Here is a 40,862-nt window from a genome sequence, read left to right on the forward strand (position 1 = left end):
ATCGCCTGGGAGAACGGCTGGATCACGACAGCCGAGCTGGAGGAGGCCGCGAAGGCCTACGGCAAGTCGGTCTACGGCCGGCACCTGAAGAAGGTCGCCGCCGGCGAGATCGTCAACAGCCCGCGCGAGTACTAATCCGATTCAATGGGAGATAGAAACATGTCTGAAGAGCTCTTCGAGCCCAAGAACATCATCGTCACGGGCGGCTGCGGCTTCATCGGCAGCAACTTCGTGCACTATGTGGTCGACAACCACCCGGGCGTCCACGTGACCGTCCTGGACAAGCTGACCTACGCCGGCAACCCCGAGAACATCTCCGGGCTGCCCTCCGACCGCGTGGAGCTCGTCGTCGGCGACATCTGCGACGCCGCGCTGCTGGACAGGATCGTCCCGGGCCACGACGCCATCGTCCACTACGCCGCCGAGAGCCACAACGACAACTCCATCGCCGACCCGGAGCCGTTCCTGCGCACCAACGTCGAGGGCACCTTCCGCCTGCTGGAGGCCGTCCGCAAGCACGGCATCCGCTACCACCACGTGTCCACCGACGAGGTATACGGCGACCTGGCGCTCGACGACCCCGCCAAGTTCACCGAGGAGACGCCCTACCGCCCGAGCTCGCCGTACAGCTCCACCAAGGCGTCCTCCGACATGCTCGTGCGCGCCTGGACGCGCACCTACGGCCTTCGCGCCACGATCTCCAACTGCTCCAACAACTACGGACCCTACCAGCACGTGGAGAAGTTCATCCCCAGGCAGATCACCAACATCATCGACGGGGTCAAGCCCAAGCTCTACGGCCGCGGCGAGAACGTCCGCGACTGGATCCACACCGAGGACCACTCCTCGGCCGTCTGGGACATCCTCACCAGGGGCCGCATGGGGGAGACCTACCTCATCGGCGCCGACGGCGAGAGGGACAACATCACCGTCCTGCGCATGATCCTCACGGCCATGGGCCGCGACCCCGAGGACTTCGACTGGGTCGCCGACCGCCCCGGCCACGACCGCCGCTACGCCATCGACTCGACCAAGCTGCAGCGCGAGCTCGGCTGGAGGCCGGCGCACACCGACTTCGCCGAGGGGCTCAAGCGGACCATCGACTGGTACGTCGCCAACGAGTCCTGGTGGCGCCCTGCCAAGGAGGCCACCGAGGCGCGCTACCGCGCACAGGGCCAGTAGGAGGGGAGAGAGACATGGCAGACATCGCATTCGAGAAGGACCTCTCCGTCGCCGAGACCGGCATCGGGGGCCTCAAGGTCGTCGACCTGGCCGTCCACGGCGACTCGCGCGGCTGGTTCAAGGAGAACTGGCAGCGCGCCAAGATGACCGCCCTGGGCATCCCGGACCTCAGGGTCGTCCAGAACAACATCTCCTACAACGACAGCCGCGGCGTCACCCGCGGCATCCACGCCGAGCCCTGGGACAAGTTCATCTCCGTGGCCCGCGGCAGCGTCTTCGGCGCCTGGGTGGACCTGCGCGAGGGCAGCGAGACCTTCGGCAAGGTGTTCACCTGCACGCTCGACCCGTCCAGGGCCATCTACGTCCCGCGCGGCGTGGGCAACTCCTTCCAGGCCCTGGAGGACGGCACCGCCTACACCTACCTGGTGGACGCCCACTGGTCGCTCGAGCTCAAGAGGACCTACACCTTCGTGAACCTCGCCGACCCCGAGCTCGCCATCGAGTGGCCGATCCCCCTCGACGAGGCCACCGTATCCGAGGCCGACCTCAACCACCCGTACCTCAAGGACGTCGTCCCCATGGCGCCGAAGCGCACCCTCGTCACCGGCTGCAACGGCCAGTTGGGCCATGCGGTCCGCGCGCTGGCGGAGGAACGCGGCGTCGCCAAGGACTTCGACTTCTGCGACATTGACACCTTCGACATGTCAGACCCGGACGCCTACGCGCAGTACGACTGGTCGCTCTACGGCACCGTGATCAACTGCGGCGCCTACACGGCCGTCGACAGGGCCGAGACCCCCGAGGGCCGCGTGGCCGCCTGGAAGGCCAACGCCACCGGCCCCGCCATGCTCGCCCGCACCTGCTCCGAGCACGGGATCACCCTGGTCCACGTGTCCAGCGACTACGTCTTCGACGGCACGGCCGAGGTCCACACAGAGGACGAGCCCCTCAGCCCGCTTTCCGTCTACGGCCAGACCAAGGCCGCCGGCGACATCGCCGTGGCCGGGTGCCCGCGCCACTACATCATGCGCAGCTCCTGGGTCATCGGCGAGGGGCACAACTTCGTCAAGACCATGAAGGGGCTGTCCGACCGCGTCGCCGACCCGGAGGATAAGCTCACGCAGGTCACGGTCGTTGACGACCAGCTGGGCCGCCTGACCTTCACGCGCGACATGGCCGAGGCCATCTTCCACGTGCTGGGGACGCACGCCCCCTACGGCACCTACGACTGCACCGGCTCCGGCACCGTCAAGTCCTGGGCCGATATCGCCCGCGCCGTCTTCGAGGCCGCCAACGGCAACGGCGAGAAGGTCTTGCCGGTTTCGACCGCCGACTACTACGCGAGCGCCGCGGGCCCCATCGCCCCGCGCCCGGTCCACTCCGCTCTCGACCTGTCCAGGCTCGAGTCGGTCGGCTTCCACATGCCCGACTGGGAGGAAGAGCTGGGGGAGTACCTCAAGACGCTCTAGTCGCTCTTAATAAATATGCGAGAATCAAAGCCGCCGTTCTTTAACGGCGGCTTTTCTTGTGCCTGGCGTATAGCTCTGTGCCGGTAAGTGCGGCGGTGGTCACCAAGTGAGAACAGCCTGTCGAGCTCATGCTAGGAGTTCGCGACGGGGCGGTTGACGGCGACCTGCCCGTCCCGGGTGAGCATTCGGGCCCAGTGGAAGGACTTCCCGACATCGAGCTAGAGGACGGCCCTCCTCGCGGGCGCTGCGTTGTTGGCCATGGTATCCTCCAATCGTCGGTCGATCGGAAGCCGTTTCCCGCGACACCCACATTACCTGGCCGTGGCCATCTTCCCTGAGGTCCGGCAGTTTCCTATCAGTTGTCTGAAACGGCGACGCCTGCGTCGGCAATACCCCCCGGGCCCTCTTCGGGGCAGGGAAAGACGGCCGTACGCGGGCGCCCGATCGGCGGCCCAGACGGGCTTGCTTGCATCGTATGCGACACCGGGAAATGCATCAACGGGGTATCGAATAGCTCGTTTCTGACTGTAATGGGGCTTCGTCGCCGGTCGAGCAAAGTAGCCGGACCTTATGCGCTCTGGAGCGTTATCCATCTCGTAACGTTTCCCCGCCATTCATGGGCGTCTGAGTTTCTGGCATCGCTGTGGGCACCGCATCAGCTCAGATGTACTATCTATTGGTCTATTATGGCGAGGCTGTGGACGAGTTCATCGACTCGAAGTCGGGGGCGAGGATAGACGCGAAGACAGGAGGGATTCTCTGATGGATAGCGTGTTCAATGACCATGTGTTCCCTAAATACAAGGATCAACAGGTCATGAAGCCTCAGATGCATGGCTTCAATGACCCCACTTTGAGGAATTTCATGCTGTTGGACTCGTCTGCCCTGGTGAAAGACGAGCTTAAAGCCGACAGGTTCGACGATGAGTTCATTAGATCCTTCCTCAATGCCGCCAAGGAGCTTGCGGCCGCCGGGAGGAGAGCGACCGACAGGCCGGGCATGTATGTGATGCCGGAACATTCCTACGCGATTCCGGTGATGTTCCTCACAAGGCACTGTATTGAGCTTTCAATCAAGAGGGCGATAAAAAGATGTGGGGCTGATCCTAAGAAGGACCACAACCTAACGAGCCTGTGGAACTCCTTACTCTCAAGGTTTCCGAGGCAAAAGTGCCGTGAAGACAATAGAACCATCAAGAACATGGGTGCTTTTGTAAATGCCATTGCCGACATCGATGACAACGGCATCAGTCTCCGCTATCCGCAGGACAAATCAGGCGGACTGACGCAGGACAGGCCGCTATTCGTGAACGACGAGGAAGTCGTCTCGTATTTGGAGAAGTTCGTAGAGCAGCTTCAACTGATTGACTTCGATTATCTTGTCGAGAATGGTAAATAAGTGGCTGGAGACCGCTCTTTATCGTTTGTAAAACCATTGGTTGGAATTATGGTTTCAGATCAAATCCTGCAAAAGCCCTGGTGAATCCAGACACGAGGTTTTATAAGGTCACGATAAGGCGGAATCTGTAGAGGAAGGAGACGGTGATATCGTGCGCTCCGACGATGATATGCCTGGAGAAGGGTTTTACGAGCTCTACCGCGTGCTCTTTTACCCCGGGCTTCACGAGAGGTCTGCGGACAGAATGCGGGATGTGCGGCGGGAGCAGCGAGCGTTCGCCAAGTGGGGCCCGTTGACCGGAAGCCTCTCCTTGAGGCGGCGGCGCTGGCGGATGGGTTGACCAAATGTTCCCAGATAGCGTTGTAATTAGTTTCAACGGTCAAATCGATTTCGGCACGGCTGTTGCTTTCCTCTCGTTGGCGCTCACTCTCCTCCAGTGGATTGTCACGCTGATACGGGGCCGCCGGGCGGCCGCGCGGAGCCAGGCCTCGACCATCTGTGCCCGTGTGGTCAGGATGCCCGAGGGGGAGACGGCCACGGTTGGCAGGTGCAGGGTTGATTTCGGGCCGCAGTTCGGACTAGAAGTGATGAACAATAGCAACGACGTCGTTTACCAAGTTATCCTCACTGCCGTGCTCGTCCAAGGTGCCGGGCCTCAAGACGGGAGGGACGTCGAGGGGTGTGACTGCAGAGTTCTACTCTCGTCTGTTGCTCCGGGCAAAACCGTGAGGCGCATCGGGTATCTCGATTGCTCGATGCATAAGACCTTCGGCTGCGAGGTGGCTTTCACCGATCGCTACGGACGCAGTTGGGTGCGGAAGAGTGACGGTCATTTGTGCAGGATTCGATTCAAAACGCCCGTCGATTATTACGGTCTGATGCTGCCTGTGGAGTGGATGGACTTCGATGAATGGTAATCGACACGCTCTGGTTTTGAACGAAGAGTCCCCGAGACGATCGATAACGATTCTTCTTTGATAATGCATGCGGCGCTACCATTAGCAGCGCCGCTTCTTTTATGTTCCGTACGCAGATAGGCCCCGTCATGTTGACCACCGAACGCATCTTGGCCGACGTGCTCGTGTCGGGCCGCTGTTCGTGATCGAGCCCGACCATGATAGCGAGGCCGTATACGATTTCACCAACCCGAGGTCGGGGGCGAGGATGGACGCGAAGACAGGAGAGATTCTCTGATGGATAGCATGTTCAATGACCATGTTTTCCCTAAATACAAGGATCAGCAGGTCATGAAGCCTCAGATGGATGGCCTTGATGACCCCACTTTAAGGTATTTCACGCTGTTGGACTCGTCTGCCCTAGTGAAAGACGAACTTAAAGCCGACAGGTTCGACGATGAATTCATTAAATCCTTCCTCAATGCCGCCAAGGAGCTTGCGGCCGCCGGGAGGAGAGCGACCGACAGGCCGGGCATGTATGTGTTCCTGGAGCATTCCTACGCGATTCCGGTGATGTTCCTCACAAGGCACTGTATTGAGCTTTCAATCAAGAGGGCGATAAAAAAATGTGGGGCTAAGCCTAAGAAAGACCACAGCCTTAGAAACCTGTGGAATTCCTTGCTCTCGAGGTTTCCGAAGCAAAAGTGCCGTGAAAACAATAGAACCATCAAGAACATGGGTGCTTTTGTAAATGCCATTGCCGACATCGATGACAACGGCATCAGTCTCCGCTATCCGCAGGACAAATCAGGCGGACTGACGCAGGACAGGCCGCTATTCGTGAACGACGAGGAAGTCGTCTCGTATTTGGAGAAGTTCGTAGAGCAGCTTCAACTGATTGACTTCGATTATCTTGTCGAGAATGGTAAATAAGTGGCTGGAGACCGCTCTTTATCGTTTGTAAAACCATTGGTTGGGATCGATTTGACCACCGGCCCCAACCAGAAATTTAACGTCCGATAGTTGTGAATCATAACCAGTAAATTAACGTAGCATCACAGCGGGATTGCTAAAGAAACTCGCCAGACTCAAGGTCGATAAAGTCGCCAAGTCTGATCTGCGCCTTGAAAGCGGCCTCATATTCTCTCGCTCGCGTCTGATCATCAAGCTTGAAGCCGATGTTGAACAGCTTTCCCGACTTCGTTCTCCGAATCAGGTCTTGTTCCAACATGAATGCGATCACGCGGCGATGCGCTTCGTCGTCGTCCATATTCAAATAGAAGCACGCGACACCGCGCCTGCCCTTCGCGAGGGTCTCGCAGGAGCTGTGCTTGCATTCAGCAACCACCTTACCGAGAGCCGCTTCACGGCAGACCTCCTCTACGAACTCAATATCATTGAAGAAGAACATCCATTTCCCGCACCTGTGCTTATCAAGCTCCGGGGCCAGCTTGGTATCGATGTAAAACGACCACCACGGGTTGTCCACCCTGATGATTCGGCCGTCTTCGCTCAACATCGACCTCACTTCCATCCATGCCTCCTATGCCAGGATCTCACCGATTACCAAATTGAACTTTATGCCCGAACGCGGTTCGTTGAACTCGTCGACCGCCTCGCCGTCATGGTCGGGCTTGGTCACGAACAGCGGCCCCGGTGCATCGATGCGAGGTCCGATCGTGAATTCACATCGCTGTAGGATTATAAATTGACTTTCGATATTGGCACTCTTTATAGCGTTGTAGCAAAGTGAGCCTGTTACCGGCTTGTTCCGGCAACGGGTTTTTTAATATCTACTTGGAGTCATGCAAATGGTCCAACATAGATCTGTAAGTAAGCGCTTCGAGGAAACGATGCCGATCTCGCATCAATTCATGGGTGCATCGGAAAAATAGGGCGGAGTCGCCCTCGCGATCCCGCCCCGTAGACCCGAGTGTTTCTGACTTTCCCGTTATCCGGAACGGCTGGAGAAGGTCGCGTCTCAGTTCGGAAAACCCAATGCTTGAAGCGACGATGCCAAGGGGCTACTCGGTCAGCTTTTCGCATCCGCGCCAGGGCAAGGGGAGGGACAGCCTGTAGAACGAGGCCGGCTCCATAGGAATCTCCTCGAGCCTTCCGTTGCCTCGCCGAACCCACGATGTTCCGTTTGCGTCGATGAAAGCCGTTTCGGGCGCCGTGCGTACTCCCATTCCGTGCCCTTCCGTCGGGAGCCATATGTACCATGCTCCAGGAGGAAGCGTGCCGACGCAGACGCGGTTGGGAAAAACGGGGCGGTTGTCCTCTCCTTTGAAAGAGGGGCCGGCTCCGCTAATCCCGACGCAGGTGACGATTGCGTCGTAGACGGGGGACTCGCTTTCGTTTCGAAGCACGACGAACTGCCAGACGAATCGATTGTCCTCGGGCTGACCGGTACGGTTTCGACCCCCTTCGTACCATGCCGATATGCGGGATGGCTGATACCGCTTGATGTCGTCCTCCCTGTTCCTTTTGCTCTGGCTGCCTTGCCAGAATGCGACAATCAAGGCCACCAAGGTAACGAGTCCGATGAATGCTTGGACAATCAGATTGGCGATGTCTATATCGATGCCAAAAATCATTGGATGGTCACCGGCTCAGCGTCGTGGGGCGATAATTCTAACTCCGAATAATACGGCTTGATCGATGGTCGACGTTACGTAAACGTCAAAATGGGTTTGTCTTAACAGCCTTATTTTCTTAAGACAAACTTGCCGCAACGCCAATTCAAAGAGTTTGCCGTGACGCAGACAGATGCAGTTGGTTGCTGAAAAGCGTGGTTATTTGGGCAGGATTCGCTTCAAAACGCCCGTCGATTATTACGATCTAATGCAGCCTGTAGGGTGGATGTACTTCGATAAGCAGTAGTCGACATGCTCTGGTTTTGAACGAAAAGTCCCAGAGACAATCGATAACGATTCTTCTTTGATGATGCGAGCGGCGCTACCATTAGCAGCGCCCCTTGTTTTCCGCTCGCAGATAGATCCCGCCATGTTGACCACCGAATGCATCTTGACCGACGCGCTCGTACTCCTATTCGGGCACAGAAATTGGAGGCGCTGCCCCCAGCGTCTACTCAGCGAAATTCGTTAAGAAAGCTGACATCGAACACTGTGAACTCCGTCATCGAATCGAATCTCATTGACTGGGATGCGTTCATTAATGATGACTTTGATGCCTATTTCAAAGCTCGCGTCATGGCTTTGCTGGACGCTATTGAGTTCGCACTGGGCAAGTCCATCTCCGATAGGGGCACCGAGGAAACAGTAAAGAGATTTGGCCGCTCATTGGAATAAGATGCTTCTTAGCTCCGTTATTGGTTATAGAAAGAAGGCTTAATGTCTGATTTTGAAATTTTGCAGCAGTTGTGCGAAACAGCAGACGAACTTTCAAAGAAATACATCAGCTCTAGTTCGCCTGACTTTAAAGCATGGAAGACAAGGGCGGACAGGCTTTTAATTAGGCGATTTGGAAAAGACAGCTACGAATTTAAAAGCTTTAACAAAATCAGCTACTCGTTGTCTTTCTTCACCTCCGGTACGCCCGACTCGGCTTTCGTTGAAGCCTGTGCGGACGGCCTGCGCAGTGCAAAAGCTGTGCTGGAGACATACCTTGATGAGTTTTCAGACGAAGGGGAAACCGGATCGACTGCAAATGTTGGAGATTATTCGAAGGTATTTATCGTTCATGGTCACAACGGAGAGCTTAGAGAAAGGGTCGCGAGAATCATCGAAAGGCAGGGCCTGACGGCGGTTGTCCTAAACGAGCAGTCAAATCAGGGCAAGACAATCATCGAAAAGCTGGAAATTGAAGGCGATGCAGCAGGAGCGGTATGCCTTTTTACGGCGGACGACGAAGGAAGAGCCCAGGCAGAACAGTCGGAAAAGCCCAGGGCTAGACAAAATGTTGTATTTGAAGCCGGATACTTTATTGGTCGGCTTGGCAGGGAAAACGTTGCAATTCTTGTTGACAAAGGTATCGAGATTCCCTCCGATCTACAGGGCGTCGTTTATACCGGAACAGACAGTTGGGAGTTCGGCCTCTTGAAAGAACTCAAGTCCATGGGATATTCCATCGACTTTAATAAGATGGATATCTAATCCGTTGATCCCTCCTTTCACCGACTGGCAAAACGATTTACACCTAATTGTGGACATTGCCCACACGATTTCTCTTTGCTCCCGCATTGATCTCGCTAAACTATTAATTGCTGCTACCAGGGCATTTTCTGGTGCACATTCTATTGGCTCCTGCGAAGATCGGAGCGGCTATGTTTGCCGCCGAGTCCCACACCGGCCGTCATCACATCGCGATCGCTGCCATGGCCTGCCTATGCGTTTTGCTGGGCGGGCCTTCTTGTGCCGCGGGCGCGGAGAGCCTGTTTATCGCGGGCGCGACGTACTGCGAGCCGGGCGTGTCGGGCCCCGGCTGGGTCTGGACCGATGCCGACCACCTGGAGCTTAATGGCTACGCGGGCGAGGCCATCGGCGCCGAGGGCGACCTGGTGCTGACGCTTGCCGGGCAGAACTCCGTGACGGAGTCGCATGCGCCCGATGCGGACATCACGCTGTGCGGCATGGAGGTGTGGGGCAACCTGACGCTTCGCGGCACCGGGACCCTGACGGCGACGGGCTCGCAGTGCGGGATCCACGTTTCGCAGGCGCTCGTGGTGGACGGATGCACCGTCGATGCCCGGGCGGACGGGGCCGATATTACTGACGAGACGGTCGCCGGCGTGATCGCAGGCGACATGGCCGTACGCGGCGGCGGACGCGTCGTTGCCGCGAGCACCGGGTCCGGAGCGGGCGTGCACGCCTACGGCGTGTATCTGCAGGACTTAGGTCTTGGTGATGGCGCGGCCGGCTGTCGGCTTTCCGTCGACGCCTCGTGGCTTGATGCGGCCGGTGCCGATGGCGGTGTTGCGTGCTTGGGCGGGTCGCTTGTTTCCGCGCGGTTTATGGCGCCTGCTGGTGGGGCATTTGGAGCTGGTGGCGTGGTGGATGCCACCGGTGCGGTGGCACCGCATGTGGTGGTTGAGCCCGAGGGCGCGACGGCGCCGGCGGGGGAGACCGACGGGCGCGAGGTGCCCGGTGGCGCGGGCGAGCCGGCTGGTGGCGCCGGTCCTGCCGGTGGGCAGCCCGGTGCCGGGTCCGCGACGGATCCCGCCCTGAAGCCCGCGACTGCGACGCCCAAGACGATCACGACAACCAAAACGACAGTAAACAGGACCACGGTGTCCACGCCATCCAAGGCCAAGGCTGCCGGCGCCGCCACCGCCACGCTCCCCAAGACCGCCGACAGCAACTGGATCGCCGCCTCATTAGCGCTATTCCTGCTAGGAGCAGCGCTTATAGCTGCCGCGCACCGCTGCTCGGTATCGCATGCATCGTCATGGCGGTTGTTCCCGCTTTGAGCTACGCAGGCAACCGATTAAAAGCGAGTTTTATGTTTCCCAAAGTAGGGGCGCACCGGCTAACGCCGGCGCGCCCCTACTACTGAACGGACAGTTTTAATTACTAAGGATACGGCAGCAATCCGTACATTCCGCAGTCGGGAACCATTCTATTCCGCCTCTACGATTTCGTCTGCATTGCCTTCGGTTTCGTTGTTCGGCTCATTTATCTCAGTGTTCTTGGCCACCGTCTCCGTGTCACCGTCTTCTGCAGGGAGGTAATACATTAAGCCAAATAGCTCATTTATCGCTCTGCGAGTATTTGCAGCTGAGACACCGATGCGCTTCAGCTGCATTGCATAGACAAGATAGCGTAGAAGCAGCAAATCAAGAATGGCAGCACCTTTGAAATCCTTGTCAATGTTTCCATGGGCAAAGTCATTTCTTTGCTCAGCCAGCCTGCTTCCAATGACTTCGTAGGAAAATTCCTCATCATTCCTTTTGTATAGACCTTCCCCAAATACCCCAATCATTTCATGAAAATCTCGACCAGCCTGTACTATCTTCGATTCCAGATTGCTAAAGCCGATGCTCTTCTTTGCATATTTCAATATCTTTTTAGCTTTTCCGGAGCTTTGGTTAATGCATTCATCCATCTGAGCTGATGCTCGTTGCTCAGCAGCCACTCGAGCTTCTGATTTGACAACTCCGCTTGGATACGCTTGGTCAAATTCCCATTCAAATGCTGCGGAAGTCAGCACGAAGTCCGATGCATCGAGCGTATGTCCCTTTTCGTATGTTTCAGGAATATGCCTTAGGTAGATTTCTCCGTCTGCAATCGCTCCAAACATTTTAATCTCATACGGGTCCAGCAAAGACAGCTGAATATATCGACCTTTTTCAAGAGGCTTGGTATCAAATGGCTCTGAGGATCTCGCTAGCTTGAATTCAGCTGTGCTGGGGTAATGCGAGTCGTCGTACATAGCCTGCAGGCTGCAATCCTCAATTAGTGTGTTTTTGCTGAATGTCAGATATTTGAGGAAGTCTTCTGCTGCATGCCACAGGCGATAGAAAAACCAGTAATCGTCCGTTTCATCAAACTCGAAAATCATGCTGGAATTAAGGGTGATGGGTGGAGTACTAATTTTCATACTGCATGTCCACCCAACTGAGAAATACGCCGCGATATCTCTGCCCTCAAAGCGAAATGCTCTCTTCACGGTCGAAGTTCTGTCGAATCCATTTGTCCTGATAGAGATGATTCCCTTTTCTGTAAGGTCGTCAGAATCAAATACCTGCGAGAATGCCCTATTAACCGGATGAATGTAATTCAAGGCCCTGCCGGATAGAGTCATCCTGCAAAAACCATTGGTATTCGGGCTACATTCCAGATACCCAGCAACGTTGATATACAGAGTCGAATTTCGACTTCCGACAGTCGATTCCTCCCTGGTCAAAAAGATCAATCGCTTGCTTGTCTCGTTGCAGAAGCCGTCAAGATAAGGCACATCAACAGTCAAAGGGTCGCCGGATGTATACACACCGGGGCAAATTTCTTTTTTTAGCCAACCCCACATAATGTCATTCTTGCGTTCTTTGGGCGGGATGAGAACAACCTCAGAGCCATCGAACACAAAGACAAAATCAACATCTTTGAATTTTAGAGTTCCCGAATACGTGTTGTCTGTCATCTTATTTACCCCTCATAATGACCTTTCCAGTCCTTGTTCGCAACCTTGTCGCCGATCCTCTCGAGATCGACGCAGGCGAAATGCCAGTCTCCTAACAGCTTGTCCAAGCTGGGCTTAACGGGTTCCACATCACCTGCGTGAACCCGAAGTCGGAGTGGGGGAAGCTGATAGTGAGGTACTTTCCCGAGCTCGCGCCGCTGCAGGCGATTCGGAACAACTATCCGAAGACCCCGCTCACGCTCGACCGCGTTGACGTGGGAGGTCGCGGCGGCATCAGGCAAGAGAACATCATCGACTGGATGCTGTCCGGGGCATGGCCAACAACGTCTCTTATGCCGAGTTCACAATTTAGACAGGAGAACCTGTACCCGCGAGATTAATTGCGTCTCATCCATTTCCTCGGGGGCAATCATCGAACTTAAGGTGGCGCATCGGAGCCATGGAATTAAAGAACTTATCACCGAAATAGTCGAGCAGAAACTCTGGAAAAGCCGATAGCACAAACACCGAACCGTCCTCGATCCGCATCCTTTTCTCCTCGCGGAAGATCGCATCGACCGTAACCAGCTCTCGATACGTCTCAAATGAAACCTCATCGAGACCGAGCAGGCACTTGCATCTCAATACGAAGGCAGCGATTGCATCTTTCCATTGGGGAAGCTCCATGTGCTTCCCCACGTTAACGTTTCCCTCTCCCGACTTATTTTTATATTGAGCGATTTCCGAGTTGTCAACAAAACAGCCTGAATGCGCCTGGCACTGCCCTGCGCGATAATCGTACAGTGCCTCGACCATCGGGTAGCTTATATAGAGCTTTCCGCTCTCGTGCTCGTTATCGAATGCGAGGAGCATCGCCTCCACAAGGGCATCGGACTCGCATCCAGGCGCATTGTTCTGATGAGAGTCGTAGTCAAAGAAGAGAAAGACCTCATCAACAGAATCCCTCTCCACGCCCTCTAGACATTTTGCAGCAGAAGGCACCGTTTCTCTCAGTACCTCCACAACATCCAGATCGAAGTCCTCCTCTGCAAGCCGCTCGTAAAGCATGTAGATGTTCTGCGCCGCTGGCAGACAGATCACCCTCAGGTCATCTCTCCCTTTCAGAAAAAGATCCTTCATCTTCTCCGCAAAGCGCAGGTCACGCGACTCTCCTTCAACGATGAAGAGCGTGACCGGGCTAGCCATCGAAAGCACCGGCCTTAAACATCTTCTGGAGGTTATGCGCCAATCTGAGCTCCTTGGGTGTTAGCTTTTCCAGCGAGCGAATCTCCCCCTCCTTGAGAATGAAATAGACATCGGGACGCATGAGGTCGTTCGTCAAAAGGTCCGTGTTGTGCGTCGTAATGAAAACCTGGACACCCTCAAGGTCCCGTAGCATCTCCACGATCGACCGGGACAATTCAAAGTGATAAAAGGCATCGAATTCATCGATAAAGACCAAGGAAGCCTTGCTCATCTTGATATACCAGTAGTAGTACAGAGCAAGTGACATGGTGCCTGTCGAGGCGACCGACGCAAACGGAACGGTACCGCCCTCGAACCTGCAATAAAGCTCGGGAACTCCATTCACGTCCACGGATACGAGGTTCAGGGAGATTCCCTGCTGGCGCAAGAATTCTTGGAAGTCCTCCATCTTTCCTTCGCGAATAATGCCCTGGGTAAAGATATCCGAGCCAACCGAAAGCCCCTGATATCCACGCTCATCGAGCGAGTAGAACATGAGCATGTTGTCGACAAAGGAGGTGAAGGCTCTAAACGCCCTGGCAGACGGCTCATCTCGCAGTATTGCATTGCTCTTGACATATTTGACACGCGACAGCCTGTCGGACTCAGTGGGGAGATCGGTAGAAAGCGAGAGGGACTCGGCGCCCGGCAGGTCAACATGGCCCGTTTGAGCGTCGAACCTGTAGCTCAAGACCTCCACGCCAGCAATGTACAGACTCTCGTATACAAGCGTCTGTGGGTCGGTTTTCCCGTAGCGGTATACGACCTCGATATTGTCGAAGACAAAATCGTATTGAAACTCTGTAATTGAACTCTTTGAATTAAGGCACCGGTATGGCGAGTATTTTTTGAGCAGCTTTTCCTTGTCGGTCAGATGCAGAACAATGTCGAATATCGCGAGGGCGAAATTGGACTTTCCACTGCCATTCGCACCATATATGATGCCCTTTGCCTTAATGCCATCCTGAATTACCTGTTGATTGAATGAATAGTTGGCGGGATCGGATAGATCAAATGTAATTCGCTTATTGAAGCACTTGAAATTTGAAACCGAAAACTTCTTGAGCATGGCACGGCTCCTCTGCTTTCTGAGTCTATTTGAAACACAGGATAAAGTAGCTTAGCAAATTGGTCAATTTGCCCGTATTTTTAATACGGATATTCCGAAGAAAAACTACGGAAGTACGCGATATACGCCGGGCCTGTCCAACCGATCATAGTCTTCGCAGGGCAAGACTTCTTCGCGCGCGAGGGAGAATGTGATCTCGATCGTTAGGCGCACGCTGATAAAACTAGGCGGTACCGTCTCAGCGACCCCGCCTTACAAATCCGAAGGTTTTTCATCTAAATCTATTATGAACCATCTTTTATGGACTATCGGAACCATTTATCAAACAACATCATCAGAAACGTGAAGGGCGAATTCGGAAGCTGATTCTCCCTTTCACCGGCTGGCAAAACGATTTACACCTAATTGTGGACATTGCCCACGCGATTTCTCTTTGCTCCCGCATCGATCTCGCTAAACTAATAGGTGCTGCTACCAGGGCATTTTTCTGGTGCATATTCTATTGGCTCCTGCGAAGATCGGAGCGGCTATGTTTGCCGCCGAGTCCCACACCGGCCGTCATCACATCGCGATCGCTGCCATGGCCTGCCTATGCGTTTTGCTGGGCGGGCCTTCTTGTGCCGCGGGCGCGGAGAGCCTGTTTATCGCGGGCGCGACGTACTGCGAGCCGGGCGTGTCGGGCCCCGGCTGGGCCTGGACCGATGCCGGCCATCTGGAGCTTGACGGCTACGCGGGCGACGCCACCGCCGCCGACGGCGACCTGGTCGTGACGCTCGCCGGGCAAAACTCGGTGACGGAGTCGAATGCGCCCGATGCGGACATCACGCAGTGCGGCATGGAGGTGTGGGGCAGCCTGACGCTTCGCGGCACCGGGTCCCTGGCGGCATCGGGCTCGCAGTGCGCGATCCACGTCTCGCGGGCGCTCGTGGTGGACGGCTGCGCCGTCGATGCCCGGGCGGACGGGGCCGACGTCACGGACGAGGCCGTGGCCGGCGTGATCGCCGGCGACATGGCCGTGCGCGGCCGCGGGCGCGTCGTCGCCGCGGGAGCCGGGTCCGGAGCGGGCGTGCGCGCCTACGGCGTGTATCTGCAGGATCTGGGCATTGGTGCTGGCGCGGCTGGCTGCCGGCTTTCCGTCGCTGCCTCGTGGCTCGATGCGGCCGGTGCCGACGGCGGCGTTGCGTGCACGGGCGGGTCGCTTGTTTCCGCGCGGTTTATGGCGCCTGCTGGTGGGGCATTTGGAGCTGGTGGCGTGGTGGATGCCACCGGTGCGGTGGCACCGCATGTGGTGATTGAGCCCGATGTAGCCACGTCTCCGGCGGGGGAGACGGACAGGGGCGAGGTACCGGGCGGTGGGGCGGAAAAGTCTCCCGCCGATGCTAACCCCGCTGCCGGAGAGCCCACCACAGGAACCACGGCAAATCCCACGCTGAAACCCGCGGCCGCGACAACCAAGACAACTACGACAGTAACCAAGACCACAGTGTCCACGCCGTCCAAGTCCAAGTCCGCCACCGCGACCACAGTGGTACTCCCCAAGACCGGCAACAGCAACTGGATCGCCGCTTCCGTGGCGCTTTTCCTGCTGGGGACAGCGCTTTTAGGTGCCGCACGCCGCTGCTGAGGCACCCGTTTGGGCTGGAAGAGGGGAGAGGCAACCGACAAAAAGCGAGTTTTACGTTTCCCAAAGTAGGGGCACACCGGCTGACGCCGGCGCACCCCTACTGTTGAACGGACAGTTTTAATTGCTCAAGATATGGCAGCCATAGCGTGCCCCAGCTCGTTCGTAGCCTTTACTCGACGGTGCAGAAGCGCGTGCACGAAATCCTGGCATAACGCGCGAGCAGCCGCAACAAGCGCTGCCATTGGGCATGACCACGCTGCTGGCCGCGCCCCTTTGTCTAGTCCTGCTGCCCTTCGTTCTGCTGGATCTCTTCGTTGAAGCATTCATCGGCCTTTTCGTTGATTAGCCACTTTAACCAGACAGGGCACTTCTCCCAACTGTCTCCGAAGCCCATTGAATATCAACTTCATCCGAACACCTCCCACATTCATCTGTGAGTGTACCGATGAATGTGGGAATCCGATGCCCTGAGGGCCGGATCAGCCGGCCCCGGGAGATTGGAGGACTCCACGTCTGAACCTCCCGCATCCCGTGCGGGCAAGATAAATGCCCGCAACGATTGCCGCTGCGAGCATTCTCCAGGCCGGTCACAAACCGGCAGGCTCCGACTATTTGACGTCACCGTGTAAGTGTAATACAATAATACATGACAGTAGGACACCATTAAGGAGGTAGACAATGGCAACCATCTCTATCCGAGTCAGTGATGACCTCAAGGCCAAACTCGAGGGATTGGCCCACGAATCGGGTGGCACCATCTCAGGAGTGGTCACCGAAGCCCTCGGATCAATGGTGGGTAGCCCCCGCACTGATTACCCCGAGGAGATGGCCCCGCTGACCATAGCGCCGGTCAACCGCCTCATCCTCCGCGACCAGGAGCTCATCCTTGCCGCCCTCTCGGAGGACGAGGAGGATGCCGCTTACCACAAGCGCAATGCACAGATATTCGAGAAGGGCTACGTGCGCGAGTACCCGGAGGCATTCGCCGTGCTTCGACCGGAGATTCCCAACTCACGCTGCGAGGAGCTGTACGACATCCTCGACATGTTCCGCGTCCTCAGGGCCTCATACGAGGACCTGCCTGAAGATGAGAAGGCCGAGGTGGACGAGCGCGACATCTCGCCTCAAGGCTTCGACTACAACGACATGGAGGAGGGGCGTCTCGCCGGCTACGTGAAGCACCTCTTTGCGGACAAGCGCTATGAGGAGCTCGCGGAGCCTCTGAGGAAGTACTCGGATGGCGGGAACTCGCATGGTCCCCGCCTCGAGATGTACCGCCGCATGCTTCACTGCTTCAAGCCCCTCTGGCGCAAGCATATGCTCGGCGACCGCTTCCTCGGCCTCGCCGAGATCGAGAAGGTCATCGCTGCGCAGCGCTACGACTCTGGCTACTAGGAGGGAGCAGCCGATGTCTGAAGACATCGGACGAATTCTGTAGTACATCAACGAATACATCAAGGGCTGGAGTGTCCACGGGACGGCCGGGAGCTGCCGGGGGGCCTACGGCGTGGAGGACGTGCCGCTCAGCGAGCTCGACCTGACGCCGGGGCTGATAGGGCGGGCGCACGCATAGAGGGGCGATGCCCCGCTGTCCTGGCCTGAAGGGGAAAATGTAATAGGCGGGCCGACCGTCCGGCTGAGTCTGGGAAGAGGTGCCGGGCGGAGGGCGGGGCATGGCCACCGGACCCATCGAAAAACATCTCCACCGTTCCTTCAACTGGGAAAATGCCGCCCCCGAGTCCCGGGAGGGGACTCGGGGGCGTTCGGCTGGCTGCGGAAACGGCCTATCCGATCAATGTGTTCGGCTGAGATCGGAAATCAACCCCTCTCCGAAGCCCACGGCTCGCCATTCCTCGTGGGGCTCGTGCCAGGCGGTGTCATCCCTTGGGATCATGGGTTTGGTGCCAAGCGTCTTGTTCCAGAGGCGGCCATGGTGGGCGCAGCAGTAGTTCCTCACGGTGTTGAGCGCCACGAGGCAGAACTCGGCCACCTTGGCGCTGACTCCGAGCGTGCCCGCTATTATCCCACGTGCTCGAGTTTGCCGACGGGTTCTTCTCGGTCTGCCATGAGGCCGCGCGAGATCAGCAGGTCCGCCTGTTCGTCGTAGGTGAGGAATGGCTTCTCGTACTTCGTCTCGGCTCCAAGGACTTAAAAAAGACCCGCCAGTGTGCATGCTAAGCAGAGGCCAGGCGGGTTTACTGACAACATCTTAACGTGTCCCCTCGGCATTGGCTATTGAAATACTAGAACGCGTGCCCCAGCTTGTCCGTTAACCAATTGCTCTTGGCTCGGCGACATCAGCATGGCGCTCAAAGGCACCTCAGATCGCTGCCAAAATGCCTATATTTCGGAAGCGCGAGGAAAAATAAGCAATCCCTGAGCACAACCCGATTTTTGTCAATAAAACCGCGGTTAGAGACTTTGCCAATCTCCCTTACGTATGGCATCTTCAGATTTTGCCGCATGCTGCCGGATACAGCCCCTCTCTAATCACCGGCCTGCGGAACGGGCGGATGGCGATTGCCTTCCATTCAATCGGTAAGTAAAATTAAGACTTGATTACTCTTGTCGACATATCCGCTGCTGTTTCTCGTGCGCTGTCTCGTTACGACGTCCGCGAGGCATACCTATCTGGCTCCTTCGCCCGTGGCGAGCAAACGCCAGATAGCGATATTGATTTGCGTCTAGTCTGCGGTGAAACAATGACGTTCGGCACGCTATTCGAACTCTCCCTTGAGCTCGAAGAAGAGCTTGTGCGAGATGTTGAGATTGTCACCAACCCTCCCGAGCATATGCGTCCTGCATTCCGCAAGAGCATTGAAAAGGATGAGGTGCGTCTCTATGAAGCGGCGTAAATGGGATGAGGAACTCATCGAGGTCATTCTTTTTGATTGCGAAGCTCGCATATTTTGATCTCGCTACACCAATAACTACTGCTGCCAGGCAATTTATTGGCGCAGTTTCCATTGGCTCTTGCGAAGGTCGGAGCGGTCATGCTTGCTGCCGCGTTCCACACCAGCCGACACTACATCCTGTTTACTGCTTTGGTCTGCCTATGCGTTTTGCTGGGCGGGTGCTTTGCCGGCGCGGCCGGCCTCATCGCGCCGGCGATGGCCTGACTCGCCAAAAAACCTCGATGCAATCGCGTTGCGCGTATCGGCGACGTGTCATACGTATAGAATCAAAGCATCCGCACGAAGGTTATCAATTGGATTGGACACCACATGGAGATCCCCAGCACCCTGTGCAGTAATATCTACGACTTTGCGTTTTGCCCCGAGCCCTGTTACGACCGCCTGGTAGACCTCGCCGATCCCTAGGACTGGGGTCCCAACAACCGTATCCTCAAAAACTACCTGTCGTTCTCGTTTAGCCGCGCGGTGTTTCTGACCGAGCGCGACGTAGACCAGACCGCGCCGTCCAACCTGCCGCTGGTGTTCGACGACGACCGTTGCCTGTTCAACACCGGCCTGTACACGCGCCGCTACGAGACCATCTACGGCTTGTTTGAGCCCAATTCCAAGCCCGACGCGCGCCAGCATTGGTTTTTGAAGGGCTTCTTTAAGGAGAGCGACCCCATGCTGGTCTCGTTTGAGTACCTGCCGTGCCGCGTGCGCTTTGCCGAGGACCCCTCCGAGCTGGTCTTTGACTACCGCTTGCCGATCCGCTCCAACATCGACCACATTCTGGGCGACGAGGAAAACCTCACGCGCATCCCCGCCAGCCTGATGGGGGAGGGCAACTCGCTGCTGCTGCGCCGTGCCTTTGAGGGCGCCGTCGTCGAGGCCGCCCGTCGCGCCGCCGCCAACTACACGCTCGCCGTGCCGCAGTTCTATGGAGGCCGAATCCAGCTGCTGCTGCCGCTGTGCCTGACCGGCGACAAGCCCGAGCTGGCGCTGACCATCCAGCGCGAGGACGGCTTCTACGCTGCGCGCACCTGTCTCACGCTCGATATGGCCTACAACAACGCACGACTCATCTGCCGCCCCGAGACCTCGTGGATCAAGCGGTAAAGGCTCGTTGAGCTGCGGGTTTGCTGTTTATTTGGACTGCGCCAGAGCAGCCAAAGCCCACGAATTTAAAATCGAGGGCAAAAAGTTCTTGGTAAACCACGCGCGGCTATGATAGTATCTCTTTTGCCAAAAGGCGACGGGCGATTGGCTCAGGGGTAGAGCATATCCTTCACACGGATGGGGTCACAAGTTCGAATCTTGTATCGCCCACCATCAAAAGCAAAGGTCAGAGGTATTAAGCCTCTGGCCTTTTTCTTTTTGACACCAAGTGTGACACTAAAAACCGACACCATGATCGAATCCATGTTGTCCGAGACGCCGTTGGACGGGGGCCGGGCGGCGCCGCGGAAAGTTTTCCAAAATTGTCCTTGCATCGCCGCCGGTGTTCCCGTATAGTACTTCTTCGCACGGGGGCGTAGCTCAGCTGGGAGAGCGCTTGACTGGCAGTCAAGAGGTCAGGGGTTCGATCCCCCTCGTCTCCACCCGAGTATTGAATGAGGCTCCAACGCTAGTTGGGGCCTTTTTTCATATTGGAACACAAGGTCTCCTATCGACCGATATTTAAGCTATATAAAAAGAAGAAGGCCAGACTTAGTGTCTGGCCTTCTGTAAATTCTGGTGGGCCCTCCGGGATTCGAACCCAGAACCCAGGGATTATGAGTCCCCTGCGCTAACCGTTGCGCCAAGAGCCCTTGAAGTTAGTGGCAACGATAGTAATGGTGGCTATCCATTTGAATTAGTTTCGCACCACGATGAAAGATACTACCATGCGCGCGTTGGTCGTTCAACGCACGATCTTGTCCGCCAGGAGGATCATGGTGCCGCCTTTGGCCCTCTTGCCTGCTTCCAGCGCCCCGGGCCGGCCGCCGGGCGCAGCCGCGGAAAGTTTTTCCAAAATTGTCCTTGCATCGCCGCCGGTGTTCCCGTATAGTACTTGTTCGCACGGGGGCGTAGCTCAGCTGGGAGAGCGCTTGACTGGCAGTCAAGAGGTCAGGGGTTCGATCCCCCTCGTCTCCACCCGAGCATTGAATGAGGCTCCAACGCAAGTTGGGGCCTTTTTTCATATAGGCACACAAGGTCAAAGGCGGCACCATGATCCTCCTGGTCGACAAGATCGAAAAAAGCTTCGGCGCGCGCGTCCTCTTTAGCGGCGCGTCATTCCAGATCAACCCCGGCGAGCGTTTTGCGCTCGTGGGCCCCAACGGCGCCGGCAAAACCACCATGCTCAAGATCATCATGGGCATCGACAGCCCAGACGCTGGCCAGGTCCAGTACGCCAAGGACTGCCAGGTAGGCTATCTAGAGCAGGAAACTAACCTGGAGCAAAAGGACACCACCATCCTTGCCGAGGTCATGGCCGCCGCCAAGGAAATCCGCCGCATGGGCGTGCGCGCTAACGAGCTGCAGGCCCAGATCACCGAGCTCTCCGAGCAGGGCAAAGACGTCGACGCCCTCCTCAACGAGTATGGCCAGGTCCAGGACCGCTTTGAGCATCTGGGCGGCTACGAACTCGAGAGCAACGCCCGCAAGATCTTGTCCGGCCTGGGTTTTAAGGTCACCGACTTTGAGCACCTGTGCTCCGAGTTCTCCGGCGGCTGGCAGATGCGCATCGCGCTGGCAAAGCTCTTCCTGCGCCACCCCGACCTGCTGCTGCTGGACGAGCCCACCAACCACCTGGACCTCGAGAGTGTCCAATGGCTGCGCGGCTTTATCGCCAACTACGATGGCGCCGTCCTCATCGTCAGCCATGACCGCGCCTTCATGGACGCCTGCGTCGACCACGTGGCCGCCCTCGAGAACCGCCGCGTGACCACCTACACCGGCAACTACAGCAGCTACCTTAAGCAGCGCGAGGACAACCTGGAGCAGATGCGCGCCAAGCGCGCTGCCCAGGAGCGCGACATCGCCCACATGCAGGTCTTCGTCGACAAGTTCCGCTACAAGCCCACCAAGGCAGCCCAGGCGCAGGAGCGCATCCGCAAGATCGAGCAGATTAAAAAGGAGCTCGTCATCCTGCCCGAGGGCCACAAGCACATCGACTTTAAGTTCCCCGATCCGCCACGCTCCGGCGACATGGTCGTGGGCCTAGAGGGCGTCTCCAAGTCCTACGGCGATAAGCACATCTACAGCGACATCGACCTTAAGCTCTACCGCGGTGAGCACGTGGCACTCGTCGGCCCCAACGGCGCTGGCAAGTCCACCCTCATGAAGATCCTCGCCGGTCTGGAGCCGCCCACCACCGGCACCCGCGACCTGGGAACCAACGTCGGCGTCGCCTACTATGCCCAGCATGCGCTCGAGGGCATGACCGAGTCCAACACCGTCCTGCAAGAGATCGACACCGTCACGCCCAAGTGGACCGTGCCGCAGCAGCGCAGCCTGCTGGGCGCCTTCCTGTTTAGCGACAACGATGCAATCGAAAAACAGGTCCGCGTCCTCTCCGGTGGCGAAAAGGCGCGTCTGGCCCTGGCAAAGATGCTCGTGGCCCCCGAGGCGCTCCTGTGCCTGGACGAGCCCACCAACCACCTGGACATCGACTCGGTGGACATGCTCGAGAATGCCCTGCAAAACTTCCCTGGTACCATCGTGCTGATCAGCCACGACGAGCACCTGGTACGCGCCGTTGCCAACCGCGTGATCGACATACGCGATGGCAAGGTCACGGTCTACGACGGCGACTACGACTACTACCTCTACAAGCGCGAGGATCTCGCAGCCCGCGCCGCCGCCGAGGCCGCAGGGGAGAGCGCGCCTGCCGCGGCCAAGTCCACCAAAGCCAGCGCCGCCCAGGCCGACACCCCCGCCGCGGCGCCTAAACCTGCCGAGGGCAAAAAGACCAAGGAGCAAAAGCGCGCCGAGGCCCAGGCCCGCGCTGCGCTCAACAAAAAGCTCAAGGGCGTGCGCAACCAGCTTAAGAAGATCGAGGCGGAGCTCGACAAAAAGCGCGCCCGCTATGACGAGCTTATGGAATTGATGGCAAGTGAAGAGCTTTATGCCGATCAGGATAAGTTCAACGCCGCGCTGGGGGAATATAACGGCCTTAAGCAAGAGCTGCCCAAGCTCGAGGACGAATGGCTCGAGCTTTCCACACAGATTGAAGAGGAGACCGCGCGTGAACTCTCGTAAGGCCACCGCCGTGGCGATGAGCATCATCGCCATCGCCTGTCGTATCTGCGGCATCTTTATGAGCGCGATGACCGTGCTGCTGTGCTTTAGCGGCCTGACCGCCAAGCTGCAGATCGTGGGCTTTGTCGTTGAGCTTTCGCGCGCGCTGCCGAGCGCCATCGCCGGCTACGGCGTCATCACCTCTCCCTTTGGCGGCGTCTTCCGCCTGGATTACGCTATCGTCGCCGTCATCCTGTTTGTAATTGACTACCTGCTCACGCGCGCCTCGCGCCGCGTCCGCTAGGAGAGCGCCATGTCCAGCAGCTACATCATGAACCTGCTCGCCAGTGCCGTCGCCGTCATCGTTGGCATCGTCATTCACGAGAGCGCGCACGCCGCCGCGGCCTGGGCTCTCGGCGACAAAACGGCGCGCTCGCGCGGACGCGTATCGCTCAACCCGCTCAACCATATCGACCCGTTCGGCACCATCATCCTGCCACTGCTCATGCTCGCAGCCGGTGGCCCGGTGTTCGCCTTTGCCAAGCCCGTGCCCGTCTACCTCAACAACCTCAAGCACCCCAAGCGCGACGAGGTCCTGGTGAGCGTGGCCGGCCCCGCGTCGAACATCGCACTCGCATGCCTCGCGGGCGCCCTCATGCACGCAACGTACGGCAATCTCTACGCCAGCATGTCCTTTGCCGTGGCGTCGCAGATCATGAACTTCGGCGCCACGTTTATCGTGGTCAACCTGTCGCTCGCGTTCTTTAACCTCATTCCGATTCCGCCGCTTGATGGCTCGTCGATCATCGTGCCCTTCCTCAAGGGCACGGCGCTCAACAACTATTACCGTCTGCAGCAATACGCTATGCCCATACTCATCCTGGTTCTATACCTGCTGCCTATGTGGACCGGCATCGATGTAATCGGCCGCTATTTCGACGTTACCGTGTATCCGCTTGCTGAGCAGCTGCTCAACTTCGCAATCGCCGGCATCTAAGGTAAACTTACAGGTCGTCCGTGTAAAACGGTCGCAGCATGCACCCAAACCGCGCCGCGAAGGCGCCGTCAAAGGAGGTCGAAGATGTCGTATCGCGTGTCGACGCAGGTCTACAGCGGACCGTTCGACCTGCTGCTGCAGCTGGTAACCCGCCAAAAAGTAGATATCGGCGCCATCTCCATCAGCGAGGTGGCCGAGCAGTACCTTGCCGAGGCCGAGCGCATCGAGGCGCTGGACCTGGACGTGGCGAGCGACTTTTTGCTGGTCGCGGCAACCCTTTTGGACATCAAGGCCGCCTCACTGGTGCCGCAGGAGGCCCCGCGCAAAGCCGATGACGACGATGACGAGTTCGACGAAGACCTTGAGGAGCTCAGCACGCTTGACGGCGACGCGCTGCGTGAGGTCCTGATCCAGCGCCTGATTGCCTACAAGCAGTTTAAAGGCGCGGCTGCGGCCCTCGGTGCGCGCATGCAGGCCGAAAGCCGCATGCATCCGCGCGTGGCCGGCCCCGACCCCGAGTTCCTAGGCCTTATGCCCGACTACCTTGCCGGCATCACGCTGCGCGGTCTCGCCGTCATCTGTGCCGACCTGGACGGCAAGCGCCAGACCTTCCTGCTGGAGGCCGAGCATGTGGCGCCGCATCGCGTGCCGCTCGACCTGACCGTGGCCTCAGTCGACCGCTTTACCATGGCGCACCAAACCTGCACCTTTCGCGAGCTACTGGACGGCGATGCCACTACCGAGCAGCTCGTCGTCACCTTCCTGGCCATGCTGGAGCTCGCCAAGCGCGGCTCGCTCACGCTGAGCCAGTACGAGATCTTTGGAACCATCTGCATCAACCGAGTCGAGGGCGCCGAGGCATACGTGCCCGGCGAGGGCCCCGAGCTCACCGAATAGGAGCCGCAACCATGTCAACCCTTTCCACGCTGGAGGCAAACAGCCTCAAAGGTGCCCTCGAGGCGCTGCTGCTGGTGTCGAGCGACCCGGTGAGTGCGCCCGCGCTGGCCGGCGCACTGGATATCGCCCCCGGCGAATGCGCATCGCTGCTCGCCGAGCTCAAGGTTGAGTACGAGGAGGCCAACCGCGGCTTTCAGCTGCGCGAGGTCGCCGGCGGCTGGCGCCTGTTTACGCACCCCGCCTACCACGACGTGGTCGAGGCCTATGTGTTGAGCTGGGACACGCAAAAGCTGTCGCAGGCGGCGCTCGAAACCCTGGCCGTCATCGCATACCACCAGCCCGTGACTCGCGAGGTGGTCAAGGGCATCCGCGGCGTCAATTCTGACGGCGTCATCGCGTCGCTCGTGGACAAGGGCCTGGTGCGCGAGCTCGGCCGCGACCCCCAGCGCGGTCAGGCCATCATTTACGGCACGACCAACGCCTTCTTGGAAAAGTTCGGCCTGCGCTCCACCCGCGACCTGCCCGATCTGGAGCAGTTTGCCCCCGACGAGCAGTCGCGCCAGTTTATCCGCGAGCGTCTGAGCGGCCGCAGTATTCAGTCCACGCTCGAGGAGCAGGCCGAGGACCTGGACGAAAAGCGCGATCTGCTCGATACCGATGTTGAAGATGTTGAGGCAGTCGCGGACCTGGATACCCTGGTCGTCGACGAGACCTCGGAGGATTTGCATGACGAGGAATAGCGAAACAGGGGAGACGCGCGCCACAAGCGCCATGGGCGCCACAACGCCCGCAACCGACGCCCAGCCCGTCTATCCGCACACCATGCGCCTGCAGCGCTTTTTGGCGCGTGCGGGCGTGGCGAGCCGCCGCGGCTCGGAGGACCTGATGACCGCCGGCCGCGTGACCGTCAACGGCCTGGTCGCGACCGAGCTGGGCACCAAGGTCGACGTCGACCACGATCACATCGAGGTCGACGGCATGCCCGTCAAGCTCAACCAGGGCGCCGTGTACTTGATGCTCTACAAGCCGACCGGCTACCTCACCACCATGAGCGATCCGCAGGAGCGCCCCTGCGTGGCCGACCTGGTCCCCCGCGACCGCTTTCCGGGGCTCTTCCCGGTGGGCCGCCTGGACCGCGACACCACGGGCCTTTTGCTCTTTACCACCGACGGCGACCTGTCGCAGGATCTGCTGCACCCCAGCAAGCATGTCTACAAGACCTACCAGGCACTCGTGGACGGGCAACTAACCGATCGCGATCTTGAGCCGCTGCGTCGCGGCATCGAGCTCGACGACGGCCTATGCCAGCCGGCGATCTGCCGCGTCATTAACGCGCGCGAGGCAGAGGCTGTGGCTCCGCAAGGCGTTAAGCCCGGCACCACGGCCGTGGAGGTCATCATCCGCGAGGGTCGTAAAAACCAGGTCAAGCGCATGCTGAGCAAGATTCACCATCCCGTGATCCGCCTGCACCGCTGCAACTTTGCCGGCCTGGAGCTCAAGGACGTGGCCAAAGGCTCGTGGCGCGAACTCTCCGACCGCGAGGTGCAGATCCTCAAAAGCGGTGGCATCCCTCCCAAGCAGGCCAGCGCCATACGCGGCGGCAAGCCCCAAGACACGCCCGCCAGCCGCACGCGTCACCACGGCAGCCACGGCTCCGCACCCAAGCGCAACACCTACCGCGAGCGCTACACCGGCTAGGCAACCCGCCGCGCCCCAACGCCCGCGAACCATACCAGCACGCCAACCATCGAAAGGAAGCATTGCATGATCGTCGCTATCGACGGCCCCGCCGGTTCCGGCAAGTCCACCATCGCCAAGGAGATCGCCCGCCAGCTGGGCTTTAACAAGCTCGACACGGGCGCCATGTATCGCGCCGTCACCTTCGCCGCGCTCGATCGCGGCATCGACCTGGATAACGAGGCGGCCATCGACGCCCTCGCCGAGCAGATCGAGATTCGCTTTACCAACGGCACCGGTGAGGATACGCGCCTGACCATCGACGGCCAGGACGCTTCGGCCGCCATTCGCACCCCGCAGGTCGACGCCAACGTGTCCAAGGTCTCGGCCTACCCGGGCGTGCGCGCCGCCATGCTCATCCACCAGCGCCGCGCAGCCGAGGACCGCGATATCGTGGCCGAGGGTCGCGACATCGGAACCGTCGTGTTCCCTAACGCGCAGGTCAAGGTCTTCCTGACCGCCGACCCGCGCGAGCGCGCCCGTCGCCGTGTGCTGCAGCGTCACCAAAACGATGCCCAGCCGCTCACGTCCGAGCAGCTCGAGGCCGAGGTCGACGAGACCCTCGACGCCCTTAAGCAGCGCGACAAGCTCGACAGCAGCCGCGAGGTCGCCCCGCTCGTGCCCGCCGAGGACGCCGTGCACGTCGACTCCACCGCCCACACCATCGATGAGGTCGTCCGCATTATCGAGGACCTCATCAACCAAAGGAGGTAACCCATGCGCCTGTTTAAGCAGACGCCCGAGGATTACTACAACGCCCCCTATGCCGAGTTCCCCGCGCTCATCCGCGGCACCGTCTTCGTGGTCATGGCAATCCTTTGGGCTTTCTCCAAGCTCATGTGGCGCTGGAAGGTCGAGGACGCCGATCTGTTATTTGAGCGCCAGGAAGGCCGCGGCAGCGTGGTCATCTGCAACCACACCTCAATGGCCGAGCTCCTGGCCGTAGAGACGGCGCTGTTCTTTGGCGGCCGCCGCATTCGCCCCATCTTTAAGTCTGAGTTTGCCAAGTCCAAGATCGTGCGCTGGGCCTTTAGCCGCGTGGGTGGCATTCCCGTCGAGCGCGGCACCGCCGACATGAAGTGCCTGCGCGCCGCCCAGCATGCGCTGCAGCGCGGCGAGGACGTCTTGATCTTCCCCGAGGGCACGCGCATCCGCTCGCGCGAGATCAAGCCCGAGGTCCACGGCGGCTTCGCGCTCATCGCCCAGATGGGCAAGGCGCCCGTCAACCCGCTCGCCATTTGTGGCTGGTCCGACATTACGCCTAAGGGCAAAAAGCTCATGCGCCCCAAAAAGTGCTGGATCCGTGCCGGCAAGGCCATCTCGCTTTCCGACGCTCCGGCCGAGCTAAAGCGCAAGGAGCGCCTGGCATGGTTTGAGTCCGAAGCCATGAGTCGCGTCTACGCCATGCGCGATGAACTGTGCGCCGAGCACCCGGGTAGGTTCTAGCCATGGGCGAGGATGTCATGAATACTGCCAAGGCTGTGTCCGGCAAGGCAGACGCCCCAACCATCGAAATCGCTGCCCACGCCGGCACCTGCTACGGCGTGCAGCGCGCGCTCGATATGGCCCTGGCGGCCGCCCCGCAGGCGGGGGAGACCGCTCAGGTCCACACCCTGGGGCCGCTCATCCATAACCCCATCGTGGTGCGCGAGCTTGCTGAGGCAGGCGTCGGTCTGGCCGACACCTTGGACGACGCCGCAACCGGCACCGTGATCATCCGCGCCCACGGCGTGGTGCCGCAGGTAATCGGTGCTGCCCGCAAGCGCGACCTTACCGTGGTCGACGCCACCTGCCCCTACGTGAAGAAGGTCCATGTGGCAGCCGAGCGCCTGGTGCGCGAGGGCTACCGCGTGATCGTCGTGGGCGAGCCAGGCCACCCCGAGGTCGAGGGCATTCTGGGCCACGCCGGCAATGATGCGCAGGTCGTGAGCTGTGCCGCCGACGCCGATGCCCTGTCGCTCAAGGGCAAGGTGGGCCTCGTTGTGCAGACCACTCAGACCGCGCAGAACCTCGCCGAAGTCGTGGCCGCTATCACCCCGCGCGTGCAGGAGTTGCGTGTGATCAACACCATCTGCGCCGCCACGAGTGAGCGTCAACAGGCAGCAGCCACACTTGCCAACCGCTGCGACTGCATGGTCGTCGTGGGTGGCAAGAACTCGGGCAACACCCGCCGCCTGGCGCAAATTTGCGCAGACGCCTGCGAGCGCACGTATCACATCGAGGAAGCTTCCGAGCTCCAGGCCGCTTGGTTTGCCGAGGCGCGCCACATCGGCATCACCGCTGGAGCCTCCACCCCACAAGAACACATCGAACGCGCCGTCGCGCGCATCAAGGAGCTTTGCCGCTAACCATGGACCAGACCGTACCCGCATACGCCGCCGAGGTGGCCGATTACGGGCGCAGCCGCGACCCCGAGCCGGGTGAGGGCGCGCTCGTTAAGAATGTGCGTCCCGAATCGCCCGCATGGGATGTGGGTATCGAGCCGGGCATGCGCGTGCTCACGGTCAACGGTGAGGCGCTCACCGACATGATCGTATGGCTTTGGGAGGCCGACGACGACACCGTTGATTTGGAGGTATTCGACCCGCGCGACGGCACCGTCACCCCCGTCGAGCTCGACCGCTTCCCGGGCGAGGACTGGGGTTTGGAGTTCGATGGCCCCATCTTCGACGGCATGCGTACCTGCGTAAACGCCTGCGTGTTCTGCTTTATGACCATGCTGCCCAAGGGCGGCCGCTCCACGCTCTACATCCGCGACGACGACTATCGTCTGAGCTTTTTGCAGGGCAACTTTGTCACGCTCACGAACCTCACCGACGAGGACGTGCAAAACGTCATCCAGCGCAACATGAGCCCCATGAACGTGTCGGTCCATGCCGTAAGCCCCGACGTCCGCCGTCGTATGATGGGCCGCAACGCCCAGCGGGGCATGGACGTACTCGAGGCCATCATGGCCGCCGGCATCGAGATTCACGCGCAGATCGTGTTGTGCCCCGGCATGAACGACGGCGAGGAGCTGGAAAAGACCCTGCGCTTTTGCGAGGAGCACGAGCAAATCACAAGCCTGGGCATTGTACCGCTCGGTTTTACCAAGCATCAGAACCGTTTTAGCTGGTCCTACAGCGACAAGCCCGAGCTGGCGCGCGAGACCATCGCCATGATCCGTCCCTACCAGGACCGCGCCTTCGAGCGTTTTGGCCGCCACACCTTCCAGATGAGCGACGAGTTCTACCTGGACGCCGGCATCGATCCGCCCGAGGCGGACTTTTACGACGGCTATCCGCAGTACTACGACGGTATCGGCATGATCCGCTCATACCTAGACGAGACGGACGATGTGCTTGCCGCCGATGCCGAGCGCCTAGCCCGCGTCCGCGAGGCCATCGCCGCTCGCAGCCAGCACCTGCTGTGCCTCTCGGGCGCCAGCGCACGCGACACGGTGGCGCGCTTTGTGGAGTCGCCGCATGGTCTCGGCGGCACCGTCACAGCCATCAAGAACCGCTACTTTGGCGGCAACGTGGACGTGACCGGCCTCATCGTCGCGTGTGACATTCTGGAGCAGCTGCCGCAGGACCTCTCTGGGGTTATGCTCTTTGTGCCTAAGCTCATGTTCAACGCTGACGGCATGACGCTTGACGAGTATCATCGTGACGATTTACTCGCAAGCCTTACCAGTCGCGGCGCCGAGGTTCATGTGGTGTCGACCATGCCGCATGAGCTGCTCGATACCCTGGAGCGCATCCTTGGCATTGTGCCTGCCGACTCTAACACTTCCACTGACCCTACCCATTAAAGGAGAGCAGATGAAACCTATCGTCGCCGTCGTCGGACGCCCCAACGTGGGCAAGTCCACGCTCGTTAACCGCCTGGCCCAGACCTCGGACGCCATCGTCCACGAGTCCCGCGGCGTCACGCGCGACCGCTCGTATCACACGGCCGATTGGAACGGCCGCGAGTTCACCATCGTCGACACGGGCGGCATCGAGCCGCTCAAGAGCGATGACGTCTTTGCCACGTCCATCCGCGACCAGGCCCTCGCCGCCGCCGAGGAAGCCGCCGTCATCTTGTTTGTGGTCGATGGCCGCACCGGCGTCACCGAGGAGGACGAGTCGGTCGCCCGCATGCTCAAGCGCTGCGACAAGCCGGTCTTTCTGCTGGTGAACAAGCTCGACAACCCCGATCGCGAGAACGACAGCATCTGGGAGTTCTATTCGCTCGGCATCGGTGAGCCCACGCCGCTCTCGGCCCTGCATGGCCATGGCACGGGCGACCTGCTCGACGATATCGTGGCCCTGCTTCCGGAGGAAGAGGACGAGGTCGCCGATGAGTTCCCCGACGCGCTGAACGTGGCCATCATCGGCCGTCCCAACGCCGGTAAATCGTCGCTGTTCAACCGCATCCTGGGCGCCGACCGCTCTATCGTGTCCAACATTGCCGGCACGACGCGCGACGCCATCGACACGGTCGTCGAGCGTAACGGCAAGCACTACCGCATGGTCGACACCGCGGGCATTCGCAAGAAGAGCACCGTGTACGAGAACATCGAGTACTACTCCATGGTCCGCGGCCTGCGCGCCATCGACCGCGCCGACGTGGCGCTGCTCGTCGTCGATGCCTCCGTGGGCGTCACCGAGCAGGACCAGAAGGTCATGGGTCTTGCCATCGAGCGCGGCTGCGCCATCGTGGTGCTGCTCAACAAGTGGGACCTGCTCGACGACGACCGTAAGCGCGAGGCCTGCATGGAGACCATCGACCGCCGTCTGGGCGTCATGGCTCCCTGGGCCCAGTACCTGCGCATCTCGGCCCTCACTGGCCGCAGCGTCGAGAAGATCTGGGCGATGGTCGACGCCGCTGAGAAGACGCGCTCGCAAAAGATCAGCACCTCGCGCCTCAACACGTTCCTCACCGACCTGCGCGAGTTCGGTCATACCGTGGTGGACGGCAAGCGCCGCCTGCGCATGCACTACGTGACCCAGACGGGCGTCAACCCGCCGACGTTCACGTTCTTCGTCAACCACAGCGATCTGGTCAACGACACCTATCAGCGCTACATCGAGAACCGCATGCGCTCGACCTTCGACTTTGCCGGCACACCCATTCGACTCTTCTTTAGGAAGAAGGAGCAAAAGGATGCATAATCCGATTCTGCTGACCGCCATCTGCGCCGTGGTCTCGTTCTTTATCGGGGCGATTCCGTTTGGCCTGATCCTGGGCCGCGTGTTCAACCACACCGACATTCGCAAGGCGGGCTCCGGCAACATCGGCACCACCAACGCACTGCGCGTAGCCGGCCCCAAGGTGGCCGCGCTCACGCTGTTGCTCGACTGCCTTAAGGGCGCCATCTGCGTTGTCATCGCCCGTCCGCTCATCGCGAGCGTGGGCTATGGATTTCCGCCGAACATCATGGCGCCCGGAGCCGCCGGCGACTGGATGCTCGGCGTCATCTGCCTGGCAGCGGTGTGGGGCCACATCTTCTCGCCCTACCTCAATTTCCATGGCGGCAAGGGAATCGCAGTTGGCCTGGGCGTCATCCTCGCCTGGTATTGGCCAATTGGCCTGTCGCTGCTGGGCATGTTTATCGTGGCCGTCGCCATCACCAAGTTTGTGTCGGTGGGCTCGCTTGCCGCGGCCATCGGTCTTCCCATCGCTGCTTGCGCGGTCTTTCCGTACAGCAGCCTGGGACTTAAGTTTTGCATGGCGATAATCGGCATCACCGTGGTGTGGGCCCATCGCGCGAACATCAAAAAGCTCATGACCGGTAAGGAGTCCAAGCTCTCGTTTACCAAGCGCGTCACCGAGCCCGACGATAAGTAGGAGAGAGTCATGAATGTTGCGCTGATTGGCTCTGGCTCGTGGGGAACCGCCGTCGCCGGCCTTGCCGCCGCGCGAGCCGTGCGCGTAACCATGTGGGCCCATAGCGAGCAGACGGCCGCCGGCATTAACGGTGAGCACCGCAACCCCCGCTACCTTGTGGGCTACGAGCTGCCCGGCAACGTCGTCGCCACGACCGAGCTCGTGCAGGCGCTCGACGGCGCCGAGGCCATCATCTTTGCCGTTCCTTCGACGCACCTTCGCAGCGTGTGCCACCAGGCCGCGCCCTTTATCGCCGCCGATACCCCGGTGCTTTGCCTCACCAAGGGCATTGAGCCCGAGTCCGGCCTGCTCATGAGCGAAGTCATCGCCAGCGAGATCGGCAACGAGGTGCGCGTGGCGGCCCTCTCGGGCCCCAACCATGCCGAGGAGATTTGCCGCGGCGGACTTTCTGCCGCCGTCATCGCCAGCGAAGATCCGCAGATAGGGGAGGCCTTTAAGGACCTGCTCCTGTCCACGGCCTTCCGCATCTACCTGTCGCAGGACATGACCGGTGTCGAGGTCTGCGGCGCCATGAAAAATGTCATCGCCATCGTGTGCGGCATCTCCGCCGGCACCGGCGCGGGCGACAACACGCTCGCCCTCATCATGACGCGCGGCCTAGCCGAGATCAGCCGTCTGGTGTACGCCCGCGGCGGTCAAGCTATGACCTGCATGGGACTTGCCGGCATGGGAGACCTCATTGCCACCTGTACCTCGGAGCATTCGCGCAACCGCACCTTTGGCTACGAGTTTGCCCACGGCGTTTCGCTCGACGAGTACCAGACGCGCACGCATATGGTTGTCGAGGGCGCCGTTGCGGCCCGCAGCGTGAGCGAGCTTGCCCGTTCACTGGGCGTAGACATTCCGCTCACCTTTGCCGTGGAGCAAACGCTCTACAACGGTGTTACTTTGGATAGGGCGCTCGAGATTCTTACCGACCGCGTACCCTCCCAAGAGTTCTACGGACTCACCGACTAGCGCAGAAAGGCTTCTACCATGGGTTCCATTAAAATCGCTCCGTCCATCCTTTCGGCCGATATGGCCAACCTCAAGGGCGACCTCGACAAGATCTCCGGCGCCGACTACGTGCACTTCGACGTCATGGACGGCCACTTTACCGGCAACCTCACCTTTGGCGTCGACATCCTCAAGGCCGTCAAGCGCTCCACCGACGTGCCGGTCGACGCGCACCTGATGGTATCGAACCCCGACGAGACGGTCGATTGGTACGCCGACGCCGGCGCCGACATGATCACCGTGCACTACGAGGCTTCCACGCACCTGCACCGCACGCTCACGCATCTGCAGCAGCGCGGCGTCAAGGCCGGCGTTGTGCTCAACCCCGCCACCCCCGTGTGCGTGCTCGAGAGCATCATCGACGTCGTCGATATGGTGCTGCTCATGAGCGTGAACCCAGGCTTTGGCGGCCAGAGCTTTATCCCGGGCACCATCGCTAAGCTCCACGAGCTCAAGGCCATGTGCGAGCGTCACGGCGTTTCGCCCCTCATCGAAGTCGACGGTGGCATTTCTTCCAAGAACATTGCCGAGGTCGTCAAGGCCGGCGCAAATGTCCTGGTGGCCGGTTCTGCCGTATTTAAGTCCGAAGATCCCGCTGCCGAGGTTGCGCTGCTGCAGAAGCTGGGCAACGAGGCTGCACAGGAGGCATAAACCCTTATGACCGCAGGTCAAAACCGCATACCCGTGAATCTTGACTACGCCGCCTCGACGCCCATGCGCGCCGAGGCGCGCCTTGCGCAGCGTGAGTACGACGATAGCGAGCTAGCGGGCGTCAACCCCAACTCGCTGCACTCGCTCGGCCGCAAGGCTGCCGCGCGTCTGGAGGTTGCACGTCGCGAGATCGCCCGCAGCTTTGGCGCGCGCGTTCGCCCGTCTGAGATTGTTCTGACCAACGGCGGCACCGAAGCCAACCAGCTGGCGCTACTCGGTCTTGCCGAGGGTGCACGTCAGCGCGACCGTAAGCGTAACCGCGTGATCGTATCTGCCATCGAGCACGATTCGATTCTGGACAACCTGCCGCTGCTGCGTGCCGCAGGCTTTAGCGTCGACCTGGTGCAGCCCTGCCGCATGGGCTACATTGAGCCCGCCACGCTTGTCGAGCTACTAGGCGACGACGTGGCGCTCGTGAGCATCATGGTTGCCAACAACGAGACCGGCGTGGTGCAGCCCATTCGCGAGCTGGCCGCCGCCGCACATGCTGCCGGCGCCCTGTTTCATACCGATGCCATCCAAGGCTACTTGCATATTCCGCTCGATGTCACCGAGCTGGGCGTCGATGCTATGACCGTTGCCGCGCACAAGATCGGCGGTCCTGTGGCATCTGGCGCGCTCTACGTTAAGACCCGCACCCCACTGCGACCCCGCATCTTTGGCGGCGGACAGGAGGCCGGTCGTCGTGCCGGCACGCAGGACCTGCGTACACAGCTGGCTTTTGCCGCTGCCGCCCGCACGTTGGCGCCCCGCGTGGCCCAGGAGCGTACAACGCTGCAGGCCTTATCCGACAAGCTCTACGCCACGCTTACGGCCCATCCGCGCATTCACGCCACCATGGGCGACTACGCGCAAGCCGACCGTCTGCCCGGCATGGTATCGATCTACATTGACGGCATGGACTCCGAGGAGCTCATCATCAAGCTCGACGCCGCCGGCTTTGAGGTGTCGGCAGGCTCGGCATGCTCGAGCGGCAGCATGGACCCGAGCCATGTTCTCAGCGCCATGGGCATTGGTCGCGAGCAGGCATTGGGCGCTCTGCGTATCTCATTTGATGACCGTGTGAACCCTGTCGACCTGGACGAGTTTGCCCAGACGCTGCTCTCGATCGTGGGTGCCGCATGATCGTCGCCGAGCTTGAACGTGGGCTGCTGGCGCGCTACCCCAAGGCGGACGCCGAGGGCTGGGATCACGTAGGACTCTCCGTTGGCGATCCGGCCGCGGAGATCACCGGCGTTGCCTGCGCGCTCGATGCGACCGAAGCTAATGTTCGCCGCGCCCAAGAAGGCGGCGCCAACGTGCTGCTGACGCATCATCCCATATACATCAAGGCGCCCGAGGCGTTTTGTCCGTCGGATTCCGCACGCCCCCAATGCAGCGCGGCGCTCTACGAGGCAGCGCGTTGCGGCGTGAGCATTATCTCGCTCCACACCAACCTGGACCGCTCGCACGAAGCCCGCGTCTGCCTGAGTGAGCTGCTGGGTGCCGTACCCGTGAGCTCACTGGAGCACGTGGACGACCCCGAGCCGACCGGCCTGGGCGCGCTTGCAACGCTCAACGACCCGTGCACGCTGCGCGATCTTGCCACCCGTGCTGCCACAGCCTTCGGCAGCGACCCGCGTGTGTGGGGCGAAGTTGATCGCCCGTGCCGCACCGTCGCCATTTTGGGCGGCTCCCTGGGCGACTTTGGAGAGCTCGCCATCGCCGCCGGTGCGGATGTTGTCGTGACGGGCGAGGCAGGCTATCACGTGGCGCAGGACCTTGCCTTGCGTGGGCTACCGGTGATCTTGCTCGGCCACGACCGCTCCGAGGAGCCGTTCGTTGATATATTAATGAACTCTGCAGTTGACGCCGGGGTCGACCCCCGTCATGCGATTAAAATACTGAACCCTTGCCAATGGTGGACTGTGACAAAAGGAGAGAACTTATGAGCGCCGGCGCTACGCTACTCAAGCTGCAACAGATCGATTTGGAGCTCGCCCGCAACAAGAGCGAACTTGCCAATATGCCGGAGCTCAAGGAGCTCGCTTCCAAGCGCAAGACCCATGTGAAGCTCAAAGCCGAGATGACCAAGCTCTACGCCCAGCGCAAGGACCTGGACATTGAGCTCGACGATCTCAACACCACCGAGATTCAGACCAACAACGCCATTGAGGCTGCCAAGAAGCGCCACGTCGACGGTTCCGACTACCGTGAGGTTCAGGACCTGGAGAATGAACTCGCAACCCTGGCCAAGCGTCTGGACAAGATTGAGCACACCCGCAAGGACGTCGTTGTCGCCCATAAGGAGGCGCTCGACCGCGAGGCCCGCGCACAGGCAATTATCGCCAAGTTCGAGGAGGGCGTGAAGGCCGATACCAAGGCCGCCCGCGCTAAGGCTGCCGACCTGCAGGCTCAGATTGACGCCGCCACTAAGGAACGCACCGCGCTTGCCGCCACGCTGCCGGCCGACGTGCTCACCGACTACGAGCGTCTGCTCAAGCAGTTCCGCGGCCTGGCCGTCGAGACCATCCAGGGCAACATCCCCACAGTCTGCCACACCGCGCTGCAGGCATCGTCCATGAGCGACCTCAACCACGACGGTAGCGAGATTACGCACTGCCCATACTGCCACCGCCTCCTGGTACTCCCGAGCAAGGAAGCCTAGCGATGACGGCGGCATCCAACAATTCAATGCAACTTGAGGGAAAAACGATCCTGCTGGGCATTACCGGCGGGATCGCCGCCTATAAGTCGTGCAATATCGTGCGCCTGCTGCAAAAGCGCGGTGCGCGCGTCAAGGTCGTTATGAGCGAGCATGCCACGGAGTTTGTGGGCCCGCTCACCTTCCGTGCGCTCACCAACGAGCCCGTTGCCGTGGGCCTATTCGACGATCCCTCCGACCCCATCCACCACATTTCGCTGGCGCAGGAACCCGACCTGGTGGTCGTGGCGCCCGCGACGGCCAATATCATCGCCAAGATGGCCACCGGCATCGCCGACGACCTCATCTCCACCACGCTGCTTGCGACGCCGCGACCCATCGTGATCGCACCCGCTATGAACAACGGCATGTGGAAGGCGCCGGCGACGCAGGCCAGCATGGCCGCGCTGCGCGAGCGCGGTGTCCATGTGGTGGGACCCGGCAGCGGTTACCTTGCCTGCGGCGACGTGGACACGGGACGCATGAGCGAGCCCGAGGACATCGTCGAGGCCGTCTGCGAGGTACTCAACCCGGCACCTCAGGACCTAGCAGGCAAAAGTATCATCATCACCGCCGGCCCCACGCACGAGCCAATTGACCCGGTGCGATTCATTGGCAACCGTTCATCGGGCAAGATGGGCATCGCCCTGGCGGGGGAGGCCGCACGCCGCGGTGCCGAGGTCACGCTCGTGTTGGGACCGACATCGCTCGATGTTCCCCGCGGCGTGGAGTGTGTGCGCGTGCAGACCGCCGCAGAGATGCTCCAGGCGGCGCTGAGCGCCTTCCAGACGGCCGATACGGCCATTTGCGCGGCCGCTGTCGCCGACTACACACCTGCGGCCCCGGCGGACCATAAACTCAAAAAGGCCAACGAACGCCTCGATCGCATCGAGCTCGTCGAGACCGTTGATATTTTGGCTGAGCTCTCGCGCCAGAAGGGCGAGCGCCGTGTTATCGGATTTGCAGCCGAGACCGATAACGTCGTGGAGTACGCTGAGCGTAAATTGGCCCGCAAGGGCTGCGATGCGATCGTCGCCAACGATGTCTCGCGCGCCGATTCGGGCTTTGGAACCGACACCAATAAGGCCTGGATTGTAAGCACAACAGGAACTCAAGAACTTCCCGTGCTGACAAAACCCCAGCTCGCAGATACAATTTTGGACTTGCTCAAAAATAATTAAAAAAGTTCTTGCACAAGTCCAAAGTTTCGGGTTAATATACTTCTTGTTGCGAGCGAGAGCAGAGCAACAAACAAAAGCTTCGGGACGTGGCGCAGCTTGGTAGCGCACTTGACTGGGGGTCAAGGGGTCGCTGGTTCGAATCCAGTCGTCCCGACCAGAAGTTAGCAGGTCAGGCACCTAGTGCCTGACCTTTTTTGTTTTAAGTAATTGCTTAAATTTGATTAATCAACAGGGTGCCAAAAATCTACCTGCGCGATAATCGCTTTTTGCGGTTACTTGCGCATTTTGCACACGTTTGAGCCGATTTATTAACGCGACATGAATCTACATACGCGTAGCTGGTATACAGACGAGTACAGGCTGTATTTATCGCGGCGATTTACGCAGATATGGCGACTGTAACGAACTAGTGTGTCGCTGTATTTATTCCGGTAGTTCACTTGATCGGTGGACAAGTGGGCTGTTGCGACGAAACGCCAAGCAGGATGGGCTCTATACGAGGACGCCGCAGAGGCAATGGCGGGGGAGCGCGGCAGGCGCTCTGAGAGCCGCTGTATGACCCCATTTCTCCTCAACCCGATTACCTGTGCTATGAACCTCGAATTGTTCGAGTAATCGCCAAAAGAAAAGCCCTCGCAGGATTGCGAGGGCTTTGCGCTAAAAGAGATCAGAAGCAGAAAGCGGGGAGAACATAAAACGAGTCCGTCGCGTTGTAGCTGTAGCAAATACCGCCGCTTTGAACATAGCGAAAGGACGTGGAGCTGCGCGGTCTCACGGAGCGAGTCCAGTGGCTATAGCCTGATGCACCGGAATAGTTCGACCCCGTCACGCCCTTGGATTTGTAGCACTCGTACTGGATGCCGTCGGATTGCATATCCCCGTATACTTCGGTTGCCGAGAGCAGAAAAACCTTGTCGGTCGTCGCTGAGGGGGCACCGCCCCAGTTACCGCCAACGTTATCGGTTGTCTTTGTGACGGGTTTCACCTTTGACTGGAAGAACCTCTTGCCTTATTAAAGAAATACGCCAAATACAACGGATATAAAGCGGAAGGAGGCGACATCGAGTAACTATCAAAGGCCAGATTAAGGAGCCAGCCATGAAGAAATGCCTACCCTCCATCGTCTCAGCAACTCTTTGCCCCTCCCTTGTCATGACACCATTTGTGCCCGTTGCGGCAGCCCATGCCGACGAGGGATCTCCCGCCGAGAGCAGCGATATCTACGTCGGAGTCAATTACGACGAAAATTACGATATATCCCTTTTTTGAGCGCGGGCGCTGCGCGGATTCATATTCCAAGGCGTGGTGCGATTCTCACGGATCTGCAAATAACCGCCCCGTCCCTCACAAGGTCAAGCTGAACGCGAAGGAGGAGGCTTGCCTGCGCGATCTCTAGCTTGTTGGCACCGCTGAAGTTATCGCCGGTCTCGTGACAACCGGTCCTGGCGGCGGCTTTTTTGCAACCGCAATGACATCGTACCGACTTTTCATTTGCATGTTCTGAAAGGAAGTTGCCATGTTGTCGCAAAATCAATCGAGATACTTGAACACAATCGGCTTTGCCCTGCTTGCATTACTCTTTGCTAGCGACCTTTTGCTGAAACCGCCCGAGGAACTCGTTTCGCTTGCCATAGCCTGCATTTCCGCCCTTTACTTTACGGCAACCCTATTCGTCGGACTAAAGGAGAGGAAAAAAGGCGCAGTCGTTGCATCTGCCGTAGGCGTGATCATAGCCATTGCCTCATTCTTTATCTGACACATTGGTGATCTAGGGGCGATATCGTAGGAATACGACCGGGAAAGCCGGGACCAGATTGCCCGGGTTGCCCGGTCGGCTCGCGCGACGGCGCGGCGGTTTCACAGAAAGCTCTCCGGACTTCACGCTGTTTCTGATCGCATTGTAGACAGCCATCTCGTCTTCGCAGTCGGCGAGCACGCGGTGTGCGTCGTCGTTTTGGATGTCCAGTAAATCTCGAAGGTCCTCCATGCACCAGCGTCCGAGATTTGGCCATGCACGTTGCGCGAGCTGATAAGTGTCGATTGCGATGTTGTAGTTAAAGTCCAGGCCAAAGCCGTCCCAGGCAGAACGGCTTTGTTTTCTTGATTATCAACTTCATCCGGGCATTTCCCGCATTCATCCGTGTGTGTACGGATGAATGCGGGGTTCGATACCCTGGCGGCCTGATCGGCAGACCGCCGGGAATTCTCACTCCTCGATAAAAGCCGGCACTCGGTTAGTCCTGCGCATCTTGAAATCGCCAGTCTCGTGGGAGACGTAGAGAATGCCGTCCATCCCGTCTCGTGATGCATACGACAGGTGAACTGAACCGCAATCCGATCCATCATTGTCGAGAAGATCGAACGAATTCGGATCGCTCGTTGCGGCCAAACGACCACTCATGCAAGAGCCATCGTCATTACAGATTTGCCATTCCATGTCTTCGCCTGCAAGAATCGCCATAGACGGCCTGGTCGCGCCATCGTTGACATACATCCCGTCTATGCCAAAACCGTTTTCAGCGCCATCGATGAACGACTGCTCGGACCTATACCTGGCAAATGATGCACATAGCACCATTGCAAGGCAAAGTACAAAGCCAACAATCGCTATCTTTGCATAGCTCTTGCCTATCATGTCATTCACCTCCCTCGTATGTATCGAGGTATTCCTGCTTGAGCGTCTGCGAGGACGACTTGATCTTTTCCAC

General features: G+C 59.3%; 40 protein-coding genes and 5 tRNA genes. 36 read left to right on the forward strand and 9 right to left on the reverse strand.

From position 1 onward, the window contains the following. Positions 1-159: 159 nt before the first annotated feature. The 5 genes from rfbB (at position 160) to ACESWY_RS08640 (ending at position 5,878) form a co-directional block, all read left to right on the forward strand. Positions 160-1,182, forward strand: a complete 1,023-nt coding sequence (gene rfbB, locus ACESWY_RS08620; RefSeq protein ID WP_373094103.1) for a dTDP-glucose 4,6-dehydratase — start codon at positions 160-162, stop codon at positions 1,180-1,182. Between the two features lie 14 nt (positions 1,183-1,196). Continuing rightward, positions 1,197-2,651 carry a sugar nucleotide-binding protein gene (locus tag ACESWY_RS08625; RefSeq protein WP_373094101.1) on the forward strand — a complete coding sequence of 485 codons (1,455 nt, stop codon included), beginning with the start codon at positions 1,197-1,199 and terminating at the stop codon, positions 2,649-2,651. Positions 2,652-3,413: 762 nt separating this feature from the next. Further along, positions 3,414-4,049 carry a HEPN domain-containing protein gene (locus ACESWY_RS08630; RefSeq protein WP_373202300.1) on the forward strand — a complete coding sequence of 212 codons (636 nt, stop codon included), beginning with the start codon at positions 3,414-3,416 and terminating at the stop codon, positions 4,047-4,049. A gap of 344 nt (positions 4,050-4,393) precedes the next feature. After that, positions 4,394-4,966 (forward strand): hypothetical protein, encoded by a 573-nt coding sequence (locus ACESWY_RS08635; RefSeq protein ID WP_373094097.1) that lies wholly within the window; start codon positions 4,394-4,396, stop codon positions 4,964-4,966. 276 nt (positions 4,967-5,242) lie between these two features. After that, positions 5,243-5,878 carry a HEPN domain-containing protein gene (locus ACESWY_RS08640; RefSeq protein ID WP_373094095.1) on the forward strand — a complete coding sequence of 212 codons (636 nt, stop codon included), beginning with the start codon at positions 5,243-5,245 and terminating at the stop codon, positions 5,876-5,878. Between the two features lie 136 nt (positions 5,879-6,014). On the opposite strand, the gene ACESWY_RS08645 is transcribed toward ACESWY_RS08640, so the two are convergent. Together ACESWY_RS08645 and ACESWY_RS08650 are read right to left on the reverse strand one after the other, a co-directional pair. After that, positions 6,015-6,464: a hypothetical protein gene (locus ACESWY_RS08645; protein ID WP_316367210.1), complete on the reverse strand. Its 450-nt coding sequence runs from the start codon at positions 6,462-6,464 to the stop codon at positions 6,015-6,017. Between the two features lie 505 nt (positions 6,465-6,969). Beyond that, entirely contained in the window at positions 6,970-7,542 is a 573-nt protein-coding gene (locus ACESWY_RS08650; RefSeq protein WP_373094093.1) for a hypothetical protein, read from the reverse strand. A gap of 531 nt (positions 7,543-8,073) precedes the next feature. Here ACESWY_RS08650 and ACESWY_RS08655 point away from each other — a divergent pair. The 3 genes from ACESWY_RS08655 (at position 8,074) to ACESWY_RS08665 (ending at position 10,373) form a co-directional block, all read left to right on the forward strand. Continuing rightward, the gene (locus ACESWY_RS08655; RefSeq protein ID WP_117636983.1) at positions 8,074-8,256 is read left to right on the forward strand and encodes a hypothetical protein; all 183 of its coding nucleotides are present in this window, start codon (positions 8,074-8,076) and stop codon (positions 8,254-8,256) included. Positions 8,257-8,298: 42 nt separating this feature from the next. Next, positions 8,299-9,060 (forward strand): TIR domain-containing protein, encoded by a 762-nt coding sequence (locus tag ACESWY_RS08660; protein WP_117636984.1) that lies wholly within the window; start codon positions 8,299-8,301, stop codon positions 9,058-9,060. A gap of 170 nt (positions 9,061-9,230) precedes the next feature. Continuing rightward, positions 9,231-10,373 carry a hypothetical protein gene (locus ACESWY_RS08665; protein ID WP_373094091.1) on the forward strand — a complete coding sequence of 381 codons (1,143 nt, stop codon included), beginning with the start codon at positions 9,231-9,233 and terminating at the stop codon, positions 10,371-10,373. Positions 10,374-10,522: 149 nt separating this feature from the next. Here ACESWY_RS08665 and ACESWY_RS08670 read toward each other — a convergent pair whose 3' ends face one another. Then, entirely contained in the window at positions 10,523-12,043 is a 1,521-nt protein-coding gene (locus ACESWY_RS08670; RefSeq protein WP_373094089.1) for a hypothetical protein, read from the reverse strand. Positions 12,044-12,213: 170 nt separating this feature from the next. Between ACESWY_RS08670 and ACESWY_RS08675 the strand changes: the two genes are divergently transcribed. After that, complete coding sequence (locus tag ACESWY_RS08675; protein WP_147357156.1) at positions 12,214-12,423, forward strand: hypothetical protein; 210 nt, start codon at positions 12,214-12,216, stop codon at positions 12,421-12,423. A 7-nt stretch (positions 12,424-12,430) separates the two neighbouring features. On the opposite strand, the gene ACESWY_RS08680 is transcribed toward ACESWY_RS08675, so the two are convergent. Next, positions 12,431-13,228: a hypothetical protein gene (locus tag ACESWY_RS08680; RefSeq protein ID WP_117743949.1), complete on the reverse strand. Its 798-nt coding sequence runs from the start codon at positions 13,226-13,228 to the stop codon at positions 12,431-12,433. Next, positions 13,221-14,336: an AAA family ATPase gene (locus ACESWY_RS08685; RefSeq protein ID WP_118267980.1), complete on the reverse strand. Its 1,116-nt coding sequence runs from the start codon at positions 14,334-14,336 to the stop codon at positions 13,221-13,223. The genes ACESWY_RS08680 and ACESWY_RS08685 overlap by 8 nt, the downstream gene beginning before the upstream one ends. Positions 14,337-14,865: 529 nt before the next feature. Between ACESWY_RS08685 and ACESWY_RS08690 the strand changes: the two genes are divergently transcribed. The 6 genes from ACESWY_RS08690 (at position 14,866) to ACESWY_RS08715 (ending at position 20,455) form a co-directional block, all read left to right on the forward strand. Beyond that, positions 14,866-15,960 (forward strand): LPXTG cell wall anchor domain-containing protein, encoded by a 1,095-nt coding sequence (locus ACESWY_RS08690; protein ID WP_373094087.1) that lies wholly within the window; start codon positions 14,866-14,868, stop codon positions 15,958-15,960. A 678-nt stretch (positions 15,961-16,638) separates the two neighbouring features. Beyond that, the gene (locus ACESWY_RS08695) at positions 16,639-17,355 is read left to right on the forward strand and encodes a YfbU family protein (RefSeq protein ID WP_227790875.1); all 717 of its coding nucleotides are present in this window, start codon (positions 16,639-16,641) and stop codon (positions 17,353-17,355) included. Between the two features lie 1,160 nt (positions 17,356-18,515). Then, a complete protein-coding gene (locus ACESWY_RS08700) occupies positions 18,516-18,815 on the forward strand; it encodes a nucleotidyltransferase family protein (protein WP_227790876.1) in 300 nt (99 codons plus the stop codon). A 486-nt stretch (positions 18,816-19,301) separates the two neighbouring features. Continuing rightward, the gene (locus tag ACESWY_RS08705; protein WP_350446093.1) at positions 19,302-19,973 is read left to right on the forward strand and encodes a DUF3825 domain-containing protein; all 672 of its coding nucleotides are present in this window, start codon (positions 19,302-19,304) and stop codon (positions 19,971-19,973) included. A 138-nt stretch (positions 19,974-20,111) separates the two neighbouring features. Next, positions 20,112-20,186, forward strand: a tRNA-Val gene (locus tag ACESWY_RS08710). Between the two features lie 196 nt (positions 20,187-20,382). After that, positions 20,383-20,455: transfer RNA gene (locus ACESWY_RS08715), tRNA-Ala, on the forward strand. Between the two features lie 134 nt (positions 20,456-20,589). Here the strand turns inward: ACESWY_RS08715 and ACESWY_RS08720 are convergent. Beyond that, a tRNA-Ile gene (locus tag ACESWY_RS08720) sits at positions 20,590-20,665 on the reverse strand. A gap of 252 nt (positions 20,666-20,917) precedes the next feature. Here ACESWY_RS08720 and ACESWY_RS08725 point away from each other — a divergent pair. From ACESWY_RS08725 to ACESWY_RS08820, 20 genes are all read left to right on the forward strand, one after another. Further along, positions 20,918-20,990 (forward strand) — tRNA-Ala (locus ACESWY_RS08725). A gap of 75 nt (positions 20,991-21,065) precedes the next feature. Beyond that, entirely contained in the window at positions 21,066-23,099 is a 2,034-nt protein-coding gene (locus tag ACESWY_RS08730) for an ABC-F family ATP-binding cassette domain-containing protein (protein WP_250787757.1), read from the forward strand. Then, positions 23,086-23,382, forward strand: a complete 297-nt coding sequence (locus ACESWY_RS08735) for a hypothetical protein (RefSeq protein ID WP_022095101.1) — start codon at positions 23,086-23,088, stop codon at positions 23,380-23,382. The genes ACESWY_RS08730 and ACESWY_RS08735 overlap by 14 nt, the downstream gene beginning before the upstream one ends. A 9-nt stretch (positions 23,383-23,391) precedes the next feature. Continuing rightward, complete coding sequence (locus ACESWY_RS08740; protein ID WP_373094084.1) at positions 23,392-24,075, forward strand: site-2 protease family protein; 684 nt, start codon at positions 23,392-23,394, stop codon at positions 24,073-24,075. Between the two features lie 84 nt (positions 24,076-24,159). Continuing rightward, a complete protein-coding gene (locus tag ACESWY_RS08745; RefSeq protein WP_373094082.1) occupies positions 24,160-24,972 on the forward strand; it encodes a segregation and condensation protein A in 813 nt (270 codons plus the stop codon). A gap of 11 nt (positions 24,973-24,983) precedes the next feature. Next, a complete protein-coding gene (scpB, locus tag ACESWY_RS08750) occupies positions 24,984-25,712 on the forward strand; it encodes an SMC-Scp complex subunit ScpB (RefSeq protein WP_373094081.1) in 729 nt (242 codons plus the stop codon). Beyond that, on the forward strand, positions 25,699-26,670 hold the full coding sequence (locus ACESWY_RS08755) for a pseudouridine synthase (RefSeq protein WP_443984555.1): 972 nt from the start codon (positions 25,699-25,701) through the stop codon (positions 26,668-26,670). The genes scpB and ACESWY_RS08755 overlap by 14 nt, the downstream gene beginning before the upstream one ends. Before the next feature lie 66 nt (positions 26,671-26,736). Then, on the forward strand, positions 26,737-27,423 hold the full coding sequence (cmk, locus tag ACESWY_RS08760) for a (d)CMP kinase (protein WP_373094080.1): 687 nt from the start codon (positions 26,737-26,739) through the stop codon (positions 27,421-27,423). A gap of 3 nt (positions 27,424-27,426) precedes the next feature. Beyond that, on the forward strand, positions 27,427-28,155 hold the full coding sequence (locus ACESWY_RS08765; protein ID WP_195625310.1) for a lysophospholipid acyltransferase family protein: 729 nt from the start codon (positions 27,427-27,429) through the stop codon (positions 28,153-28,155). 2 nt (positions 28,156-28,157) lie between these two features. Next, positions 28,158-29,057, forward strand: coding sequence for a 4-hydroxy-3-methylbut-2-enyl diphosphate reductase (locus tag ACESWY_RS08770; protein ID WP_373094079.1), 900 nt, complete (start codon positions 28,158-28,160; stop codon positions 29,055-29,057). A 2-nt stretch (positions 29,058-29,059) separates the two neighbouring features. After that, positions 29,060-30,502 carry a DUF512 domain-containing protein gene (locus tag ACESWY_RS08775; protein WP_373094078.1) on the forward strand — a complete coding sequence of 481 codons (1,443 nt, stop codon included), beginning with the start codon at positions 29,060-29,062 and terminating at the stop codon, positions 30,500-30,502. 10 nt (positions 30,503-30,512) lie between these two features. After that, entirely contained in the window at positions 30,513-31,847 is a 1,335-nt protein-coding gene (der, locus tag ACESWY_RS08780; RefSeq protein WP_035138458.1) for a ribosome biogenesis GTPase Der, read from the forward strand. Next, on the forward strand, positions 31,840-32,523 hold the full coding sequence (plsY, locus tag ACESWY_RS08785) for a glycerol-3-phosphate 1-O-acyltransferase PlsY (protein ID WP_373094075.1): 684 nt from the start codon (positions 31,840-31,842) through the stop codon (positions 32,521-32,523). Before der ends, plsY begins: the two co-directional genes overlap by 8 nt. Before the next feature lie 9 nt (positions 32,524-32,532). Further along, entirely contained in the window at positions 32,533-33,540 is a 1,008-nt protein-coding gene (locus ACESWY_RS08790) for an NAD(P)H-dependent glycerol-3-phosphate dehydrogenase (RefSeq protein ID WP_373094073.1), read from the forward strand. Between the two features lie 18 nt (positions 33,541-33,558). Next, entirely contained in the window at positions 33,559-34,230 is a 672-nt protein-coding gene (rpe, locus tag ACESWY_RS08795; protein WP_373094072.1) for a ribulose-phosphate 3-epimerase, read from the forward strand. Between the two features lie 6 nt (positions 34,231-34,236). After that, positions 34,237-35,415, forward strand: coding sequence for a cysteine desulfurase family protein (locus ACESWY_RS08800; RefSeq protein WP_148346660.1), 1,179 nt, complete (start codon positions 34,237-34,239; stop codon positions 35,413-35,415). After that, positions 35,412-36,221: a Nif3-like dinuclear metal center hexameric protein gene (locus ACESWY_RS08805; RefSeq protein WP_195919802.1), complete on the forward strand. Its 810-nt coding sequence runs from the start codon at positions 35,412-35,414 to the stop codon at positions 36,219-36,221. The genes ACESWY_RS08800 and ACESWY_RS08805 overlap by 4 nt, the downstream gene beginning before the upstream one ends. Further along, entirely contained in the window at positions 36,218-36,937 is a 720-nt protein-coding gene (locus ACESWY_RS08810; protein WP_373094069.1) for a zinc ribbon domain-containing protein, read from the forward strand. The genes ACESWY_RS08805 and ACESWY_RS08810 overlap by 4 nt, the downstream gene beginning before the upstream one ends. A 2-nt stretch (positions 36,938-36,939) precedes the next feature. Beyond that, on the forward strand, positions 36,940-38,154 hold the full coding sequence (gene coaBC, locus ACESWY_RS08815; RefSeq protein ID WP_373094067.1) for a bifunctional phosphopantothenoylcysteine decarboxylase/phosphopantothenate--cysteine ligase CoaBC: 1,215 nt from the start codon (positions 36,940-36,942) through the stop codon (positions 38,152-38,154). Between the two features lie 80 nt (positions 38,155-38,234). Then, positions 38,235-38,311 (forward strand) — tRNA-Pro (locus ACESWY_RS08820). Between the two features lie 510 nt (positions 38,312-38,821). Here the strand turns inward: ACESWY_RS08820 and ACESWY_RS08825 are convergent. Beyond that, complete coding sequence (locus ACESWY_RS08825; RefSeq protein ID WP_373094065.1) at positions 38,822-39,139, reverse strand: DUF6273 domain-containing protein; 318 nt, start codon at positions 39,137-39,139, stop codon at positions 38,822-38,824. A 531-nt stretch (positions 39,140-39,670) separates the two neighbouring features. Here ACESWY_RS08825 and ACESWY_RS08830 point away from each other — a divergent pair. Then, positions 39,671-39,910: a hypothetical protein gene (locus ACESWY_RS08830; RefSeq protein ID WP_373094063.1), complete on the forward strand. Its 240-nt coding sequence runs from the start codon at positions 39,671-39,673 to the stop codon at positions 39,908-39,910. Positions 39,911-39,922: 12 nt separating this feature from the next. Here the strand turns inward: ACESWY_RS08830 and ACESWY_RS08835 are convergent, their stop codons facing one another. Both ACESWY_RS08835 and ACESWY_RS08840 read right to left on the reverse strand, forming a co-directional pair. Continuing rightward, positions 39,923-40,141 (reverse strand): hypothetical protein, encoded by a 219-nt coding sequence (locus ACESWY_RS08835; RefSeq protein WP_373094062.1) that lies wholly within the window; start codon positions 40,139-40,141, stop codon positions 39,923-39,925. 219 nt (positions 40,142-40,360) lie between these two features. Next, positions 40,361-40,789: a hypothetical protein gene (locus tag ACESWY_RS08840; RefSeq protein WP_161116181.1), complete on the reverse strand. Its 429-nt coding sequence runs from the start codon at positions 40,787-40,789 to the stop codon at positions 40,361-40,363. Positions 40,790-40,862: the final 73 nt, after the last annotated feature.

It is taken from the genome of Collinsella aerofaciens ATCC 25986, from assembly GCF_964237925.1.
Lineage (GTDB): Bacteria > Actinomycetota > Coriobacteriia > Coriobacteriales > Coriobacteriaceae > Collinsella > Collinsella aerofaciens_BJ.

Bases quoted from the DNA above. Each gene is read 5' to 3' on its own strand.
- rfbB (WP_373094103.1), top strand. From the start codon at position 160: ATGTCTGAAGAGCTCTTCGAGCCCAAGAACATCATCGTCACGGGCGGC.
- ACESWY_RS08625 (WP_373094101.1), top strand. From the start codon at position 1,197: ATGGCAGACATCGCATTCGAGAAGGACCTCTCCGTCGCCGAGACCGGC.
- ACESWY_RS08630 (WP_373202300.1), top strand. From the start codon at position 3,414: ATGGATAGCGTGTTCAATGACCATGTGTTCCCTAAATACAAGGATCAA.
- ACESWY_RS08635 (WP_373094097.1), top strand. From the start codon at position 4,394: ATGTTCCCAGATAGCGTTGTAATTAGTTTCAACGGTCAAATCGATTTC.
- ACESWY_RS08640 (WP_373094095.1), top strand. From the start codon at position 5,243: ATGGATAGCATGTTCAATGACCATGTTTTCCCTAAATACAAGGATCAG.
- ACESWY_RS08645 (WP_316367210.1), bottom strand. From the start codon at position 6,464: ATGTTGAGCGAAGACGGCCGAATCATCAGGGTGGACAACCCGTGGTGG.
- ACESWY_RS08650 (WP_373094093.1), bottom strand. From the start codon at position 7,542: ATGATTTTTGGCATCGATATAGACATCGCCAATCTGATTGTCCAAGCA.
- ACESWY_RS08660 (WP_117636984.1), top strand. From the start codon at position 8,299: ATGTCTGATTTTGAAATTTTGCAGCAGTTGTGCGAAACAGCAGACGAA.
- ACESWY_RS08665 (WP_373094091.1), top strand. From the start codon at position 9,231: ATGTTTGCCGCCGAGTCCCACACCGGCCGTCATCACATCGCGATCGCT.
- ACESWY_RS08670 (WP_373094089.1), bottom strand. From the start codon at position 12,043: ATGACAGACAACACGTATTCGGGAACTCTAAAATTCAAAGATGTTGAT.
- ACESWY_RS08680 (WP_117743949.1), bottom strand. From the start codon at position 13,228: ATGGCTAGCCCGGTCACGCTCTTCATCGTTGAAGGAGAGTCGCGTGAC.
- ACESWY_RS08685 (WP_118267980.1), bottom strand. From the start codon at position 14,336: ATGCTCAAGAAGTTTTCGGTTTCAAATTTCAAGTGCTTCAATAAGCGA.
- ACESWY_RS08690 (WP_373094087.1), top strand. From the start codon at position 14,866: ATGTTTGCCGCCGAGTCCCACACCGGCCGTCATCACATCGCGATCGCT.
- ACESWY_RS08695 (WP_227790875.1), top strand. From the start codon at position 16,639: ATGGCAACCATCTCTATCCGAGTCAGTGATGACCTCAAGGCCAAACTC.
- ACESWY_RS08730 (WP_250787757.1), top strand. From the start codon at position 21,066: ATGATCCTCCTGGTCGACAAGATCGAAAAAAGCTTCGGCGCGCGCGTC.
- ACESWY_RS08740 (WP_373094084.1), top strand. From the start codon at position 23,392: ATGTCCAGCAGCTACATCATGAACCTGCTCGCCAGTGCCGTCGCCGTC.
- ACESWY_RS08745 (WP_373094082.1), top strand. From the start codon at position 24,160: ATGTCGTATCGCGTGTCGACGCAGGTCTACAGCGGACCGTTCGACCTG.
- scpB (WP_373094081.1), top strand. From the start codon at position 24,984: ATGTCAACCCTTTCCACGCTGGAGGCAAACAGCCTCAAAGGTGCCCTC.
- ACESWY_RS08755 (WP_443984555.1), top strand. From the start codon at position 25,699: ATGACGAGGAATAGCGAAACAGGGGAGACGCGCGCCACAAGCGCCATG.
- cmk (WP_373094080.1), top strand. From the start codon at position 26,737: ATGATCGTCGCTATCGACGGCCCCGCCGGTTCCGGCAAGTCCACCATC.
- ACESWY_RS08765 (WP_195625310.1), top strand. From the start codon at position 27,427: ATGCGCCTGTTTAAGCAGACGCCCGAGGATTACTACAACGCCCCCTAT.
- ACESWY_RS08770 (WP_373094079.1), top strand. From the start codon at position 28,158: ATGGGCGAGGATGTCATGAATACTGCCAAGGCTGTGTCCGGCAAGGCA.
- ACESWY_RS08775 (WP_373094078.1), top strand. From the start codon at position 29,060: ATGGACCAGACCGTACCCGCATACGCCGCCGAGGTGGCCGATTACGGG.
- der (WP_035138458.1), top strand. From the start codon at position 30,513: ATGAAACCTATCGTCGCCGTCGTCGGACGCCCCAACGTGGGCAAGTCC.
- plsY (WP_373094075.1), top strand. From the start codon at position 31,840: ATGCATAATCCGATTCTGCTGACCGCCATCTGCGCCGTGGTCTCGTTC.
- ACESWY_RS08790 (WP_373094073.1), top strand. From the start codon at position 32,533: ATGAATGTTGCGCTGATTGGCTCTGGCTCGTGGGGAACCGCCGTCGCC.
- rpe (WP_373094072.1), top strand. From the start codon at position 33,559: ATGGGTTCCATTAAAATCGCTCCGTCCATCCTTTCGGCCGATATGGCC.
- ACESWY_RS08800 (WP_148346660.1), top strand. From the start codon at position 34,237: ATGACCGCAGGTCAAAACCGCATACCCGTGAATCTTGACTACGCCGCC.
- ACESWY_RS08805 (WP_195919802.1), top strand. From the start codon at position 35,412: ATGATCGTCGCCGAGCTTGAACGTGGGCTGCTGGCGCGCTACCCCAAG.
- ACESWY_RS08810 (WP_373094069.1), top strand. From the start codon at position 36,218: ATGAGCGCCGGCGCTACGCTACTCAAGCTGCAACAGATCGATTTGGAG.
- coaBC (WP_373094067.1), top strand. From the start codon at position 36,940: ATGACGGCGGCATCCAACAATTCAATGCAACTTGAGGGAAAAACGATC.
- ACESWY_RS08830 (WP_373094063.1), top strand. From the start codon at position 39,671: ATGTTGTCGCAAAATCAATCGAGATACTTGAACACAATCGGCTTTGCC.
- ACESWY_RS08835 (WP_373094062.1), bottom strand. From the start codon at position 40,141: ATGGAGGACCTTCGAGATTTACTGGACATCCAAAACGACGACGCACAC.
- ACESWY_RS08840 (WP_161116181.1), bottom strand. From the start codon at position 40,789: ATGATAGGCAAGAGCTATGCAAAGATAGCGATTGTTGGCTTTGTACTT.